The organism is Dokdonella sp. (genome assembly GCF_049593775.1).
Classification (GTDB): domain Bacteria; phylum Pseudomonadota; class Gammaproteobacteria; order Xanthomonadales; family Rhodanobacteraceae; genus Dokdonella.
In genome coordinates this window covers 1-43,499 of record NZ_JBAWHJ010000133.1, presented here as the reverse complement: position 1 = coordinate 43,499, position 43,499 = coordinate 1, and the positions used below count along the sequence as shown (strand labels likewise).

Annotated in this window: 39 protein-coding genes; 22 read left to right on the top strand and 17 right to left on the bottom strand. The window is 61.0% G+C overall.

The annotated features are described in order from the left end of the window. Window positions 1–197 precede the first annotated feature (197 nt). From WBP53_RS04675 to WBP53_RS04650, 6 genes are all read left to right on the top strand, one after another. A complete protein-coding gene (locus WBP53_RS04675; RefSeq protein ID WP_423926432.1) occupies window positions 198–401 on the top strand; it encodes a dodecin family protein in 204 nt (67 codons plus the stop codon). 54 nt (window positions 402–455) lie between these two features. Further along, window positions 456–1,154, top strand: coding sequence for a response regulator transcription factor (locus tag WBP53_RS04670; protein WP_423926430.1), 699 nt, complete (start codon window positions 456–458; stop codon window positions 1,152–1,154). Between the two features lie 182 nt (window positions 1,155–1,336). Further along, on the top strand, window positions 1,337–1,885 hold the full coding sequence (locus WBP53_RS04665) for a hypothetical protein (protein ID WP_423926428.1): 549 nt from the start codon (window positions 1,337–1,339) through the stop codon (window positions 1,883–1,885). Between the two features lie 19 nt (window positions 1,886–1,904). Then, the gene (locus WBP53_RS04660; protein WP_423926426.1) at window positions 1,905–3,623 is read left to right on the top strand and encodes a hypothetical protein; all 1,719 of its coding nucleotides are present in this window, start codon (window positions 1,905–1,907) and stop codon (window positions 3,621–3,623) included. Beyond that, window positions 3,620–4,120 carry a Rab family GTPase gene (locus WBP53_RS04655; RefSeq protein ID WP_423926424.1) on the top strand — a complete coding sequence of 167 codons (501 nt, stop codon included), beginning with the start codon at window positions 3,620–3,622 and terminating at the stop codon, window positions 4,118–4,120. The genes WBP53_RS04660 and WBP53_RS04655 overlap by 4 nt, the downstream gene beginning before the upstream one ends. Further along, the gene (locus tag WBP53_RS04650; RefSeq protein WP_423926422.1) at window positions 4,117–5,673 is read left to right on the top strand and encodes an ATP-binding protein; all 1,557 of its coding nucleotides are present in this window, start codon (window positions 4,117–4,119) and stop codon (window positions 5,671–5,673) included. Before WBP53_RS04655 ends, WBP53_RS04650 begins: the two co-directional genes overlap by 4 nt. Here the strand turns inward: WBP53_RS04650 and WBP53_RS04645 are convergent. Beyond that, window positions 5,645–6,502: a kinase gene (locus WBP53_RS04645; protein ID WP_423926420.1), complete on the bottom strand. Its 858-nt coding sequence runs from the start codon at window positions 6,500–6,502 to the stop codon at window positions 5,645–5,647. The two genes, WBP53_RS04650 and WBP53_RS04645, sit on opposite strands and share 29 nt — an antisense overlap. Between WBP53_RS04645 and pdxH the strand changes: the two genes are divergently transcribed. Continuing rightward, complete coding sequence (gene pdxH, locus WBP53_RS04640) at window positions 6,501–7,124, top strand: pyridoxamine 5'-phosphate oxidase (RefSeq protein ID WP_423926418.1); 624 nt, start codon at window positions 6,501–6,503, stop codon at window positions 7,122–7,124. The two genes, WBP53_RS04645 and pdxH, sit on opposite strands and share 2 nt — an antisense overlap. Continuing rightward, complete coding sequence (locus WBP53_RS04635) at window positions 7,124–7,939, top strand: cobalamin-binding protein (RefSeq protein ID WP_423926416.1); 816 nt, start codon at window positions 7,124–7,126, stop codon at window positions 7,937–7,939. Before pdxH ends, WBP53_RS04635 begins: the two co-directional genes overlap by 1 nt. Before the next feature lie 53 nt (window positions 7,940–7,992). On the opposite strand, the gene WBP53_RS04630 is transcribed toward WBP53_RS04635, so the two are convergent. The 4 genes from WBP53_RS04630 to WBP53_RS04615 form a co-directional block, all read right to left on the bottom strand. Then, on the bottom strand, window positions 7,993–8,442 hold the full coding sequence (locus tag WBP53_RS04630; RefSeq protein ID WP_423926414.1) for a DUF4426 domain-containing protein: 450 nt from the start codon (window positions 8,440–8,442) through the stop codon (window positions 7,993–7,995). 76 nt (window positions 8,443–8,518) lie between these two features. Then, on the bottom strand, window positions 8,519–9,091 hold the full coding sequence (locus WBP53_RS04625) for a YggT family protein (RefSeq protein ID WP_423926412.1): 573 nt from the start codon (window positions 9,089–9,091) through the stop codon (window positions 8,519–8,521). Window positions 9,092–9,100: 9 nt separating this feature from the next. After that, the gene (gene proC, locus WBP53_RS04620) at window positions 9,101–9,952 is read right to left on the bottom strand and encodes a pyrroline-5-carboxylate reductase (protein WP_423926410.1); all 852 of its coding nucleotides are present in this window, start codon (window positions 9,950–9,952) and stop codon (window positions 9,101–9,103) included. Window positions 9,953–10,059: 107 nt separating this feature from the next. Continuing rightward, window positions 10,060–10,209, bottom strand: a complete 150-nt coding sequence (locus tag WBP53_RS04615) for a hypothetical protein (RefSeq protein WP_423926408.1) — start codon at window positions 10,207–10,209, stop codon at window positions 10,060–10,062. A gap of 413 nt (window positions 10,210–10,622) precedes the next feature. Here WBP53_RS04615 and WBP53_RS04610 point away from each other — a divergent pair, with 413 nt between their 5' ends. The 3 genes from WBP53_RS04610 to WBP53_RS04600 all read left to right on the top strand — a co-directional run bounded on the left by WBP53_RS04610 (window position 10,623) and on the right by WBP53_RS04600 (window position 13,432). Beyond that, on the top strand, window positions 10,623–11,660 hold the full coding sequence (locus WBP53_RS04610) for a type IV pilus twitching motility protein PilT (RefSeq protein WP_423926406.1): 1,038 nt from the start codon (window positions 10,623–10,625) through the stop codon (window positions 11,658–11,660). A gap of 209 nt (window positions 11,661–11,869) precedes the next feature. Continuing rightward, window positions 11,870–12,718, top strand: coding sequence for a PhzF family phenazine biosynthesis protein (locus WBP53_RS04605; protein ID WP_423926404.1), 849 nt, complete (start codon window positions 11,870–11,872; stop codon window positions 12,716–12,718). Between the two features lie 207 nt (window positions 12,719–12,925). Beyond that, window positions 12,926–13,432, top strand: a complete 507-nt coding sequence (locus tag WBP53_RS04600) for a hypothetical protein (protein ID WP_423926402.1) — start codon at window positions 12,926–12,928, stop codon at window positions 13,430–13,432. 107 nt (window positions 13,433–13,539) lie between these two features. Here the strand turns inward: WBP53_RS04600 and WBP53_RS04595 are convergent, their stop codons facing one another. Further along, the gene (locus WBP53_RS04595; protein WP_423926400.1) at window positions 13,540–14,223 is read right to left on the bottom strand and encodes a putative 2OG-Fe(II) oxygenase; all 684 of its coding nucleotides are present in this window, start codon (window positions 14,221–14,223) and stop codon (window positions 13,540–13,542) included. Between the two features lie 469 nt (window positions 14,224–14,692). Here WBP53_RS04595 and WBP53_RS04590 point away from each other — a divergent pair, with 469 nt between their 5' ends. Together WBP53_RS04590 and WBP53_RS04585 are read left to right on the top strand one after the other, a co-directional pair. Next, a complete protein-coding gene (locus WBP53_RS04590) occupies window positions 14,693–17,482 on the top strand; it encodes a proprotein convertase P-domain-containing protein (protein ID WP_423926398.1) in 2,790 nt (929 codons plus the stop codon). 154 nt (window positions 17,483–17,636) lie between these two features. Next, window positions 17,637–20,072, top strand: coding sequence for a choice-of-anchor B family protein (locus tag WBP53_RS04585; RefSeq protein ID WP_423926396.1), 2,436 nt, complete (start codon window positions 17,637–17,639; stop codon window positions 20,070–20,072). 132 nt (window positions 20,073–20,204) lie between these two features. On the opposite strand, the gene WBP53_RS04580 is transcribed toward WBP53_RS04585, so the two are convergent. The 7 genes from WBP53_RS04580 to rpsU all read right to left on the bottom strand — a co-directional run bounded on the left by WBP53_RS04580 (window position 20,205) and on the right by rpsU (window position 28,943). After that, window positions 20,205–20,414, bottom strand: coding sequence for a cold-shock protein (locus tag WBP53_RS04580; RefSeq protein ID WP_092405500.1), 210 nt, complete (start codon window positions 20,412–20,414; stop codon window positions 20,205–20,207). Between the two features lie 645 nt (window positions 20,415–21,059). Next, complete coding sequence (gene thrC, locus WBP53_RS04575; RefSeq protein ID WP_423926394.1) at window positions 21,060–22,355, bottom strand: threonine synthase; 1,296 nt, start codon at window positions 22,353–22,355, stop codon at window positions 21,060–21,062. Beyond that, complete coding sequence (locus WBP53_RS04570) at window positions 22,352–23,272, bottom strand: homoserine kinase (RefSeq protein ID WP_423926392.1); 921 nt, start codon at window positions 23,270–23,272, stop codon at window positions 22,352–22,354. Before WBP53_RS04570 ends, thrC begins: the two co-directional genes overlap by 4 nt. After that, window positions 23,269–25,809: a bifunctional aspartate kinase/homoserine dehydrogenase I gene (gene thrA / locus WBP53_RS04565; RefSeq protein ID WP_423926390.1), complete on the bottom strand. Its 2,541-nt coding sequence runs from the start codon at window positions 25,807–25,809 to the stop codon at window positions 23,269–23,271. The genes WBP53_RS04570 and thrA overlap by 4 nt, the downstream gene beginning before the upstream one ends. 219 nt (window positions 25,810–26,028) lie before the next feature. Next, window positions 26,029–27,768, bottom strand: a complete 1,740-nt coding sequence (gene dnaG, locus WBP53_RS04560; RefSeq protein ID WP_423926388.1) for a DNA primase — start codon at window positions 27,766–27,768, stop codon at window positions 26,029–26,031. 251 nt (window positions 27,769–28,019) lie between these two features. Beyond that, window positions 28,020–28,463 carry a GatB/YqeY domain-containing protein gene (locus tag WBP53_RS04555; protein ID WP_423926386.1) on the bottom strand — a complete coding sequence of 148 codons (444 nt, stop codon included), beginning with the start codon at window positions 28,461–28,463 and terminating at the stop codon, window positions 28,020–28,022. Between the two features lie 264 nt (window positions 28,464–28,727). Then, window positions 28,728–28,943 (bottom strand): 30S ribosomal protein S21, encoded by a 216-nt coding sequence (gene rpsU / locus WBP53_RS04550; RefSeq protein ID WP_092405488.1) that lies wholly within the window; start codon window positions 28,941–28,943, stop codon window positions 28,728–28,730. Window positions 28,944–29,002: 59 nt separating this feature from the next. Here rpsU and tsaD point away from each other — a divergent pair, with 59 nt between their 5' ends. Further along, window positions 29,003–30,043: a tRNA (adenosine(37)-N6)-threonylcarbamoyltransferase complex transferase subunit TsaD gene (gene tsaD, locus WBP53_RS04545; RefSeq protein ID WP_423926383.1), complete on the top strand. Its 1,041-nt coding sequence runs from the start codon at window positions 29,003–29,005 to the stop codon at window positions 30,041–30,043. Between the two features lie 47 nt (window positions 30,044–30,090). Beyond that, complete coding sequence (folB, locus tag WBP53_RS04540; protein WP_423926381.1) at window positions 30,091–30,444, top strand: dihydroneopterin aldolase; 354 nt, start codon at window positions 30,091–30,093, stop codon at window positions 30,442–30,444. A gap of 83 nt (window positions 30,445–30,527) precedes the next feature. Here folB and WBP53_RS04535 read toward each other — a convergent pair whose 3' ends face one another. After that, the gene (locus WBP53_RS04535) at window positions 30,528–31,277 is read right to left on the bottom strand and encodes a 20S proteasome subunit A/B (RefSeq protein WP_423926379.1); all 750 of its coding nucleotides are present in this window, start codon (window positions 31,275–31,277) and stop codon (window positions 30,528–30,530) included. Window positions 31,278–31,381: 104 nt separating this feature from the next. On the opposite strand from WBP53_RS04535, the gene WBP53_RS04530 reads away from it, so the two are divergent. The 3 genes from WBP53_RS04530 to WBP53_RS04520 all read left to right on the top strand — a co-directional run bounded on the left by WBP53_RS04530 (window position 31,382) and on the right by WBP53_RS04520 (window position 34,269). Further along, the gene (locus WBP53_RS04530) at window positions 31,382–32,638 is read left to right on the top strand and encodes a mechanosensitive ion channel family protein (RefSeq protein ID WP_423926377.1); all 1,257 of its coding nucleotides are present in this window, start codon (window positions 31,382–31,384) and stop codon (window positions 32,636–32,638) included. Further along, window positions 32,635–33,120, top strand: a complete 486-nt coding sequence (gene folK / locus WBP53_RS04525) for a 2-amino-4-hydroxy-6-hydroxymethyldihydropteridine diphosphokinase (RefSeq protein ID WP_423926375.1) — start codon at window positions 32,635–32,637, stop codon at window positions 33,118–33,120. Before WBP53_RS04530 ends, folK begins: the two co-directional genes overlap by 4 nt. Window positions 33,121–33,423: 303 nt before the next feature. Next, window positions 33,424–34,269: a DUF6159 family protein gene (locus WBP53_RS04520; RefSeq protein ID WP_423926373.1), complete on the top strand. Its 846-nt coding sequence runs from the start codon at window positions 33,424–33,426 to the stop codon at window positions 34,267–34,269. A 204-nt stretch (window positions 34,270–34,473) separates the two neighbouring features. On the opposite strand, the gene WBP53_RS04515 is transcribed toward WBP53_RS04520, so the two are convergent. Further along, window positions 34,474–35,223, bottom strand: coding sequence for a pteridine reductase (locus WBP53_RS04515; protein ID WP_423926371.1), 750 nt, complete (start codon window positions 35,221–35,223; stop codon window positions 34,474–34,476). Window positions 35,224–35,287: 64 nt separating this feature from the next. Between WBP53_RS04515 and WBP53_RS04510 the strand changes: the two genes are divergently transcribed. Together WBP53_RS04510 and WBP53_RS04505 are read left to right on the top strand one after the other, a co-directional pair. Further along, entirely contained in the window at window positions 35,288–36,475 is a 1,188-nt protein-coding gene (locus tag WBP53_RS04510; protein ID WP_423926369.1) for a class I SAM-dependent methyltransferase, read from the top strand. Beyond that, window positions 36,453–37,274, top strand: a complete 822-nt coding sequence (locus tag WBP53_RS04505) for a YdcF family protein (RefSeq protein WP_423926367.1) — start codon at window positions 36,453–36,455, stop codon at window positions 37,272–37,274. Before WBP53_RS04510 ends, WBP53_RS04505 begins: the two co-directional genes overlap by 23 nt. 44 nt (window positions 37,275–37,318) lie before the next feature. Here the strand turns inward: WBP53_RS04505 and WBP53_RS04500 are convergent, their stop codons facing one another. Then, window positions 37,319–37,846 carry a DUF3016 domain-containing protein gene (locus WBP53_RS04500; RefSeq protein WP_423926365.1) on the bottom strand — a complete coding sequence of 176 codons (528 nt, stop codon included), beginning with the start codon at window positions 37,844–37,846 and terminating at the stop codon, window positions 37,319–37,321. Window positions 37,847–37,979: 133 nt separating this feature from the next. Continuing rightward, window positions 37,980–39,320 carry a Xaa-Pro dipeptidase gene (gene pepQ, locus WBP53_RS04495; protein ID WP_423926363.1) on the bottom strand — a complete coding sequence of 447 codons (1,341 nt, stop codon included), beginning with the start codon at window positions 39,318–39,320 and terminating at the stop codon, window positions 37,980–37,982. Window positions 39,321–39,637: 317 nt separating this feature from the next. Between pepQ and thiC the strand changes: the two genes are divergently transcribed. Continuing rightward, on the top strand, window positions 39,638–41,509 hold the full coding sequence (gene thiC / locus WBP53_RS04490; RefSeq protein WP_423926361.1) for a phosphomethylpyrimidine synthase ThiC: 1,872 nt from the start codon (window positions 39,638–39,640) through the stop codon (window positions 41,507–41,509). Between the two features lie 81 nt (window positions 41,510–41,590). Continuing rightward, a complete protein-coding gene (locus WBP53_RS04485) occupies window positions 41,591–43,495 on the top strand; it encodes a sulfotransferase (RefSeq protein WP_423926359.1) in 1,905 nt (634 codons plus the stop codon). Window positions 43,496–43,499: the final 4 nt, after the last annotated feature.

Below are 43,499 nucleotides of genomic sequence, written 5' to 3'. Positions count from 1 at the left end.
GGTTTCACCTGTATCTATGGCAGGCCCTCATCGTCCTCGATGCCCTGATCGTGTTTCTGGTCTGGTTGCGCTACATGCCGCAGGAACCGCAAGCGGAAAAACTCGCCGTCAGTACCTGACCGAAACGGGCAATCTTCGGCCCGCTTCCGTTGGGCTTTGGTATAGTCGTAGTTCATTTCCCAAGTGAGAGAACGAATATGTCGATCGCCAAGGTCATCGAGTTCAGCAGTTCATCGCACAAGGGTGTTGAAGATGCCGTGCAGCAAGGCCTGAAAAAGGTCGCCGAGACGGTAAAGAACCTCCAGGGCGCCTGGGTCAGCGAAACCAAGGTCATCACCGACAAGGATGGAAACATCAAGGAATGGCGCGTCAATCTGCGTATTACCTTTGTCGTAGAGTAGGATCGAGTCATCGCCAGGGGATCTGGCACCTTCGGTGCCGAAAGGCTGCACGTCATGAGTGATCACGATCTCGTTATCGGATTTCTGGAAGATGACCCGGACCAGTCCGATCTGATCCTGCATTGGCTGGAGCAGGCGGGATACCGAACCCGTCTGTTCAATTCCGCTGCAGAGTTCCGTCGACGGCAGGGTTCCGAAGCCATTGATCTGCTGCTGCTCGACTGGATGCTGCCTGATTCCAGCGGGCCGGAGATCGTCGAGTGGATTCGTGCATCAGCCAACTCGAAACTGCCGGTCATTTTCCTGACGGCAAAGGGCACCGAAGCAGACATGGTTCGTGGCCTCAACGCGGGTGGAGACGACTACGTCGTCAAGCCGGCCAAACGTCAGGAATTGATAGCCCGGGTTGGCGCGGTACTTCGCAGGCTTGGCCTTGAAGGCAATGACGCCAGCCAGTTCGACTTGCCTCCTTACAATGTCGATTCAGCGCGACGTCGCATTTCCTATGCGGGGAAGGATGTCGAACTGACGCCGCGTGAATTCGACCTGGCCGCCTACCTGTTTCGTCGGCATGGGCGCATCGTGAGCCGCGATTCGCTGCTCGAGAACGTCTGGAACATGAACGCCTCGGTTTCGACGCGAACGGTGGACACGCACATCAGTCGCCTGCGCAAGAAACTGGATCTTGACGGAGAATTTGGCTGGAGACTGGCCGCCGTCTACCAGCACGGGTATCGTCTGGAGCAGACTTGAGTCCACAGGCGGCGCCGGCGCGGAATCGCGCAGTTGCTGCGGTCGTGGCTTGACATCCCAATGGGAGAATCCGCATGGCAGCAACAAGCAAGTCAGGCCGGAAAAAATCCGGATCGCGGTCCGCTTCGCATAAACTGGTCGCCAAACCGAAACAGAAACCGGTGAAAGCAAGGAGCAGGACCATGCCCGAGACCAAGAAACCTGCGAATGACGCTGACGCAGAGCGCAACGTCGACCAGATCCGCGACATCCTGTTCGGCGGTCAGATGCGTGACTACGAACGTCGATTCCTCGAGATGGGACAGCGCCTCGAAGCCGAGATGTCGCGTCTGCGTGAAAGCCAGGACAAACGCATGGCTCAGATCGACAAGCGCGTTGACGAGCAGTACGAGAAGCTGTCAAGGCAAGTGCGCCAGGAAGTGACCGACCGAAACGAGGCAGTGGATGATCTCGAATCCCGCGTGCAGCAGTCGGCGCGCACGGCACGCAGCGAGATCAACAAGGCGCTCGATGGCCTCAGTAGCGAGATGAGCGCAGTCGACGAGCGCCTGCGTGATGCATTGTCGGAGCTGAGCGCCGCACTCGATGTACGTGCCAGTGAAGCGGCAACTTCACTGTCGCGCACCAGCGCCGAACTTCGCGCGGAAAAACTAGGACGCGAGGATCTCTCCTCTCTGTTGACCGAACTCGCTCTGCGCCTGAAGGGCGATTTCGACTTGCCTTCCAACTGATCCAGGGCCGGCCGCCGCCATGAGCGACCTCGACCGGCTCAAGGAACTGCTGCTTGCAGACGAGCGCGAGAGCCTGCTCGGTGCGGAACAGCGCCTGGCCGAACTCGAACGACGGAATCGGCAACTGGCCGAGCAGTTGCCCGGACTGGTCCGCGCGGCGCCGCACAAGCCCATGACGCAAGCCCTGGCGAGTCCGGTCGCCGCGGCTCTCGGCAGCGCCGTTCACGAAAACCGCAGCAGCATCGTCGATGCCCTGTTCCCGGTTATTGGTCCGATCATCCGCAAGGCCATCGCCGAGGCGCTCCGCGGATTGATGAGCGATCTGAACAAGGTCCTGGAATACGGTTTCAGTCCACGCGGGATTCGCTGGCGTCTGGAAGCCTGGCGCAGTGGGGTTCCATTCGCGCAAATCGTCCTCAAGCACAGCCTCCGTTACCACGTCGACCACATCTTTCTGATCGAGCGTGATTCCGGACTGGTCCTGCATCGCGCCTCGTCGCCTGGCCTGCCTGATCTCGATGCGGACGCAATCGCCGGCATGCTTACGGCGATCGGCCAGTTCGTGCGCGATTCCGTTGCTTCGGATGGCAGCGATTCGCTCGAAGCTGCGCGGGTGGGCGACCACGTGCTCTGGATTCTCGACGGGCCGCGTGCCTCCCTGGCCTGTTTCATTTCCGGCATTCCGCCGGATTCCCTGCGCAACGTGCTGGCCGACCGTCTCGAGCAGATCCACGCGACCTACGTGGACAGCAATGACCCACCTTCGGCTGCCTCGGAGTTGCAGGCTTCAACCTGGCAAGCACAGCTCGATCCGCAGGAGTTGATGGCTGCCAGTGCTGCTCTTGCGGAACGCGACGACGCAGCCGGGCAGAGCACGTCGCGTTGGCCGTTGCTGGCGATCGTGCTGCTGATTCTTGCAGGGCTTGTATGGTATTTCGCGAGGATCGAGCGCTGGGATGCCCGTGTCGGGCAAGTCCGGTCGACGCTGCTGTCGCATCCCGGCTTTCTGCTTACAGGTATCGAATCCGATCCCTGGAATTCACTGGTCGTGCATGGCCTGCTGGATGCCGAAGCCGACCCCGTCAGCGCTCGGATCGGCGATGTCGATCTCGGCGAGGTGAAGGCGCAATGGGTCATCGACAGCTATCTCTCCACTGCTGATCCGATACTTGAGAAGCGTGTCGCCCGGCTCACCGAGCTTCCCGCTGGCGTGCAGGTGTCGGTCAAGGATGGGGTCCTGCGCCTTGCTGGAAGTGCGAGCAATGACTGGATCGCCGCCAACCGCACGCGCGTCGCCTGGATTGCCGGGGTTCAATCGGTCGACTGGCAGGTGTCGGCCACAACCGATGCAATGCAGGCGGCACGCGAGCAGCTCGTGGCGTTGGCAGCCAGGCTGTCAACGCTGGAGGTCAGCTTCGTACGCGAAGTGGAGCCGACTGCCGAAGGCCAGGCGCAGCTCGGCGAGATGGCAGCCTTGCTGATGGATGCGCAAAAACTGGCGGTGATCGCCGGACAATCGGTGAAAGTGCACGTCATGGGCTACAACGACGCCCCCGGTAGCGAAACCATCAATGCAAAGTTGCGCGATCAGCGCGCACAATGGCTGAGGGATCGGCTGCTCGAATCGGGCGTGCCGGATACCTGGTTTCGCGATTCGGCAAATGCCGAGTCAATTGAGCGTGACGAGGATTTTCGAGGTGCCCGCGTGCGCCTGGACATTGAGGCAGGATCGCCATGAGTCTGCAGGCTCGAAAAATTTGCATGCTCGGTGATTTTGGCGTCGGCAAGACCAGCCTAGTTGCAAGGTTCGTGCGCCAGACATTTTCCGAGAACTACCTGACTACGGTCGGAGTGAAGGTCGACAGCAAGCAGGTCGACTACGGCGCGGACAGTCCGATGAAGTTCGTTATCTGGGATATCGCCGGAAAGAGCGGGCTTGACTCACTCAACATGAGCTATCTGCGTGGGGCAAGCGGCCTTCTTCTGGTTGCCGACGGGACGCGCGAGTCAACGATGCGCGCGGCCATTGACCTGCTCATGCAGTCGCGCAGCGTGCTGCCGGATGCGCAGGCCATCCTTTTGGTCAACAAGCTGGATCTGGTCGAGCGCTGGGAAGTCGCGCCGTCAACTCTGGCCGAACTGCGCCAGACCCTGCCGGTGCTTGAAACCAGTGCACTTTCCGGTGATGGAGTCGAGCAGGCATTCAGCGAAATGGCTCGGAGGCTCAGCGCATGAGCGATATGCCTAAACTGACCGATTTCGAGCCGGAAGTGGCTGCCGGGATCGCACGCTTTCTGTTCGAGCGCGCGCAGCCACTCATGATCGAGTTCGACAAGGAGTGGCAATGGGTCAACCTGCATGGCGACCCGGCGCGGTTTGGATTCGACCCGAAGGACCCGGTCAATGGAACGCGTCAGCTACAGGACCTCTTCCTTGGCATGGCACTGGATGAGTCCATCGACCTGCCGTTCGTGCAAATGCCGAACGGTCGCAGCGCGCATGTGCATCTGGTCGTGAACAATTCGGGTTTCCAGGTGCTGCTGCTTGATGCGCAGGTCGAGCACGATCGCCAGCAGGCTCAACAGCAGACGGGCAACGAGGCCGTCCTGGTCGGTTATCAGAAGAGCAAGGCGATCGCGCAGTTGCGCCAGATCCGCACCGAGCTCGAATCACAGCGTACCCGCCTGCAAGAGGCGAACGCGCTGAAGAACGCGCTGATTGCCACCTTGAGTCACGATTTCCGCACCCCACTGACATCGATCTTCGGCTACTTGCACTTGCTCGAAGTTCAGGCCGTGAAGCCTGAAGTCTCCAATTCCCTGCGTGCCTTGCGGAGAAACGCAAACTATCTGTTCACGCTGGCCGAAAATCTTCTCGAGTACGCGCGCGCGGACAACCGTTCCAGTTTGCTCGCGCCGCAGGCGCTTGACTTGAGCGCACTCATCGAGGATCTCGATGCCATGTTCAGGCCGCTTGCGATCGAACGCGGCCTGGATTTCACTATCGATGTCGATGTGCCCACAGATGTGGTGCCGATACTCGACGAATTGCGCCTGCGCCAGATTCTCGTCAACCTGCTTTCCAACGCCGTGCGCTACACCGAGAAAGGAAGCGTTGGCGTCGGCTTCGGTTGGGATGATGCTGCGCTTTCCATTGAGGTGCGTGACACGGGAATCGGCATTGCCGAGGAGTTTCACGACAAGGTGTTCGTGGCCTTCAATCGGACCAGTCAGGCGCCTGGAAGCGGGGCTGGGCTTGGCTTGAGTATCGTCAAGCGGCTTGTAGCACAAATGCTTGGTGTCCTGGACTTCCAGTCCATTCCCGGTGAAGGCACGCGATTCCGCATCGTCCTGCCCAATTTCACAGGAACGCCCGAGCACGCAGGAGGCGCAATCACGCAGGTGCCGGATGCAGCGGACAAACGCATTCGACACGTGCTGGTTGTCGATGACGATCCGGATATCGCCCATCTTCTGGAGGTGTTGCTGGGTGAACTCGGGTTTCGTGTCAGCATCGTCGGCGACGCCGCGGCCGCCGTCGAGCGTGCCATGGCTGACCGGCCCGACATCCTGCTCGTTGATGTTGAATTGCCGGGGCTTTCCGGCAACACCGCGGTGTTTCGCTTGCGTTCCCAGGGCTACAAGGGACATATCGTGACCTTGTCTGCGACGCCCACCGAAGAAGCGCGAAAGGTCGCATTGAATGCCGGTGCCGATCAGTACCTGACCAAGCCGCTCAACATCGAAGAGTTTTCGAGAGTCATGCAACGGGCCGCACAGGCGCGCTGATCGATCGAACTTCACGCCGGGTGCCGAGTCTGACGAGAACGTCCGCCCTCGCTGGCAGGCTGTTCAAGGCGTGCTGGCTGAGTCGTTCGGTGTGCGCGACAAATCTGGAAATCGCATGCGCTGGCATGGCCTGACGTGCGCCACGAGCGCGCAGGACTTGCTCTTGTTCATCGCGCCAGCCTTGCACGACGTCGAAACCGGGTGCCTGCAGGACAAGCAATCGATCCAGCTTTTGCCAGAGCCTGCAGTAGTTGCCTGCGAGCTGCCGGTTGACCCAGCGACGCCAGCGACCGTCGGAATCTTCCGAGCTTTCGAGTGCGTTGATCGGGCGGCCCAGGGAGTTTCTGTCTTCGGCACCGAGGCCGACGCACCAGCCTTCGAGGATGATCAGGTGCGGCGGCTGCCGAATCGCGCGCCAGCGTGAAGGCGGCAGTCGAGTGTCGCGGCCCTTGTCGAAGCGCGGCACGCGCGGAAACGGATTGTCGCGTGCCGTGCGCAGGGCATCCAGTACCGATTCCAGCAACGCGACGTCATGCGTGCCGGGCACGCCGCGTGTCCGCAGTAGTGGATGGATGAGGCGGGCCAGCTTCGAGCGATCGCGTCGACCGAGGTAGAAGTCGTCGAGACTCAGCGCAATGGCATCGAGTCCTCGAGCTTTTGATGCGCATGCCAGTTGCGCAGCCAGGGTGGTCTTGCCGCTACCCTGCAGCGCCGACAGCCCGAGCACCATGTTCGCGCCATCTGACGGCAGGGTCGCGAAGAGCGTATCCAGCAACTGCGTGATGACCTGCGGAGCGAAGCCGCGCCGCGTGCTAGCATTTCCACTCATGAAACCTACTCGAACCGAAGGCACTGGAACCCCGGCACTGTACCAGCAGGCGATCTCTACCTTGCAGGCGCTGTTGGTCGAAGCCGGGGCTGCGGGTGACACTGAGCCGACCGCCATGTCGCTGTCCACGATCGGCAGCAATGGCCGCGTTTCATCGAGGATCGTGCTGCTCAAGCAAGTCGATGCAGATGGGCTGTGCTTTTTCACGAACTACGAAAGCGCCAAAGGTGGCCAGCTGGCAGCGCATGATCAGGCTGCGGTCAATTTCCATTGGAAAACACTGCGTGATCAGGTTCAGGTACGCGTTGAGGGACTGGTTGAAAAACTCGACGCCGCGGATTCGGATGCCTACTTCGCTACACGTCCGCGCATGAGCCAGATCGGTGCATGGGCATCGCTGCAATCGCAGGAGCTGCCGGACCGCGAGGTCTTCGATGCACGCGTTGCCGAGATCGAAGGAAAGTATGCTGGTGTCGATGTTCCTCGACCACCCACCTGGGGTGGCTACCGCTTGCGCCCGGATCTGTTCGAGTTCTGGTATGGGGCTCGCTTCCGACTGCACGACCGCCAGCGCTACGCGCTGGAAGATGGCGTCTGGCGCAAATTCCTGCTGTATCCGTGATGGCGCAGCGCGACGCCTACCCTCAACGCATCGTCTGCCTGACGGAAGAACCCACCGAAGTCCTGTACGCGCTTGGCGAAGAGCATCGGATAGTCGGTATCTCGGGATTTACCGTACGCCCGGCGCGGGCACGCAAGGAAAAGCCCAAGGTATCCGCTTTCACCAGCGCGAAAATTGGCGCAATTCTCGAGCTTGAACCGGATCTGGTCATAGGTTTTTCCGATATCCAGGCAGACATCGCGGCTGATCTGATTCGCGCCGGTATCGAGGTATGGATCAGCAACCATCGATCGGTTGAAGGAATCCTTTCCTATATCCGAAGACTGGGGGGGATGGTGGGTGCTGCCGAGAAGGCTGACAGATATGCGGCGGATGCCGAAGCCCATATTGCCAGCGTCATGGAATCAGCCGCGCGTCTGCCATTCCGTCCCAAGGTGTATTTCGAGGAATGGGATGTGCCGCCGATCAGCGGAATCCGCTGGGTCGCCGAACTGGTCCGCATTGCCGGAGGCGACGACATTTTTCCGGAGCTGGCGGAGAAATCGCTGGCAAGGGATCGCATCATCGCCGATGACGGGGAGATCGTGCGTCGCCAGCCTGACCTGATCCTCGGCTCCTGGTGCGGTAAGAAATTCCGTCCGGAAACTGTAGCGGCAAGGCCCGGTTGGTCGGCGATTCCGGCGGTCCGCAACGGCCAGATGCACGAAATCAAGTCGCCGCTCATTCTGCAGCCGGGCCCCGCTGCCGTGTTCGATGGCCTCGATGCATTGCACCGGCGCATCGCAGCAGTCGCTTCGGCCGAGCCGACGGGCTGATCAACAGGGTTGCAGGTGCCAGCCCGGCACTACAGCCGGGCCGCGCGTACTCGCTATTGGCCGGCGAAGTTCTTGTTGAAACGCAAGGTCAGCGGCACTGTAGCGTCTTCCGGGAAAACCGAAATCGTGAACGTGTAGGTGTCCGGAGGCACGATGTCGAACAGGCCGACATAGGAAACATAGCTTCCCGGAATCTCGCGAATCTCGATAGGGATGTTCTGTCCGGACAGATTGCTTGCTTCGCCGGTAATGCGAGCCGAGACAGCTTCGGTCGCGCCACCGCCAAGATCCTTGTTCACCGAAATATTGAGCATTCCGCGATTGGGCGATCGCTCGATTGCATATTGCGTGGCGATTTCTTCACTGAGGAAGTCGGTGGGCAGGGCGCTGAAATGAACGACGTGGTCGCCGAACTTCAGGCTGCCTTCGCTGTTGTCGGCCAGGGCCAGTGGGGCCATTGCCATCAGGGCAAGACCGAGAAGGGCGCGAAGCATCGTGGGCATGGGATGTTCTCTTCGATGTGGTGCGGCCATCATACGACCGCAAGGTTGAACGGAAACCAGAGTGCGCAATGCAGGACTAGCTGGCAATGGTAATGCCGAAGTCCAGCAAGGGGGCGACCAGCAGAGCCTGCGCCAGTGAAATGGCGAGCAGGGCGATCAGTGGCGCGAAATCCAGGCCGCCCAGCGCCGGCAGGCGCGTGCGGATGGGTTTGAGTATCGGTTCGGTCAGCTGGAATACCAGTGGAATGACCGGATGGTAGCTGTCGCCGCTGACGAAACTCAGGATTACCCGCACGATGATGAGGATCAACATCATCATCAACACGAATCCAATCAGATCGGCCAAGGCGATCACGGCCAGCGATGCGAAGGAAGGCACTCCGATGGTCATGGCGAACAGCAGCACGCGCTTGATCAGCAGCAGCAACCAGGCCAATACGACGCCCGCGATATCGAGCCGTCGCCAGGACGGGATGATGCGGCGCAAGGGCATCAGGATCGGGTTGCTGGCCTTGTACAGGAACTGGCAAATCGGATTGTGGAAATTGGCCCGGACCAGTTGCAGCAGTACGCGCAGTACGATCAGGCCGACCAGGATGCCGAAGATAAAATCGATCAGGATCTGGCCGGCATTGGCGAAATAGTTCATGGTGGAGACTCAGTCCAGTTCGCTCGACATTTCACGGCCTCGTCGGGTGGCAGCGGCTACGGCCGAGGCGACCAGTTCGCGCAGGCCGCCGTCGATGAACGTGTTCAGTGCAGCCTGGGTAGTGCCGCCCGGGGAGGTGACGCGTTCGCGCAGTCGCGCCGGAGGTTCGGCATCTTCGCTGGCCATGCGCGCTGCGCCCAGGCAAGTCTGGATAGCCAGTGTGCGCGCTGTCTCGCGCGGCATGCCCTGGGCCACGGCAGCATCCTCAAGTGCTTCGATCATCAGGAAGAAATAGGCGGGCCCTGAACCGGAAATGCCTGTCACCGTGTCCATGAGGTCCTCGTCCTCGACCCAGACCATGGTGCCAGCGGCGGCCAGTATCGATGCCGCCTGGACGCGACCGGCATCGGAAACCGCCGGATTGGCCATCATGCCGGTTGCACCGGCGCCGATCAGGGCTGGTGTATTGGGCATGCAGCGCACGATGGGGAAACCGCCGCCAAGCCAGCGGTCAATCTGGCCGATGCGCAAACCGGCAGCGACCGAGACAATCAGCGGGCGTCGTTTCGCGAGTACAGGGGCCAGGCTTTCGCAGACCTTGCGCATGACCTGTGGCTTGACCGACAGCATCACGAGGTCCGCACTACCGACCGCTTCGACACCATCGGCAAACACGGCAACGCCGAAATCCTCAGCCAGCTTCGTGCGCACCTCTTCATTGGGTTCGGCGACGGCGATAGCCGAGGCCTGCGTTCCACCGTTGATCATCGCGCCGATCAGGCTGCGCGCCATGTTGCCGCCGCCAACAAATGCGATGGAGTTGGAATCAGGGATTGGTTTGTCGAAATCAGGAGACGTCATTGCGTTTTCTTGTCGGATCCGGCCCGACAGCATATCAAGACCACGCAGCCCACGGCCTCGTCCCGGCTCACTGGCGACAGCGCCAAAGCGGTCTTGGGAATTCCCGGCTACCCGCCCCGCGGCCAAAACAACAAGCTTCCCACGCGGGCCATCGTGGCACCTTCGGCAATGGCGAGCTCGAAATCGTCCGACTTGCCCATCGATCGCGTATCCACGCCGCGATGCACGCGAGCAAGAGTCTCGAAACAGGCCGGCATGTTCGCGAAAGCATTGCGCCGAACGCCGAAGTCGGGCGCGGGGGCGGGGGCGGGAATCGCCCTCAGGCCGCGCAGAAATCAGGCGAGACCGACAGCCAGGCTCGCAATCTGATCAGGCAGGCAGCTTGCCGTATCGAACTCGGCCAATGCGGCATGCTTTTCATGGGCTTCCGGGACATGGGTCTCGCCAAACGAATGTTGTCTTGCGTGGCTAGCGTGAGGATGGGTGTGTCTGGTTCACAGCCAGCGTGCCTATGGGTGTGCCAGCCGCCGCGGCTTGCGCACGCCGGGCAACCGAGCGCCCGCAGCAATCGTCGATTCCGGGTCCTGTGCTTGCATTGACGTGATTTTGCCACGCTATACTCCGGCGTACCGCAGCCATGCGCCAAAGGCGCCATTTGGGGAATAAAGACATGGATATTGCCGAGCTGCTCGCGTTTTCGGTCAAGAACAAGGCGTCCGACCTGCATTTGTCTGCAGGATTGCCACCCATGATCAGGGTCGACGGCGATGTGCGCCGAATCAATATCCCTTCGCTTGACCACAAGCAGATCCATTCGCTGATCTACGACATCATGTCGGACAAGCAGCGCCGCGACTTTGAGGAATTCCTCGAAGTCGACTTCTCATTCGAGATCCCCGGACTGGCGCGCTTTCGTGTCAATGCCTTCAACCAGAATCGCGGCGCGGGTGCCGTGTTCCGTACGATTCCGTCGGAAGTCCTGTCTCTGGAAGATCTTGGTTGCCCGAAGATCTTCCGCGAATTGATCGAACAGCCGCAGGGGTTGATCCTGGTAACGGGCCCGACCGGTTCAGGCAAGTCGACAACGCTGGCGGCCATGGTGGATCACGTCAACAAGCACGAGTACGCGCATATCCTCAGCGTCGAGGATCCTATCGAATTCGTGCACACCTCGCAGAAGTGCCTGATCAACCAGCGCGAAGTCCATCGCGATACGCACGGCTTTACCGAAGCCCTGCGTTCGGCCCTGCGTGAAGATCCCGACTACATCCTGGTCGGCGAGTTGCGCGATCTGGAAACCATTCGCCTGGCCCTGACCGCAGCCGAGACCGGACATCTGGTCTTTGCCACCCTGCATACCAGCTCGGCAGCCAAGACCATCGACCGAATCATCGACGTGTTCCCGGCTGGCGAAAAGCCGATGGTCCGCTCGATGCTGTCTGAATCCTTGCGCGCGGTGATCTCGCAGTCGCTGATGAAGAAGGTGGGTGGCGGTCGAATCGCGGCGCACGAAATCATGGTCGGCATCCCGGCGATTCGAAACCTGATTCGCGAGGACAAAGTCGCCCAGATGTATTCGTCGATTCAGACCGGTGCCCAGCACGGCATGCAGACGCTCGATCAGTGCTTGCAGGATCTGGTCAAGCGCGGCCTGGTCACACGCCAGCAGGCGATCGGTTACGCGAAGAACAAGGAAATCTTCAAGTAGGCGAGGGTATTGCCTTGAAAGGAGGCAATACAGCTACTGCCTGGCTTCGTACTGACCTGATCAAAGCCTTCTCTCGCCAGCGGGAGCAAGGTTTCTTCGCGCTCAATGCAGCGTGGCTGCAGGCACGAGCAACCAGGCAGGTTGTCGATCCGTTCCGGTGATGCAGCACGTCATCCCGGGACCCGGAATGAAACGCGAGTCAACACGCGATGACTGATGGACGACTCTACCGCCTCGCCGCATTCCCCGTTGGCGACCAGGGTGGCAACCCGGCTGGTGTCTGGATCGGCGCTTCATTGCCTGATCCCGCTTACATGCAGCGAATAGCCAATGAAGTGGGTTATTCGGAAACTGCATTCGTCGCCCCGGAGTCGGGTGATGTTCGAACCATTCGCTACTTCAGTCCGCGGGCGGAGGTCAGCTTCTGTGGACATGCCACCATCGCCGCGGCTGTTGCCATCGGGCACCGGGATGGTGCGGGCCGATATCGCTTTTCAAGTCTGGTCGGCGATGTCGATGTGGAGGTGGGCGAACAATCGGGGCGATTCGTTGCCTCGCTGACGTCCGTCGAGCCGCGTCATGAGCCAGCCTCGGTCGCACTCATCAAGGAGGCGCTGGCCTTGCTTGGCTGGCGGCAGGAAGAACTTGATCCGTCCATCCCGATTGCCAAGGCCTACGCTGGCGCCTGGCATCTGGTAATCGCCGCCGGCAGCGAAGGTCGCCTGGCCAATCTTGATTACGCCTTTGACGCCATGACAACACTGATGCTGAGGGAAAACCTGACAACGCTGCAGTTGGTCTGGCGCGAGCGCGCCGACCTGATTCATTCACGCAATCCGTTTCCGGTGGGTGGCGTGGTGGAGGATCCTGCAACGGGCGCGGCGGCGGCAGCGCTGGGCGGCTATCTGCGTGACGCAGGACTCCTGCAGGGTGAGGCTCGGCTCGAGATCCGGCAAGGCGAGGTCATGGGGAGACCTTCGCTGCTAGTCGTCGACGTGCCAGCGAGCGGCGGCATCAAGGTCTCCGGTGCAGCGATCGACATTCGTCAAGGCAGCTAGGAATGGCGCAGGATGCATTCGGGTCTGTCCAGCGGCAGAAATCTGTTTCGAACATCCAAGGTATGCCGGGAACGATCATGGAGCAGCCATTGCAACTTGCCGATTCATGGCAATTCAACCAGGCTGGACCAACCATATGCCATGTGGTGAAGTGCTCCGGAATTTCCCGTCTGTACGATGAAGAATCGACAAGAGAAGCCAATGCCAATGACTAGAAGAACCGACAATCCCTGTACCTTGGCAACTATGCGGTGCTTTTTGTTCGCTCTGTTGATTCTGGCTGTCAGTGCGCAGGCGCTACAGGCATCCGAGGCTGGTGTCGAAGTTACTGCCGCACAAGAATGTCCCGAGACTTCGACGAACAACGACCACAGTACGGTTCCTGTACTGCCGGAATTGGCTGGAATGAATGGCGGGAAATTTGTCTGCGTCGATCGCGGGACTGCGCAATCATTTTCTGTCGAATCAATCGACGTAGTTGAACAGGTAAATATGCAAGCGGCGTTTATCAGGGTCAAGCTTCAGCCAGAAAGTGACGTCCGCTGGCAGAAGTTCAGGGAAGAGCACAGGGGGCACGGGCTGGTCCTCATGCGCGATTCGTTCGCCATACTCAATTTGCAGATTCCGCAAAGTTTCCAGAACGCGAGATTCGAAATATTCGCAAGCTCGCTTGTCGAGGCGAATCAATTGAAGGCCGCATTGCTCGGCAAGTAGGTGCGATCACCTGGTCAGTGGAATTCGCGTTCTGATAGCCATCGCCAGCCCATGCGGCAGGACGATCGCCTGCGGCTTTCGAACGAGATTCGCCGTTTCATGGCGATCTAGCGAAGATAGGGTCCTTGCTGGCTCGCCTCGCTTCCCAGTGGCCGGAACCAGCAATTGAAGGCGACGGTCACGCGTTCGCCTTCGCCCTGGAACGGGAACACTTCATGGAACATCCATGAGGGGAACAGCACCAGCTCACCTGCCTTCAAGTGGATATTGCGACCCGACATCGTGTACGCCTCGAGCATTTGCCGATTGGCCGGATCGCGGAACATGGCGGCCTGCTGGTGCGGGTTCTGGAAATGCAGAACGCCGGAATCGGGGACATCGGCATCGTGTTGTCCGGGGTCCACACAATAGACTCCGGACCAGGACGCCATTGGGTGGTTGTGCGCAGTGAAACGCCCATTGCGACGCGTGACATGGAACCAGGCATGGGTCTGGGATTCGAGCTTGTACAGTTCCTCGTTTGTGTACCCGTTGATTTCGCCGATCATGGCAAACAACTTGCGCATGCAGAACTCGTGCAGCTTCTGCACGCAGGGTTCAGGCCAGGAGAACAAGTCGAAGTTGCTCTCGAACAGACCCTTGTTGATGGTCATGCTCGGATCTGGATTGCGCCAGCGCGCACCCTCTCGTTCGCGCTGCAGGAAGAGTGCGCGCAATTCCGTATTCATTACGCCTGCGCTGGGTAGCTCGGTGCGGACGAATGGGGTGGAAAACAGCGGGAAAACGCTCATAGATCGCGATCCGTTGGGATAGGACGATTATGCCCGTGCGTACCGGGAGCTGACCAGCAGCCCCGGATCCGGGGCGTTTCGCGCGAGTGCTGGCAAGCAGGTCCGCATGGATTTCCTGCTCGAAACTTCATGACGGGAGCCAGGTTCTTGCGCAGCGAGCGCACCAGGGACCGTCTCACTGTCGATTCCGGAATCTTGCCCACCCAGTGACCGTGGCGAAACCTTGCAGATTTTGAGCCCGGATCCCCAACGGGCGGGAGCATATTGTTGGCAGATCGGCGATTCCGAATGGCAGCTGGCCAGCCCGGTCTGGCTCGAAACGCAAGAATTTGTGACGTATTTCCTGCTTTCCGTCTGCGCGTTCAGATTTAAGCCTTGCGACCTCGTTGCACTCCGTCCTTCGGCGGACTAAGGTTGGGATTCGAAGTCCCGGCTCGGGGCTCGAGAACATTCATTACGGGGTGCACACATGCGATATTCCAGAGCCCTTTGGCCGCTGGCCTTTGGTGTTGTCTTCGCAGGTGCAAGCCTGCAGGCAGTTGCCGCCGGACCTGACAAGGTCGCCGCGGTTGATCAGATCGATAGCGCCACCATCGTGCAGGCACAGGGAGTGGACCAATCGGTCGACTATGCCAGCCTGCGACGGTTCGGTCCCTGGGACGATCGAAACTACGCGCTGACCCAGGCCGATATTGCCGTGTTGCCAGCAGACGACGAGTATCGCCATGGCGTTCCCGCATTCTTCAAGATCGAGAAGCGCAGGGAAATGGCGGCCGAGGGATACCCGATCGAAGATCACTATCCGCGTGAGCTCGACAAGGATTTCCTGATTCGCTACGGCGGCTTGCTGCAAGATGGCGTGCTGCATCGTCGTGGTCTCGGCGTCTATTACCACCCGGACCCGGCCAATCCGCCGCCGCCGTTGATGTATACCTCCGATCCGATCGTGAAAGCCCTTGCTGTGCCGGTCAATGGCGAGACAGCCATGGCGATCGGCAACAACGAAACCTCGATCAAGTACAACCCCATTGATCCGATGATCGTGATCGCCGGCTCAAATGGCTCTGGTGGACAGTCCCAGAACTATTCAACCGATGGTGGTGTGACCTGGTTCAGCGCCGGAGTCCTGCCCAGCACTTGTTGTGACCCTGCCATGGAGTGGTCAGCCGACGGCACCGTGGCCTACGCTGCCACCTTGCCCAATTCGGGCGGTCTGCGCGCCGGCCTGTTTCGCTCGACCGACTTCGGCCAGACCTGGGGATCGGTCATCCTGGTTTCGTCGGGCAGTTCGGACAAGGAGTGGATCCATGTCGATACGTCGCCAACCTCGCCCTATCTGGAGAATGTCTACCTGACCTGGCACCAGGGCAATGTGATGTTCTTCTCGCGCTCGACCGACAAGGGCTTGACCTGGTCAACGCCGATTTCCTTTTCCAGTGCGCCGCGTGGCATTGGCAGCGACATCACCACCGATTCCGCAGGCAACATCTACTACATCTGGCCAAGCAGCCAGGCGGCGACCGCCAATATCTACATGGTCAAGTCCACCGATGGTGGCCTCACCTTTGGCGCGCCGGTCATCGTCCAGCCATTGTTCGACACGTTTGACTTCCCGATTCCCTCGATGGAATCACGACGTGCCTTCATCTACATCGCCGCGGAAGCGGATCGTACGGGCGGCCCGAACGACGGACGCATCTACGCCGCCTACACCGCACTGCATCCGAGCAGCGGTGGCACGACAGCAACCAATCATGCCTGGGTTCAGATCGCCTATTCGGATGATGGCGGCGCAACCTGGGGTCTGACGACGACGCCGCACTCCGAGGCCGACATCGCCACGGTCGATCGCTATCACCCATGGCTGGAGCTGGACGCGAGCGGTGCCTTGCATCTTGGTTTCTACGACACGCGCAATTCGCCGGGTCGAACCGGCGTCGATTTCTACTACAACTATTCGATCGATGGCGGCACCACATGGGTTGACGAGACTCGCGTATCGGCGACCACTTCGATCAATATCACCAACGGGCAGGAGTGGGGCGACTACAACGGCATCACTGCCGGTCCGGTTGAGACAGCAATGAGCTGGACCGACAATCGTCCGGGTGGTGGCGGAACCCCGCTGCAGCGCTCGTATGTAGGACGCGTCCAGAATCTTGCCGCAGGTCCTACCTACACCATGGGCAGTGCCGGGCCCAGCGACATCGCCGTCTGCGCAGGTGACGCGTTGCCCGTGCGTGATCTGACGCTGCAGGGTGTTTCCGGATACACGGGTTCGGCAGCCATCACATTCCCGGGACTTGATCCTCTCGCATTCGCGAGCGCAACGGCGACGCCGAATCCGGTAGCTGTCGGTGCCGGTCCGGCTGTGTCGACGATCAACATGAGTACCGCGCCCACGGCTGCGGACGGAGATTACGCCGTCACTGTCGAGGCAAGTGATGGTGGCATGCCCGCCATCGTGCGCACGGTTGGATTTAGCGTCGGTATCGCATCCGCTTCGCCCGCAATGGCTACGTTGACATCCCCGGCAGGCAATGCAACCGACGTTGGTCTCAATCCGACCTTCACCTGGGGTGCCGTGGCAACGGCGGTCAGCTACGAGATCGAGATCAGCTCCGATGCCGGATTCGTGACGATTGTCGACACGGCATCGGTTACCGATACCAGCTATACCTCGGCAACGACGCTGAATCCTGAAACACTGTATTTCTGGCGAGTGCGGGCGACCAATGCCTGCGGTGACGGCGCCTATTCCACCACGTCGCAATTCACGACCGGCTTCCTGATCTGCTTCACCGGCCCGCTGCCGATCCCGGACAACAATACGACGGGTGCGACGGGCACGGTCGTGGTGGCGGCGAACGGAACCATCGGGGAATTCAACCTCGATGTCGAAATCACCCATACCTATCCGGGCGATCTGGAGCTGCAACTCAGCAACGGAACAACGTCAGTGACCTTGGGCTCGCGACTGGGTGGAACCAGTTGCGGCGTCGACAACGTCGATGTCACCTTCGATGATCAGGCTGCCCAGGCGGTGACGTGTGGAACGACACCACCCGGCATCAGCGGCAATCGCCAGCCCGCGAGCCCGCTCAGCGTGTTCAACGGTTCCCCGTTGGCGGCAAGTTGGTCCCTCAAGGCCATTGATCGCGCCGGCCAGGACGTAGGCCAGATCGAATCGTTCTGCCTGGTGCCGACCCTGCTCCCGGATATCATCTACGTTGACGGTTTTGACCTGCCGACTCCGTAAATCGACTCCGCTGCAAACACCAGACCGCGCCCCGTAACAGGGGCGCGGTTTTTTTGCTTCCGGCACTGAATTCGGCTTGCTGGGCCGCGGCTCACGGTGCGGTCGTAGCCGGCATGTTACTTTCGCCACTTCGTCGACTGGGGAGTTCGCGCGCATGCAAGGCACTTCGAGACTGCTGGCAGCTTGGATGCTGTTGTTCGTCGGGGCCGGGGCCCATGCAGAGACAAGGCACACTTCGCCTTGCATCGACGGTCTGGCCGAAGGTTATCCCTGCAACAAGGTCGATCTGATCGGACATCTGGATCTGATTGCTTTGGGGACTACGGCTGGCGGCAATGGCAACGACATGTGGGGATGGACCGATCCGGACACCGGCAAGGAATACGCCCTGATTGGCCTCAACAATGGAACGGCCTTCGTCGATATCTCGGATCCTGACCATTTGTTGCGGCTGGGCAATCTGCCTACGCACAGCGTCAACTCCACCTGGCGAGACCTGAAAACCTACGGCTATTACGTGTTTGTCGTTTCCGAGGCGCAGGATCACGGCATGCAGATCTTCGATCTGCGTCGCCTGCGTGACGTGGTTTCACCGCCAGTGCAATTCACCGAGGATGCCTGGTACGGCAACTTCGGGCGAGCCCATGACATCGTGATCAACGAGGAGTCCGGGTTCGCCTATGCCGTTGGCTCACGACAGGGCAGCCAGCAATGCAGTGCCGGCCTGCACATGATCAATATCCAGAATCCATTGGTTCCAACGTTCGCAGGGTGTTTCAGCGCCGACGGCTATACCCATGATGCACAGTGCATCACCTATGACGGGCCGGATACCGAGCATGCGGGGCGCGAAATCTGCTTCGCCGCCAACGAAGACACCGTGACCATTGTCGACGTCGAGAACAAGTCCAGCCCGGTAATGCTTTCACGCACGGGATACGACGGTTCCAGCTATACCCACCAGGGCTGGCTGACGGACGACCGGCGCTACCTTCTCGTCAACGACGAGCTCGACGAGCAGGATTTTGGCCACAACACGCGCACCTATGTCTGGGACGTGCAGGATCTTGACGCGCCGGTGCTTGCATTCGCCTATACCGGACCGGTTGCTGCCATCGACCACAACCTGTACGTGCACGAAGGCTATGCCTACGAATCGAATTATCGAAGCGGCCTGCGCATCGTCGACCTTTCGGATATCGACAACGACCTGCTGACCGAAGCCGCATTCTTTGACACTTATCCCGCGTCAGATGATGCCAACTATGGTGGAACCTGGAGCAACTATCCGTACTACGCGAGTGGTCTGGTCGGTATCAGTGACATGAATCGCGGCTTGTTCATCGTCGCGCCGGATCTTTGTGCCGCGCCCGATGCGGCAAGTGGTGTACTCGCCACGGCCAACGGCGACAACCGTATCGACCTTGACTGGAATGCCAGTGCGACCAGCGGAGCAAGTTATTCGGTCGACCGCATTCTTGGCGGCTGTGGTGGTAGCGCCAGCGAGACCATCGCGTCCGGTCTGCTGGCTCCGGGATTCAGCGACACCAATGCATCCGGTAGCGTGACCTACGGTTATCGCGTGCGTGCGGTGGCCGAGTCTGGCCAGTGTTCGGCGGCACCGACGACTTGCGTCGAGGCCTCAACCAGCGGCACATGCACGGCGCCACCGGCTTTCAGTGGCATAGCCAGTGTCGAGTCCGCAGCGATGGCGGCCTGTGCCATCGACCTGGCCTGGCAGTCCGCGCAATCCTACTGCGGGTCTATGGCCAGCTATGAAGTCTTCCGATCCGAGGATTCCAGTTTTGTTCCATCGCCGGCTGATCGCATCGCATCGGCCATTCCCGGCCTGGCCTGGACCGACTCGATGGTTGACCAAGGCACGGCCTACACCTATGTCGTCCGCGCGCTCGACATTGGCAATGGCAGCGTCGACAGCAACGGGGTCCGCTTGACGGCGCATGCTGCTGGGCCGCTCAGTGATGGCGACTTTTTCAGCGGCGCCGAACTGGGCACCCCCATCCTGTCCGGGAATGTCGATCTGGCGGGCATCCAGAACATCAGCGCACCAGCGCACGTTGCCTGGGAGGTCGTGGACGACGAGGCGCACAGCGGAGCCAGAAGCTACCATTCCGGCTACAACGATTCGGAGTGTCTGTCGATCGGCACGGATACCATCCAGCTGACCAGCGGGGCTGCTCCAGTGCTCGAGTTCTGGACGCGATACGGTATCGAAGCGAACTACGATGGTGGTCTCGTGCAAATCTCGATTGACGACGGCCAGAGCTGGCAGTTGCTGACCCCGCTGGGTGGCTACCCCTCGACCATCTCGCAAACCGGCAACGCATGCGGCTTTCCATTGGGAACGGGCGCCTTCACGGGCACCAGCCTCAACTGGGCGCAGAAGCAGTTCGATCTCGGCAGCTTCGCGGGCCAGGCGGTCAAGCTTCGCTGGAGTTTTGGCACGGACGGAGGTGTCGGCGGCGAAGGCTGGTGGCTGGACGATATCCGCGTGACTCACACCCAGATGCCCGGTATGTGCACTTCCGGCAGTGACATCCTGTTCGTGGATGGCTTCGATCCGCTGTAGAAAAGGAAGGCCCGCCTGGGCTGACAGCGTCCTTCGCTTCAGGCTGAACATTCAGTCCAGACAGAAATCGCAGACAAGAAAAAACCCCGGGTGTTGCCACCCGGGGTTTCTTGTTTCGCTATGGCGCGAAGTTCAGGCTACCTGAACTTCGTCGGCCTGCATGCCCTTCTGGCCCTGCACTGCGACGAACGTCACGCGCTGGCCTTCCTGCAGGGACTTGAAGCCGCTGCCCTGGATTGAACGGAAATGCACGAACAGGTCGGGGCCGCTTTCCGGGGTAATGAAGCCGAAGCCTTTGGCATCATTGAACCACTTGACGGTACCGTTCTGACGATTGGACATATCTAACTCCTAACAACTCAAAAGAAAATGGTATTCACGACCCGGGACTCCCCGTGGGTCGAGACTGAGGTTGCTGAGGAGCGCGCAATCGGAACGATGGAATCGTGATTTTCGACCACATCGGGCCACGATTTACAGTGACCCTGGCAAACACAGTTCGCACACTGTACAGATGATTGTTCTACAAAGCGACTGGATGAACGAAAAAATCTTGCGTCCTGTCTTGCATTGAACTGTCATCTGTGCGAAACGTGAACACGGAGCAGAGAAAAATGTTTTTATAACAAAGACTTGCCGGCACAAGCTGCAAGTCAGGTGGCCTTGTGCCGAATCCTGGCGTGACCCGGCACGTCGATCGGGAAACGGTGCGGGCCGAGCGGTTTGGGTGTCCGGTAGGGGCAGTTTCGGCACCTCCGGGCGTTTCAGGAGCCCGCGGCCAATGCCATTTGTCGCCGCCCGCCGCTTTTGAAAGCCCGAATGCAGGCCGGTTTTTCAGTTCCTTGGCGCCCGGCGCGCAGGCAAAGACGGCGCATTCCGGACTGGCCTGACCAGTCCGGCGATGATACCGCCCGCTTCCGGCTTTGGCCCTTCCCGCATGCCGTCACCTGATCGCGCGTGCGCAACCCGGATTTGCTCGGGGCCGGGTCAACCTCGCCTGAGGATTTCGGCGAAAGTCACATAGTCCGCGGCTACGGGTTCGGCATGGGCAGGGCGATCAAGCAGCCTGGCCAATGCCTCGGGCAGCTCGACGGGGTGCCCGACCAGGGGTTCGACAATCTGCTCGAATTTGGCCGGGTGCGCAGTAGCAACGATCGCCCATTCACCCTCGGCGCCTTCTGCACGCAGGGACTCGAGCACATGCGCCGCACAAGCCGTGTGCGGGCAAAGTACTTCTCCATGAATATCGGCCGCTGTCCTGATCGCCACGCGAATGGCGTTGTCATCGACAGCTTGCACCCTGAATGCCAAGCGTAGTGCGACTTCGTCCGGGTATAGCCAGCGAACGCGCTCGAAGTTGCTCGGTGCGCCGACATCCATGGCGTTGGCAAGGGTGGCGATGCTGGCTTGTGGCGCGTATTCGGCACCCGAGAAGAAAGCAGGCAGGACTCGGTTGGCATTTGTGGCAAGCGCGATTTCCCCTATGGGCAGTCCGCAAGCGCGCGCGATCACTGCTGCCAGCGCATTGCCGAGATTGCCTGTCGGTATGACAAAGTTCAGTGGCGTAGCCATGCGGCGCCAGTGCCCCAACGCGGCATGCGCGTAGTAGGACATCTGCGGCAACAGCCGGCCGAGGCTGATGCTGTTGGCCGAACTCAGCGGGATGTCCTTCTGCAGTTCGCGGTCGGACAAGGCCTGTTTCACCAGGCGCTGGCAATCATCGAAGCTGCCAGCCACGCGCAGGGCGATGACATTGTCGCCAAAGCATCCCAGTTGATGCGCCTGGCGCGGAGATACCCGGCCATCCGGATAGAGGACGACCACGCGCAGATTGGGCAGGCCATGAAAAGCCGCTGCTACGGCGGCGCCGGTGTCGCCAGAAGTAGCGACGAGGATCGTCAGTGGAGGTTCGCCGTGCTTGCGCAGGCGCTTCATGCAGGCCGCAAGGAAGCGCGCGCCAAAATCCTTGAACGCGGCCGTCGGTCCGTGAAAAAGTTCCAGCAAATGGGTGTGATCGTCGTGCAAGGTCCGCAGTGGCGCGGGAAAGTCGAAAGCCTCGCAGCAGATTGCGCCAAGATCCCCGGCCAGCAGATCGCCATCGAAAAACGGATGCAGCAAGCGCGTGGCGACTGATGCGATCGATTCCCTGCCATCGAAATCCGCTGCCGACAGGCTTGGCAATTCGTGCGGCACGTACAGGCCACCGTCGGTCGCAAGGCCCGCAATCAGGGCGCTGCTGAGATCCACGGAAACGGAGCTGTCGCGGGTGCTGGCGAACTTCATGCAACTACCCTCGCCGCAGGCCCATTGATTGGCGAGAGATAGGCTTGACTGGCAAGGCCCGCTTCCTCAAACGCCGCGCACATGGACGCTGCTGCCGCCTGGGCGCTGGCGTGATCTTCAAACCAGGCGAAGACACTGGGTCCTGCACCGGAGATCGAGGCACCCATAGCATCGTGCGCCAGGGCCGCCTGCTTCACGGCCTGGAAGCCGCGGATCAGGGATGCGCGACGCGGTTCGATCAGTACGTCCGCGAGGCCGGCGCGGACGAGATCTGCATCGCCACGATGGCAGCCGCAAAGCACCAGGGCCAGGCTGGCGCTTTGCTCGACGAACTCGGCAAGCGCGTAGTTCGATTGCAGGACTTCGCGAGCTCGCCGCGTTTCAAGCACGGCATCAGGATGAACCACCACGCTATGCCATGCATCCGGAACCTGAATGCGTAGCAGTCGACCGTGCGCCGCGAGCACCAGGCCACCGAGCAGCATGGGTCCGACATTGTCGCCATGTCGGCTGCCGCTGGCGACGGCTTCACCCTCCAGCGCGAACGGGTAGAGCGCCGCCATGGATAGCGGCTGGTCAAGCAATGCATTGGCCGCGACCAGTGCGGCAACACTGGATGCCGCGGACCCGCCCATGCCCGATCCGAGTGCGATGCCCTTGTCCAGCTCCATGCTGAACCCAAAGGGCAGCTCGAGTGCTTCGCGCATTGCGATCAGGGCACGGCCGGCGGTGTTCTGCATTGCCGCGGTTGGCAGGCCGCGCACACAACCGCGAATCGCCTCGATGAGCACCGTGGGTTCGTCGATGCGCTGAACAGTGGCACGATCACCCACGCCGGCGATGCTCTGGCCGAGAATGTCGAAGCCGACGGCGACGTTGCCGATGCTGGCAGGAGCGAAGGCCGTTGATGCACTCACAGGCGTGCTCCAAGCGCCGACCCGAGTCTCAGCAGGTCGGCGAAGATGCCGGCGGCCGTTACATCGCGACCGGCTCCGGGGCCTTGCACGATCAGTGGGTTTTCCGCATAGCGCCGGGTGGTGAACTGCACGCTGTTGTCGGTCAGACGCAGGTTGGCGAAGGCATGTGAATCTGGCAGCTCGACGAGACCCACGCTGGCCTTGCCCTCGCTGTCGAGACGCGCGACATAGCGCAGGACGCAACCATTGGAACGCGCAGATTCGAAATCCTTCGCAATGCCGGCATCGAGTTTGTCCAGGGCGGCTATGGCCTCGTCCTTGTCGAGTACAAGTAGCTCCGCCGGCACCAGTCCGCGCACCTCGACATCGGCCAGCTCCAGCGACTGCCCGGCTTCACGCGCGAGGATAACGAGCTTGCGCGCGACATCGAGCCCGGACAGATCATCGCGCGGGTCGGGTTCGGTATACCCGAGCGCAAGTGCCTCACGCACGAGTGCCGAAAAGGGCTGGCTGCCATCATAGCGATTGAAAAGCCAGGCCAGCGTCCCGGAAAGGATGCCTTCGATAGCGATGAGCTCATCCCCGGTATCGAGCAGGTCACGCAGGGTCGAGATCACCGGCAGGCCCGCACCCACGGTGGCCTCGTAGCGCCAGCGCCCGCCGCCTGCCATGCGTGAATCGCGGATGGCTTGCCAGCGCGACAGCGGCCCGGATCCGGCCTGCTTGTTGGGGGTGATGACATGGATGCCTGCACCGAGCCATGCCGGGTAGTGATCCGCCACTTCATTGCTGGCGCTGCAATCGATGATGACGGCATGCGGCAGGTGGGCAGCATGTACATGGCGGGTGAGCGCGTCGAAATCCGCACCGAGATTGCTCGACGCGAGTTGTGCGGACCAGTCTGCTGCGAGGTCGCCACGTTCGCTGACCAGCAGCTTGCTGCTTGAGGCGATTGCACGCACGCGCAGGTCTAGATTGGCTTCGCGGCGCAGGCGCGGTATTGCCTCGCGCAACTGGTCGAGCAACGCACGGCCTACGTTGCCGGGGCCGATCACGCCGACCGACAGCGTTTGTGGTGACAGCCAGAATCCGGCGTGCGCGGCGCGCAAGGCGCGAGGCGCATCGGCACTGGCCACGGCCACCGAAATGTTGCGTTCCGAAGCACCCTGGGCGATCGCGCGGATATTGACCTGGGCCCGAGCAAGCGTCGCGAACAGCCGTGCAGCAACGCCGGGTGTACCTGCCATGCGATCACCGACCGCTGCCAGCACGCTGATGTCACGTGTAACCGCAATCGCCTGGATCTGGCCCTGGCTGAGTTCGCGGCTGAACGCTGCTTCCAGCGCTGACTCGGCGCGCGAACAATCGGCAGCGCGCACGACCAGACAGATCGAATGCTCGGAAGAACCCTGTGAAATCATCACCACCGAAACCCTGGCATCGCGCAAGGCGGCGAAAACGCGCTCGGCGGTACCGGGGACGCCGATCATGCCGGCACCTTCGACGTTGACGATGGCCAGTTCGTCAGCGAGCGAAAGCCCGCGAACAGGCCCTTGCGCGGATTCTCCCGACGTTGCGATCCGCGTGCCGGGATGCGCTGGCCTGAATGTGTTGCGGATATGGATCGGCAAGCCCAGCGCCATGGCAGGCAGCATGGTTTGCGGATGTATGACCTTGGCCCCGAAGTAGGCGAGTTCGCAGGCCTCCTCGTAGGAGAGCGCATCGAGAGAAACGGCTTCCGGCACGAGACGCGGATCGGCAGAAAGCACGCCGTCGACATCGGTCCAGATATGCAGCTCGTTCGCCTCGAACAGGGCGGCGAATATCGCCCCGGAGAAATCGCTGCCATTGCGACCGAGCGTGGTCGGCCGGCCTTCGCGGTCACGGGCGACGAATCCGGTAATGACGACACGACGCTGTGGGTGATTCGCGCGCCAATCGGCAAGCCGAATCGCACTTGCCGACCAGTCGACCGCAACGCCCAGTTCGCCCTGGCCCACCACCACGACATCGCGCGCATCGAGCAGGGCGCATTCGTGGCCCTGGGACTCGATCGTGGCGCGCAGCAAATGCGCCGACCAGACCTCACCCAGCCCCTGGATTGCATCCAGCGCCTCGCGTGCCGGTATTCCGAGCACGGCAAGAGCCTTCAGCGTGTCGGCGAGATCGGCATGACGGGATTCGAGCCAGATACGCAATGCCCCCGATTGATCGCCGAGCAAATCACGTGCAGTTTCAAGATGTCGCTCGCGCAAGCGGTTCCACTGCTCTTGCCAGGCGGCATCCTTGGCTGCTGCTGCTTCGGCCATCTTGATCAGGCTATTGGTGACTCCCTGCATGGCAGAAACCACCGTGACCTGCACAGCATCGCCGCGTTCGAGGAGGATGCCCGTGACCCGGCGAAAGCATTCCGCATCGGCCAGCGATGAACCGCCGAACTTGTGTGCGGTGACGACTTGATCGTCTCCCTGCGGCCGGCTGGCTATGTTGTGACGCGTAGCGGCGAGCGTTGCTGACAGTCTTGCAAACGGACTCATCGAGCCTCCGATTGGTGGCCCCGTGGTTCGTCGAGCTGGGGGAGCGTACCTCCCGCAGCCTCTTCGAGCTGCGGGGTCGTTGCGATGGAAACTAACTGCGCACGACTGACCGCACCCGGAGGGGCGTCGTAATCGTCGTAGTCATCGAAATTGTGCACATGCAGCAAGTTGATATGAAGCGGCATGTTGTTGTCAAGTCAACGTTTCAACTGCAACTGTCTACTTTCGTCGATGTGCCGGCTTGTTGGCCATCAGGCTGCGCAATTCGTCGCGCTCAACGTCGGACAAACGGCCTTCAAGCTGGCGTGCGATCAGGTCGTCGAGTCTTTGTTGAGACGTCTGGACGTCCAATTGGGCAATGGCACCAAGGAAATCTGCACGCCCCTGATCGACGTCGACAAGGAGGTCCATCGTCGCCAGCTTGTTCAATGGAGCCGCTTCCTCGCGTCCGGCGTAGTGTTCAAGCAGGCTGCCGGTAGTCAGCGATGGCCGCTCCCGGCAGAGCTTGATCAGATCTAGCAGCAGTGGAATGCCGGGCTGTTGAAGTTCCGAGAACGTCCAAGGCGGCTCGATATCCGCCGCAAATGTTGGGTTCTGTACGAGCAGGGCGACTGCGGTACGAACCAGGGAGCGCTGTGCCGGTCGTGCAGGCCCACCAGCGCGCGCGCCTGTTCCGGGCGAGGCGCTCGCGACGCTCATGGTCCTGGCACCGCTGAGGCGTTCGAGTTCGGCATACATCAGGTCACGAAAAGCGCCATCGGGTATCTGGCCAATCAACGGCCTGGCGCGCTCGGCCAGGCGTGCCTTGCCGTCAATGCTGGACAGATTCACGTCCTTGCCGGTTTCTGCGAAAAAGAATTCGCTCAGTGGCGTGGCAAGCTTCAGGCGCTCTTCGAATCCGTCGACACCTTCCTTGCGGATCAGTGAATCGGGATCTTCTCCGTCGGGCACGAACAGGAACCAGGCCTGGCGGCCGTCGCGCATGCGCGGCAACACGGATTCGACAGCCCGCCATGCTGCCTGGCGACCCGCGCGGTCGCCGTCAAAGCAGAAATAGACGTCGGCCGAGTTGCGGAACAGGATCTCCGCGTGGTCGCTGGTCGTCGCCGTCCCCAGCGTGGCGACCGCCTGGGTGATGCCGTACTGGTGCAGGGCGATCACATCCATGTAGCCCTCGACTACGAGCAGGCGGGCAATCTTCTGGTTGGCATCGCGTACCTGCCACAAGCCGAACAGCTCGCGACCCTTGTGGAAGAGAGGTGTCTCGGGTGAATTGAGATACTTGGGCCCGTCGTCCTTGCCCATCACCCGGCCGCCGAACGCGATGGTGCGTCCGCGACGATCGAGGATAGGGAACATCACGCGGTCACGGAAGCGATCGTACTTGCCGCCACGCTCTCCGCTGGAAAGCATCCCGGCCTTGTCGAGCAGGGCGACGCGCTTGGGGGAAGTGCCGAGTGCGTTCTTCAGTGCGTCCCACTGGTTGGGCGCAAAGCCAAGGTTGAAACGCTCCAGCGTGGCCGAATCGAGGCCGCGCTTGTTGAAGTATTCTCGAGCTTGGGAGCTGCTGGCGAGCTGCTCGCGAAAAAACGATGCGGCGGCATCAAGCAGGGCGTACAGGTCGGAGACGTCTTCACGAGGCTTGTCAGGCTGGCCGCCCTCATACTCGACCTTGAGGCCGGCGCGGCCAGCCAGCTCCTCGATCGCATCTGGAAATTCGAGGCGGTCGTAGTCCATCAGGAAGCGGATAGCGCTGCCGTGTGCGCCACAACCGAAGCAATGATAGAACTGCTTGGCCGGGCTGACCGTAAATGAAGGCGAGCGCTCGTCGTGGAACGGGCAACGCGCCGACCAGTCACGACCCGCTTTCTTCAAGGTGACCCGCTCCTGGATCACATCGACGATATCGATGCGGGTCAGGAGATCGTCAATGAAGCGTTCGGGAATGCGGCCAGCCATGGGGGGTAGTGTAGCGGTGAGCGGGTCGATCGTTTTTCCTTCTCCCCTCGGGGGGAAGGTGTCGTGAGGCGACGGATGAGGGTTCGGGCGGAGCGAGCAGTATCGGGTTTCGTCAGGCGGTTGGGCACATGCGCACCCTCGGCAACTGCTCCTTGCGTAGCTCTGCCTCCTGCATCCATGCAGTCGTCATCTGCCCTGCGGGCACCTTCTGGCGAGGGGAGAAGGAAACTGGTTTCCCGAATCCAGGCTCGCTACGCCAGTCTCGCCTTGATCATTTCCGAGATCTGGCCCATGTCGGCGCGGCCGCTGACCTGCGGTTTGACCAGCCCGATTACCTTGCCCATCTCGCGTGCGCTTGTGGCACCGGAATCGGTGATGGCCTTGGCTACGATCTGCTCAAGTTCCGCGGCAGACAGGGGCTCGGGGAGGTAGGTCTGGACGATTTCGACTTCGGCGCGCTCGACTGCGGCGAGGTCTTCTCGATTCGCAGCGGTGTATTGCTCGATCGAATCGCGACGCTGCTTGAGCATTTTCTCAAGAATGGCCAGGACCTGAGCGTCATCCAGTTCGATGCGTTCGTCGACCTCACGCTGCTTGAGCGCAGCCAGGATCAGCCGGATGACGCCAAGACGATCCTTCTCGCCCGCGCGCATGGCGGCCTTCATGTCATCGGTGATGCGGGCTTTGAGTGACATCGTGCACCTCGTCTGGGTATGAGCTGGGTTGGCTTGGCGTGGGAAGCAATAGAAGCAAGTGAAACAGGCCCGGGATTCCGATTCCTTGAATCGATTCCTGCCAGATTCGACACTCCTTCCTCAGTTGCCGGAAACACAAACGGCCGGCGCTGCTTGGGCAGAGCCGGCCGAAAGTATCAGCCCGGATGTTGCTGGTCCGCAATGAAGCCGGAGCAGCGATCGACTGGTCTCGCGAATCGCCTTGGCGATCGCATGACCCGTCGATCAATACATGCGTTGACGCTTGGTGACGTCGCGGGAGACGCGGCGCAGATGGCGCTTGACCGCAGCCGCGCGCTTGCGCTTGCGTTCCTGGGTCGGCTTCTCGTAAAACTCGCGTTTCCGCACTTCAGCCAGCACGCCGGCTTTTTCACAGGTGCGCTTGAAACGGCGCAGGGCAAATTCGAATGGTTCGTTCTCGCGAACTTTGACGCTTGGCATAGTCTCTCCGCTGTTAAACTCGACACCCGGGCTCTCGGGCGAGCCGCGCATTCTATTTCATGGCAACGAGCAATGCAAAACATGGTCCGGTGCTTGGCATCGAGACCTCCTGTGACGAAACAGGGGTGGCCGTATACGACCGCTCACGGGGCCTGCTGGCCCACGCCCTGTATAGCCAGATCGACCTTCACGCCGAATATGGCGGGGTGGTTCCGGAGCTGGCGTCCCGCGACCATGTTCGCAAGCTGATGCCTCTGATCCGGCAGACTCTTGCTGAATCCGGGATGGTTGTTGCGGATCTGGCCGGGGTCGCCTACACCGCCGGTCCCGGCCTGGTCGGCGCCTTGCTGGTCGGCGCCGCAGCGGCCCGTTCGCTGGCCTGGGCGCTGGAAATTCCGGCTATTGGCGTACATCACATGGAGGGCCACCTGCTCGCACCGATGCTGGAGGATGAGCCCCCGGAGCCTCCGTTCGTGGCATTGCTGGTCTCGGGCGGTCACTCCATGCTGATCGAAGTCGAGGCCATTGGCTGCTATCGCCTGCTTGGCGACACCCTTGATGACGCGGCCGGCGAGGCTTTCGACAAGACTGCCAAGTTGATGGGCTTGCCCTATCCGGGCGGTCCCACCCTGGCCAGGCTGGCTGAAACGGCCGAGCCGGGCCAGTTTCGCTTCACCCGGCCGATGACCGACCGTCCAGGGCTGGACTTCAGCTTCTCCGGGCTCAAGACCCAGGTCCTGCTGGCCTGGCAGCGCAGTGATCAGGCTGATTCCACGCGCGCGGCCATCGCCAGGGATTTCGAGGAGGCCATCGTCGACACCCTGGTCATCAAGTGCCGGCGGGCGATGACCGCAACGGGAGCGAAACGCCTTGTCATTGCTGGCGGTGTCGGCGCCAACAAGCGCCTGCGCGCCCGTTTGGCCCAGGCTGCCGGCGCAGATGGATTCCAGACCTATTTCCCGCGTCTGGAATTCTGCACTGACAATGGCGCGATGATCGCCCTTGCTGGTGCGATTCGCCTCGCGGCCGGGCAGCACAATGATCCACAGATCAAGGTGTTTCCCCGCTGGGACCTGGAAACCCTGTCTGCGCTGACCTGAACGATGATCAGCCGACATACCTGCAACCACTGAACCGAATTGACTCCATGGATATCGTCTTCATCGAAGATCTTCGCATCGACACCGTCATTGGAATCTATGACTGGGAACGGCGCATCCGCCAGACCGTCGCGCTGGATATCGAAATGCGCTTTGACAACAGACGTCCGGCTGCGACTGACAATATCGAGGACACGCTCAACTACAAGTCGGTGTCAAAGCGTCTGATCGCGTTCGTCGAGGCGTCCGAGTTCCAGCTCGTCGAGACCCTGGCCGAGCAGTGTGCGGCGATCATTCTCGATGAATTCGGCGTCGAACATGTACGCCTGCGGCTGGCCAAGCCGGGCGCAGTGCGCGGGTCAAAATCGGTAGGCGTGCAGATCGAACGCGCACGCGCCTGAAAAGCCGGACTGGCGAAACTTGTTCCGTCGTTGTTGCACGACGCTGCAACAGCCGAAACGGTTTCCAGGCTGCTGCGCCGTGTTCAGTCGCTGCTTGCCGCGGATTCCCATGGAAATGGCGGCAAGCTGTGTATGGCTTCGGTCAGCTTTTCCGCCCAGCTGGTGCGGATTTCGGCGAAGAAAGGCGTGTCTTCGTCAATGCGGATTTGCTGGGCGACGCGAAGCTCTCCGTCCCGAATCATGGCCAGATCGATTGGCAGGCCTACCGATACGTTCGAGCGGATCGTCGAATCGATCGAGACGAGTGCGCAGCGGGCGGCATCTTCCAGTGAGGTATCGCGATCGATGATGCGATCAAGAATCGGCTTGCCATACTTGGACTCGCCAATTTGCAAATATGGTGTTTCCGGAGAGGCATTGATCCAGTTGCCTAGCGGATAGATCAGGCGAATCGCGGCCTCACCACCGGCAATCTGGCCGCCAAGAATCAGGGTTGCCTCGACGCTGACGCCACTTTGCTGAGCGCTTTCGCTGATCTGTGCCTGGTTGGCCACCAGCACCCGACCGATGTAGTCCGCTACCTCATACAGACGACCTGCCTTGAACAGGCTGAATTCCGAATCCGGATTCTCGATATCGCGACGCAGGGTCGCCATCACGGCCTGGGTCGTGGCAAGGTTGCCTGCCGACATCAATACGAACACGCATTCGCCCGGCTTCTCGAAGACGTGCATCTTGCCGTAGGTACGAATATCGTCGAATGAAGCGCTGGTGCGCGTGTCGGAAGCAAGCACGAGGCCGCCGTCGACGTGGATACCCACACAATAGGTCATGGTTGAAACTGCGGTCGATCTGGTTTGCCATTGTAGACACGGCTTGGGATCGCTGCGATAGCCCAAACCTGATTTCCTGATCGACAACCAATGAGAGGCTGGGGATGGAACAACTGACCGAATGGCTGGCAAACCCGCTGGCACACACACTTGGCGGCCTGTTTGCCCTGGCTCTTCTTGCCTGGCTGACGGCAACGGTGGCGCGCCGGGCGCTGCTCCGCGGCTTCCGGGCTTTTGCCCTGAGGACCACCTGGACCTGGGACGACGTGCTCGTCGAGCACGGCACGCTGCGCCAGATCACCCGCATTGCTCCCACCCTGATCGTCCAGTTCGGCATCGGCTTCGTGCCAGGCGTGCCGGATGCGGTTGACCTGCTGGTGAGAAACATCGCCCTGGCATGCACGATCGTGTTCCTGATGCTGGCTTTCGGTTCGGCACTCAATGCGCTGGAAGACATTTACAGCCGCAAGTCCGGCGGCAGGCGATCAATCAAGACCTATGTGCAATTCATCAAGATCGCGATCTACATCGTCGGTGCCGTGGTGGTCGTGGCGATACTGATCGATCGGTCACCCCTGATCCTCCTGTCTGGACTGGGCGCGCTGTCTGCGATTCTCCTGCTGGTCTTCAAGGACACCATCCTCGGTTTCGTTGCCGGCGTGCAGCTGACCACGAACGACATGCTGCATGTCGGAGACTGGATCGAGGTGCCTGCCGCAGGTGCAGATGGCGACGTGATCGACATTGCACTGCATACGGTCAAGGTGCAGAACTGGGACAAGACGATCACCACGATTCCGACCTGGAAACTGATCACGGATCCGTTCAAGAACTGGCGTGGCATGTCAGAAGCGGGCGGTCGTCGCATCAAGCGTTCCCTGCTGATTGACGCGGGCAGCGTGCACTTCCTCAACGAGGAAGACATCACGAAGATGTCCGAATCGCTGGTCCTGCGCGATTATCTGGCCGGAAAGTCCGTTGAGGTATCGAGCTTCAACGTCAAGCTTGGTGAAGCCGGACGGTTTCCGCTCAACCAGCAGCGCCTGACCAACCTCGGCACGTTTCGCGCCTATGCACTGGCCTATCTGAAAGCGCATCCCGGCATCCGTCAGGACATGACGCTGATCGTGCGCCAGCTCGATGCCAAGGGAGAAGGCATTCCGCTTGAACTCTATTGCTTCACCCGAACCACGGCATGGAGCGAGTACGAAGGCATCCTGTCCGACATATTCGACCACTTGATCGCGATCCTGCCCGACTTTGGCTTGCGCCTCTACCAGAAGCCCGGCGGGGGTGACCTGCGCGAAGCCCTGATGAGCCTGGACAGGAAGCCGGATTCGAACGGGACAAACGGGGCGTGACACGCGTCTACCTGAGCCTGGGCTCCAACATCGATCCGGAACGAAACCTGCGCGCGGCACTGGCCGAGTTGCGCACTCGGTTCGGCAGCCTTGATGTTTCGCCGGGATACCGTACCGAAGCGATCGGGTTCGAAGGGCCGGCTTTCGTCAATCTTGCAGTCGGACTTGATGCCGACTGCAGCGTGCTCGAACTCGATCAGTGGCTGCACGCACTTGAAGATCGCCATGGCCGTCGCCGTGACGTGCCGCGTTTTTCGAGTCGGACGCTGGATGTGGATATCGTGTTGTTTGGTGAGCAGGTAGTCGACGGACCGGGACATTTGCAGGTTCCGCGCGACGAACTGAAGCATGCCTTCGTGCTTGCACCGCTGGTCCGAATCGCCAGTGATGTCGTGCATCCGCTGACGGGAAAGACGATGGGCGAACTCTGGCGCTCGCATCCTGATCATGACGTTCCCATGGAGTGCGTGCCTCTCGACTAGGAGAGCAATGGAACTTTGCCCGTTTGCCAACGGATCAACTCGCTTGTCCAGTTCCTGATCCGCCACGTCAGGAGAACAAGCCACGCGGCGTCGCCGACTGCCCGGATTGGATTGCCAGCTTCTCTTGCCGTGGACCCGGGTCTACGCCTGCGCCGGGACGACGGCAGTCCGGGGTGGTGCGAATGAAGGATTTGCCAGGCTCTGCTGATGGTCGTGCGCCTCGCCGCGTTTCGCCTTCAATCAGCCGCGGCTATACTGGAACCCTGCATCGCGGTGCCAACGGTAACCACACAGGAAGTTGAAATGTTCGAGAAGTTTTCGCATAGCTGGGAACTGGTGAAATCCAGCGCCTCCGTGCTTCGCTCCGACAAGGAGTTGTTGATATTCCCGCTGCTGTCGGCAATCTGCTGCATCATTGTTGCGGCGAGTTTCTTCGTTCCCGCCGTGCTTGGTGGCCTGTTCGCCGGCATGGATGAAGAAGGTGCCAATCCCCTGCTTTACGTCATGCTGTTCGCGTTCTACGTCGTCCAGTATTTCGTCATCATCTTTTTCAATGCCGCCCTGATCGGCGCGGCGATGATCCGCCTCGATGGCGGTGATCCAACCGTGGCTGACGGATTCCGCATTGCGCGTTCGAAACTTCCGGCGATTCTCGGCTATGCGGTGATCGCGGCAACCGTGGGTGTTGCATTGCGCGCATTGCAGGAACGTGCCGGATTCATCGGTCGCTTTGTCATCGGCATGATCGGATTGGCCTGGACGGTGGCTTCCTTCCTCGTCGTACCGGTGCTGGTCAGCCAGGACATCGGACCGATCGATGCGGTAAAGCGCAGCGCGGAACTTCTCAAGAAGACCTGGGGCCAGAACCTGATTGGAACGGGCGGCATCGGCATCGTATTCGGACTGGCCATCTTTGCCTTTGCCCTGATTGGCGGCGGCTTGATTGCGCTGGCCATTTCCAGCGGCATCCTCGCTATCACGATCACCACGATTGTTGCCGTGGTCATCGTTTTCCTGCTGCTGATCCTTATCCAGGCCGCCTTGCAAGGTGTCTATGCGGCCGCTCTCTACCGCTTTGCCACCGAAGGTGACGCGGGCGAAGGCTTTGACAAGGGACTGGTTGCCGGTGCTTTCAAGGTCAAGGCTTGAAAAGAGAATAGAGAAGGGGGAGTGGGGAACAGGCAGGGCAGAAGGCACAAGTGCTGAAGCGCAGCGCAAGTTCCGAAGTCGGCGCTCGTGATTCCGCCTCGCTTCTGCTTCGCGGGAGGCCGGCCAGAACCGATGCGCATTCTTGGCATCGGTCCTTACGTTTCCGCTTCGTTGTTGGCCCGTTTGGGGCGGTGCTCTCCGGGATCAGACGGCGAGCGAGCGCCCGCCGTCGACGTTGATGATTTCCCCGGTCACGAATTGCGCATCGCGCAGCAGCCACAACACGGCAGAGGCGACGTCTTCGGCACTGCCAGCGCGCTTGAGTGGCGTGCGCGCGATGATCTCGTCCTTCCTGGCATAGGTATTACCCGCTTCGGGCCACATCACGGCGCCCGGGGCCACGCCGTTCACGCGAACTTCGGGTCCAAGTTCCTGGGCAAGTGCGCGGGTCATGGCCGCCTGCGCGGCCTTGGCCATGCAATAGACGGGGTATCCCTTGAGCGGCCGCTCGGCATAGATATCAAGCAGGTTGACGATCGAGCCCGCGCGGTCGCGCAAATGGCCGGCTGCGGCCTGGGCGAGGAAAAAGGGTGCGCGCGCGTTCGAGGCAAACAGCTCGTCCCATTGATCCTGGGTGACGCTGCCCAGCTCGGTGGCATAAAACGCCGAGGCATTATTGACCAGACCATCGAGTCGGCCAAACCGCTCCATGGTGTCATTGACCAGGTCGGGCAGGCCGTCGAAAGCGGCGAGATCGGCCTGCAGGGCCAGCGTACTCGAATCACGCGCCAGTTCGAGCTCCCTGATCAACTGATCGAGTTCATCGCGCGAACTTCGGCAATGCAGGGCGAGGTCGTAACCGGCGGCGTGCAAGGTGCGCGCGATGGTTGCACCGACGCGCCGCGCCGCGCCGGTTACGAGCACGACCGGGCGGCCGTTTGTGGAATCCGTCATTGGTGTTCTCCGTGCACGTCGGTATCCTGCGCAGAGTGCCGCAACTTGGCGCATCGGGCCAGCCGTGAATACCCTGCCGACACCTTCCGACCTCGAACTCGCTCACTCGCAAGGGCTGATCGAGCTGATCCGCGCCGAAATTCTGGCCCAGGGTCCGATGCCGTTCTCGCGATTCATGGAGCGTTGCCTGTATGCGCCGGGGCTCGGTTACTACAGCGCCGGGAGAACGAAATTCGGCGCGGCTGGCGATTTCGTCACCGCACCCGAGCTGGGCTCCCTGTTCGCCCAGACCATTGCCGATTCACTGATGCCTTGCCTGCGACAACTGGGGCCGGAATCGGACTTCGTCGAACTTGGCGGTGGTAGTGGTGCATTCGCCGAAGCAGCCATGCGTGCCTTTTCCGATGCCCGCACCTTGCCGCGAAGCTACCGTATCCTCGAGCCCAGTGCCGACCTGCGTGATCGCCAGCGCGAGCGCCTGAAGAACGCATTTCCGGATGCGCTGTTCAATCGCTTCGAATGGCTGGATCGCCCGCCCGAAGATTCCTGGCGTGGAGTCCTGTTTGCCAATGAAGTAGTCGATGCCCTGCCGACCACGCGCTTTTGCCTGCGTGAGGGTGAAGTCTTCGAAGAGCATGTGGTGGTCAGTTCGCGTGGAGAATTCGAGTATCAGGATCGCCCGGCAGATGCCTTGACCGGTGCGGCGGTCCGTCACATCGAGCGGGATCTCGGCAGCCCGTTCGCTGATGGCTATCGTTCGGAAGTTCTTCCGCAACTGCCTTACTGGATGCAGGCCGTGCTCGGCAGTCTCGAGGCGGGTCTTGCTCTCTTCATCGACTACGGCTATCCCCGGGAGTTCTTCTATCTTCCGGAGCGCGACGAAGGCAGTCTTGTCTGTCATTACCGGCATCGCGCGCATGCAGATGCACTGATCCTGCCCGGCTTGCAGGACATCACCGCGTTCGTGGATTTCACTGCGCTGGCGGAGGCTGGCAATCAGGCCGGGTTCGCCGTCGCCGGATACGCATCGCAAGCACGGTTCCTGATTGCATCCGGTCTCGCCAATCGGTTCGAGCAATCCAGCGCAGGTGCCGATGAGGTCGGCTGCTATCGACTGGCCCAGGAGATCAAGCGCCTGACCTTGCCAGGCGAAATGGGTGAGAAATTCAACGTCATGCTGCTGGCGCGTGATCTGCCCGAAGCAGGGCTTCCGCCCGGAATAGCGGACATTGACCAGGGTTTCCGGCTGTGATCCCGACCACGGCGCTGTCGTGCTGAATACTTTCGTTTCGCCCTTGCGCAGTGGCGTGCTGCTGGCTCTGCTACTGCTGCTGGTCTGGCGCTGGCTTCCACGATGGGCGCGCCTGTGCGCAATGGTTCCGTTGCTGGCCTGCCTGATGCTGAGTTTGCCTGTCGTGGCCAATTCGCTCGTTCGCTGGCAGGAATCAAGAGTGCACGTTGAGCCTGGCTGCGAGAGCGAGCCACCCTCGACCATCGTCGTGCTGGGTGGTGGAACATCGCGCAGGCCCCGCAGCGCAGAGGATTTTTCTGCGCTCGGTGAGGCAAGCATGCAGCGCCTGTTTTCAGGCGTCGATCGTCTCAGGCGACAGAATGGAGCGAGCATGATTCTGTCTGGCGGAACGGCCCAGCATGATGTTTCCGAAAGTGCGCTGATGGCGCAGCTGGCCAGGGAATTCGGCGTGCCACCTGATGCGATCCGGGTCGAAGATCAGTCTCGATCGACATGGCAGAACGCCGAGTTCGTGGCCGGCCTCGAGCCAGCCATCGATCGGCGCATCTGGCTGGTTACATCAGCCTTGCATCTGCCGCGAGCGGGCTATGCTTTCGAACAGGCGGGATTCCATGTCTGCGCCTGGGCTGCCGACCCGCTGGCCAGGGAGGCGAACAGTTTCGGCTTCTACCTTCCTTCGACGACGGCGTTGCGCAAGTCCGAAGCCCTCATCCACGAATGGGTCGGCGAAGCGGCCTATCGATTGGGCTGGCTGCGCAGTGCCACGCGTGACCCCTGGTCGGGGTCGGACGAACGCTGACGGAGAGGCTCCGATCCGATCGGCGACGGTGAAGTCGATGCGGGCTACTTCTGATGCCTGCCAAATTCCTGGTCCATCCAGTCGGTCAGCAACCTGGTTTCGTATTGATAGGCGTCGCCGTTGTTGGGAAAGTGGGGCGACATGAAGCCCGGATTGCTCAGGTTGCGATCGCCGTTGTCGATGACCTGGCCATCCGCACTCGTCAACGTGAAGCGCAACTTGATTCGCGGAGGAGAGTTGGAACCGACGACGCGGACGCCAACGGCCCCCGGTCCGTACTGGACAGTTCCGGCAAGCGTTACATCGGTGATGGTCACCGACAGCGATTGGCCCGTCTTCAGCACGCGAGGCGCGTGGCGGCGGATCGTCGATGCGAATTCGCCGAGCCACACCACGGGATTGGTCTGGTTGAACGCAGACCGGTTCAGTATTTCGCTGAATTGCGCGGGGTCAGTCCAGTCGACCGCTACGCGCGGTTTTTCCACGGCAATGGCCGGTGGCGCATGCGTGCTGACCAGCGTCATCAGGACCAGAGTGGAAAACCAGGCGAAAACACGGGAATGAAGAGTCATGATTTCCTCCCAAACGTGTGTGGTTCTGGATCGCGTGTACCAGCTGGATGACGAATCACGGCGCCGAATCGTTGCCTGACATGTCGGCCTTGCCGTTTGTGAAGGGCAAGGCCGATGTCGGTAAAGCTCGGGATCAGCGTCCGTCGAGCAAGGCGAATGCGTCGCGGGTCAGGTTTTCAGGATCACCGTCGGTACATGCGACATCGTCTTCAATGCGGATGCCGCCGTACTTGTGGAACTTCTCGATCTTGTCCCAGGCGATATCCTTGCCTTCGGGCCGGTCTTTCAGCTTGGCGAGCAAAAGGTCGATGAAATAGAGGCCGGGTTCGATCGTGACAACGGCGCCGGGCTGGATGCTCCGCGTCATGCGCAGATAGGGGTGGCCGGCCGGCCGATCGATGGTCTGCCCCTTGTCATCAGCAGCAAAGCCGGCGACGTCATGCACCTGCAGCCCGATCGGGTGGCCGAGACCATGCGGGAAGAATGTCGCGGAAACCCCGGATTCGACGGCGCTCTGCGCGCTCATGCGGATGAAGCCGTGATCGTGCAAGACCCCGGCCAGCTGGTGATGGGCGTCGACATGCAGCGCCCCGTACTCCTGCCCGGTACGCACCTTGCTGCAAAGGTTTTTCTGTACTTCGTCCACTGCATTGATCAGGGCCTGGAACTCCGCACAATCCTTGCCCGCGTAGGTGCGGGTGATGTCGCTGGCGTAGCCGTGGAAGCTGGCACCCGCGTCGATCAGGAATGAGTTCAGATGCGATGGCGGGGCGTGCTTGAGGTCATGGTAGTGCAGGATCGCGCCGTGCTCATTGAGTGCGATGATATTGCTGTAGGGCAGTTCGTTTTCGGTCTGGCGAGCCGCATCCAGATAGGCCATGTGGATGCCGAATTCGGACTCGCCGCCGCGAAACGCAGCTTCGGCTGCGCGGTGCGCGCGTGTCCCGATCTTGCTGGCGACGCGCATCATGGCCAGCTCATATCCGGTCTTGACCACGCGATGGTAGTGCAGGTAGTCGATCACGCCCTGCGGGTTGTTCGGCACCATGGAGTCGAGGGCCGCATTCTCTTCACCGATCACCGCGCAACGCGTGGCATCGCCTGGCAAATGCGCGCGTGCTTCGGCGGCATTGCGAATGGTGATGATGTCGAAATGCTCGACCCAGTATCCGGCAGGTGCCTCTGGAACCACGTGCCAGTAGTCGGCCGGTTGCAGAAAAATAAGCTTGGGTCGGTGTCCTGGCGTGTAGACCAGCCACGATCCGGGCGCGCGGGTCACCGGCAGCCAGTGCTTGAAATGCGGATTGACGTAGAACGGATAATCGCGGTCGTCGAGGAACTGATAGCGAACCGCGCCGGACGGAATGACCAGATGGTCGAATCCGCCTCGCTGGAGCGCAGTGTCGGTACGCGACTTCAGGATCTCGAGATGTTCCTGGAACAGGGGGTGCAGGTCTGGATGCTGGGTATCCATGCTGGCTCCTTTGGACTGGCCAACCATTGTGCCGCGTTGTGGCGCAAGACGCGATTGCTGTCTGCTCAAGTAGAGCCGGCCTGCCAGGCAACCGGGCGCCTGAATGCGCAGGCAATCCCTGATGCCTAGCCTGCCTGCGGCGAACATGCTTCAATGTGCGATTGAAGCGGGGGTGCTGGCGATCGTCGGCTGAGAGAGTCCCTTCGAACCTGATCCGGCCGCCCATTGCGGGCATCACCGGCGTAGGGAGCTTCGATGCCGGGTTCGTTCCGGCATTCGGCGCCGTCGCTTCTCCTTATCACCCAAGGATGCATGCGATGAATGCCGTACCCAATCCCTTGTTGACCGAAGCCGCCGAGCTTTCCGAGTCCGTTACCCGGCCCATTCCCGGTTCGCGCAAGATCCACGTGGAAGGTTCGCGCGCGGACATTCGCGTGCCGATGCGCGAGGTGGTGCTCGAAGACACGCCCAGTACCTTTGGTGTCGAAAAAAATGCGCCTTTCGCCATCTACGACACTTCGGGGCCCTACACCGATCCGGACTATCGTGTCGATCTCGCCGCCGGCCTGCCGGCATTGCGCGCAGCCTGGATCGAAGCGCGAGGCGACAGCGAGCCGCTGGCGGAATTTTCCTCGCCGTTCACGCGCAGGCATGCCGGTGCACATCAGCTCGATCACGTGCGTTTTCCAAACGTGCCGATGCCGCGCCGGGCCAGGTCCGGTTGCAACATCACCCAGATGCACTACGCGAAGCAGGGCATCATCACGCCCGAGATGGAATACATCGCGATTCGCGAGAACCAGAACCTCGAAAAGATCCGCGAGCAGCATCTGCTGCACCAGCATCCTGGCGAATCGTTTGGCGCTTCGCTGCCAAAGCTGATCACGCCGGAATTCGTGCGCGATGAAGTGGCCCGTGGCCGCGCCATTATCCCGAACAACATCAATCATCCCGAGTCCGAGCCGATGATCATCGGCCGCAACTTCCTGGTGAAGATCAACGCCAATATCGGCAACTCGGCGCTGTCGAGCTCGATCGCCGAGGAAGTCGAGAAGATGGTCTGGTCGATCCGCTGGGGCGGAGACACGGTGATGGACCTGTCGACCGGCAAGCACATTCACGAAACGCGCGAATGGATCATCCGCAACTCACCGGTGCCGATCGGTACGGTGCCGATCTACCAGGCGCTGGAAAAGGTCGGCGGTGTCGCCGAGGACCTGACCTGGGAGCTCTATCGCGACACGCTGATTGAACAGGCCGAGCAGGGCGTCGACTATTTCACGATCCACGCCGGCGTACGCCTGCCGTTCATTCACCTGACGGCAAAGCGCGTCACCGGCATCGTTTCGCGTGGCGGCTCGATCATGGCCAAGTGGTGCCTGTCGCATCACAAGGAAAGTTTCCTCTACGAGCGTTTCGAGGAAATCTGCGAAATCATGAAGGCCTACGATGTCAGCTTCTCTCTGGGCGATGGCTTGCGCCCCGGTTCGATCGCTGATGCCAACGACGCCGCCCAGTTCGCCGAGCTCGATACGCTGGGCGAACTCACCCAGATCGCCTGGAAGCACGATGTGCAGACCATGATCGAAGGCCCTGGCCATGTGCCGATGCACCTGATCAAGGAAAACATGGAGCGTCAGCTCGAGAAGTGCGGCGAAGCGCCGTTCTATACCCTCGGGCCATTGACCACCGATATCGCACCGGGCTACGACCACATCACTTCGGCGATCGGTGCCGCAATGATCGGCTGGTACGGCACGGCAATGCTCTGCTACGTCACGCCGAAGGAGCACCTCGGTTTGCCGAACAAGCAGGACGTGCGAGACGGCATCGTTACCTACAAGATTGCCGCCCACGCTGCCGACTTGGCCAAGGGCCATCCGACCGCGCAGGCGCGCGACAACGCCTTGTCCAAGGCACGCTTCGAATTCCGCTGGGCCGATCAGTTCAACCTGGGTCTCGATCCCGAAAAGGCCAAGGAATTCCACGACGAGACCTTGCCCAAGGATGCGCACAAGACCGCGCACTTCTGCTCGATGTGTGGCCCGAAGTTCTGTTCGATGAAGATCACCCAGGACGTGCGTGACTACGCCAAGGAGCACGGGCTGGATGCCGAGGTTGCGCTGGATGAAGGCATGGCCGAGAAAGCCGCCGAGTTTCGCGCAACCGGAGGCGACGTCTACCAATAGCGCCCGGTATTGCTGACATGACTTTTTCGGGGTGCCACAAGGCATCCCGAAAGTCGCTCACTGAAATGCGATAATGCGGCGATGAAACTCCAGGTCCCGTTTGTCCAATTCCCGTTGCGCTTCGACGCCGAACGGCTGCTCGCCGAGATCAGGCAGCTCGGCGAGGAAGTCTGGCGGCCACATCCGCAGGGCTACGCCGGCAATTCGGCGCTGCCACTGATCGCGGTTGATGGCGATCCGTCCAGTGATTCAATTTCCGGACACATGCGTCCCACCCCGCATTTGCAGGCTTGTCCCTACCTTCAGCAAACCATGGCCAGTCTCGGTGCTGTCTGGGGCCGTAGTCGCCTGATGCGCCTCAGCGGACATGCCGAAGTGCCGGCGCACGCCGACCTCGCCTACTACTGGCGTGAGCGTGTGCGCGTGCATGTGCCGATCCTTACCCAGCCGACCGTGCGCTTCATCTGCGGCGAGGGCGAAGTGAACATGGCTGCCGGCGAGTGCTGGATCTTTGACACATGGCGCTCCCATCGCGTCATCAACGCCGCAAACAGCGAGCGCATTCACCTGGTTGCCGACACCGTCGGCAGCGATCGATTCTGGGAAATCGCCAGTGGCGGTCGCATACCGAATCGTCCTCCTGTGCCCGGATGGCAGGCCAGGCTGATCGCGCCGGATCCAGCCGCGCAAGCCGAACTGGTCTATGAGTCGGTCAATCTGCCAACGGTCATGTCACCCTGGGAATTGCGCGACCACCTGAATTTCCTCATTGCGGAATCCAATCCGCACCCACAGCTGGGAGCCGTGCAACAGTGCTGCGCAAAGCTGAGCGCGCGGTGGTTGGCACTTTGGGCAGAGCATGGGGATGCAGAGAAAGGCTGGCCAGCCTTTCGTGCAGCACTGGATCCGTTTGGCCAAGAAATGAAGCAGTTGGGTCAGTCGATCACGCTGCGCAATGGTTCGGGCTTCCTGATGGCGCTGGCACCCATGGTCTTGCGTGCGGCGCTCGATGACCGACCCAAGACAGCCGGAGTCAGTGCGGCCGGAACGGATCCCGATGCCGGCGCGCAAACTGCCGGGTCCGAAAAAGCCGCGGCAGCTCCTGCAGCAAGTCCTGGCGTCGGCGTGAAGCGTGAGTCCGATCGCGAGTCCGAAGATCCACGTTTCGATCGTCCGATCTTCATCGTCTCGCCACCACGATCCGGTTCCACCCTCTTGTTCGAAACCCTGGCTCGCGCGCCGCAGTTGTACACGGTCGGTGGGGAGAGCCATGGTCGCGTCGAGGGCATGCCCGAGTTGCACCCAGCCGCCGGCGCATGGGAATCGAACCGGCTCGGGGTGGAAGTTGCCACGCCATCAGTCATTGCCGAACTGCGTTCGCGTTTCGATGAAGCACTGCGCGATCGAGAAGGAGCGCCTGCATCGGCCGGTCGCGTGCGCATGCTCGAGAAGACGCCGAAGAATGCGCTGCGCATTCCATTCCTGCGCAAGGTGTTTCCCGAAGCGTGTTTCATCTATCTCTATCGGGATCCGCGCGAAGTGCTTTCCAGCATGATCGAAGCGTGGAACTCGGGGCGCTTTCGTACCTATCCGAACATGCCTGACTGGGGCGGTCCGCCGTGGTCACTGGTGCTCGTGCCGGGATGGCGAGAATTGCGCGGAAAGCCCCTGCACGAGATCGTGGCGCAGCAATGGGCCGCCGCAACGCGCATCCTGCTCGACGACCTTGCGAGCGTTCCCGCGCAACAGGTCAGTTCAATCCGCTATGACACGTTCCTGTCCAATCCCGCTGGAGAAATACGGCGGTTGTCGTCCGAATGCGGTCTCGAATGGGATGTCGAGCTTGACGCGAAATTGCCTCATTCCCGGCATACGGTGTCAGCACCGGCTGCCGAAAAATGGCGACGGCATGAGGGCGAGATTGAAGCTGTATGGCCGCTGATCGAAGCGATCCGCGCGCGCGCCGAATCGACTTTTCGCGGCTGAAAGG

Bases quoted from the DNA above. Each gene is read 5' to 3' on its own strand.
- WBP53_RS04675 (WP_423926432.1), top strand. From the start codon at position 198: ATGTCGATCGCCAAGGTCATCGAGTTCAGCAGTTCATCGCACAAGGGT.
- WBP53_RS04670 (WP_423926430.1), top strand. From the start codon at position 456: ATGAGTGATCACGATCTCGTTATCGGATTTCTGGAAGATGACCCGGAC.
- WBP53_RS04665 (WP_423926428.1), top strand. From the start codon at position 1,337: ATGCCCGAGACCAAGAAACCTGCGAATGACGCTGACGCAGAGCGCAAC.
- WBP53_RS04660 (WP_423926426.1), top strand. From the start codon at position 1,905: ATGAGCGACCTCGACCGGCTCAAGGAACTGCTGCTTGCAGACGAGCGC.
- WBP53_RS04655 (WP_423926424.1), top strand. From the start codon at position 3,620: ATGAGTCTGCAGGCTCGAAAAATTTGCATGCTCGGTGATTTTGGCGTC.
- WBP53_RS04650 (WP_423926422.1), top strand. From the start codon at position 4,117: ATGAGCGATATGCCTAAACTGACCGATTTCGAGCCGGAAGTGGCTGCC.
- pdxH (WP_423926418.1), top strand. From the start codon at position 6,501: ATGAAACCTACTCGAACCGAAGGCACTGGAACCCCGGCACTGTACCAG.
- WBP53_RS04645 (WP_423926420.1), bottom strand. From the start codon at position 6,502: ATGAGTGGAAATGCTAGCACGCGGCGCGGCTTCGCTCCGCAGGTCATC.
- WBP53_RS04635 (WP_423926416.1), top strand. From the start codon at position 7,124: ATGGCGCAGCGCGACGCCTACCCTCAACGCATCGTCTGCCTGACGGAA.
- WBP53_RS04630 (WP_423926414.1), bottom strand. From the start codon at position 8,442: ATGCCCACGATGCTTCGCGCCCTTCTCGGTCTTGCCCTGATGGCAATG.
- WBP53_RS04625 (WP_423926412.1), bottom strand. From the start codon at position 9,091: ATGAACTATTTCGCCAATGCCGGCCAGATCCTGATCGATTTTATCTTC.
- proC (WP_423926410.1), bottom strand. From the start codon at position 9,952: ATGACGTCTCCTGATTTCGACAAACCAATCCCTGATTCCAACTCCATC.
- WBP53_RS04615 (WP_423926408.1), bottom strand. From the start codon at position 10,209: ATGCCGGCCTGTTTCGAGACTCTTGCTCGCGTGCATCGCGGCGTGGAT.
- WBP53_RS04610 (WP_423926406.1), top strand. From the start codon at position 10,623: ATGGATATTGCCGAGCTGCTCGCGTTTTCGGTCAAGAACAAGGCGTCC.
- WBP53_RS04605 (WP_423926404.1), top strand. From the start codon at position 11,870: ATGACTGATGGACGACTCTACCGCCTCGCCGCATTCCCCGTTGGCGAC.
- WBP53_RS04600 (WP_423926402.1), top strand. From the start codon at position 12,926: ATGACTAGAAGAACCGACAATCCCTGTACCTTGGCAACTATGCGGTGC.
- WBP53_RS04595 (WP_423926400.1), bottom strand. From the start codon at position 14,223: ATGAGCGTTTTCCCGCTGTTTTCCACCCCATTCGTCCGCACCGAGCTA.
- WBP53_RS04590 (WP_423926398.1), top strand. From the start codon at position 14,693: ATGCGATATTCCAGAGCCCTTTGGCCGCTGGCCTTTGGTGTTGTCTTC.
- WBP53_RS04585 (WP_423926396.1), top strand. From the start codon at position 17,637: ATGCAAGGCACTTCGAGACTGCTGGCAGCTTGGATGCTGTTGTTCGTC.
- WBP53_RS04580 (WP_092405500.1), bottom strand. From the start codon at position 20,414: ATGTCCAATCGTCAGAACGGTACCGTCAAGTGGTTCAATGATGCCAAA.
- thrC (WP_423926394.1), bottom strand. From the start codon at position 22,355: ATGAAGTTCGCCAGCACCCGCGACAGCTCCGTTTCCGTGGATCTCAGC.
- thrA (WP_423926390.1), bottom strand. From the start codon at position 25,809: ATGAGTCCGTTTGCAAGACTGTCAGCAACGCTCGCCGCTACGCGTCAC.
- dnaG (WP_423926388.1), bottom strand. From the start codon at position 27,768: ATGGCTGGCCGCATTCCCGAACGCTTCATTGACGATCTCCTGACCCGC.
- WBP53_RS04555 (WP_423926386.1), bottom strand. From the start codon at position 28,463: ATGTCACTCAAAGCCCGCATCACCGATGACATGAAGGCCGCCATGCGC.
- rpsU (WP_092405488.1), bottom strand. From the start codon at position 28,943: ATGCCAAGCGTCAAAGTTCGCGAGAACGAACCATTCGAATTTGCCCTG.
- tsaD (WP_423926383.1), top strand. From the start codon at position 29,003: ATGGCAACGAGCAATGCAAAACATGGTCCGGTGCTTGGCATCGAGACC.
- folB (WP_423926381.1), top strand. From the start codon at position 30,091: ATGGATATCGTCTTCATCGAAGATCTTCGCATCGACACCGTCATTGGA.
- WBP53_RS04535 (WP_423926379.1), bottom strand. From the start codon at position 31,277: ATGACCTATTGTGTGGGTATCCACGTCGACGGCGGCCTCGTGCTTGCT.
- WBP53_RS04530 (WP_423926377.1), top strand. From the start codon at position 31,382: ATGGAACAACTGACCGAATGGCTGGCAAACCCGCTGGCACACACACTT.
- WBP53_RS04520 (WP_423926373.1), top strand. From the start codon at position 33,424: ATGTTCGAGAAGTTTTCGCATAGCTGGGAACTGGTGAAATCCAGCGCC.
- WBP53_RS04515 (WP_423926371.1), bottom strand. From the start codon at position 35,223: ATGACGGATTCCACAAACGGCCGCCCGGTCGTGCTCGTAACCGGCGCG.
- WBP53_RS04500 (WP_423926365.1), bottom strand. From the start codon at position 37,846: ATGACTCTTCATTCCCGTGTTTTCGCCTGGTTTTCCACTCTGGTCCTG.
- pepQ (WP_423926363.1), bottom strand. From the start codon at position 39,320: ATGGATACCCAGCATCCAGACCTGCACCCCCTGTTCCAGGAACATCTC.
- thiC (WP_423926361.1), top strand. From the start codon at position 39,638: ATGAATGCCGTACCCAATCCCTTGTTGACCGAAGCCGCCGAGCTTTCC.
- WBP53_RS04485 (WP_423926359.1), top strand. From the start codon at position 41,591: ATGAAACTCCAGGTCCCGTTTGTCCAATTCCCGTTGCGCTTCGACGCC.